This is a genomic window from Streptomyces sp. NPDC039423 (genome assembly GCF_055598725.1).
Window position 1 is genome coordinate 1,171,703 of the sequence record NZ_JBVKAH010000001.1, and the last position, 55,727, is coordinate 1,227,429.

General features: G+C 69.3%; 52 protein-coding genes, 14 tRNA genes, 1 pseudogene and 1 riboswitch (1 of these 68 cut by a window edge). Of the genes and pseudogenes, 13 read left to right on the forward strand and 54 right to left on the reverse strand.

Features of this window, described 5'->3' with window-relative positions; translation table 11 throughout:
* Positions 1-20 precede the first annotated feature (20 nt).
* From ACZ7LK_RS05305 to ACZ7LK_RS05480, 36 genes are all read right to left on the reverse strand, one after another.
* Positions 21-848 (reverse strand): peptidoglycan-binding protein, encoded by an 828-nt coding sequence (locus ACZ7LK_RS05305; RefSeq protein WP_471138490.1) that lies wholly within the window; start codon positions 846-848, stop codon positions 21-23.
* A gap of 75 nt (positions 849-923) precedes the next feature.
* Positions 924-2,978, reverse strand: coding sequence for a hypothetical protein (locus tag ACZ7LK_RS05310; protein ID WP_471138492.1), 2,055 nt, complete (start codon positions 2,976-2,978; stop codon positions 924-926).
* 40 nt (positions 2,979-3,018) lie between these two features.
* Positions 3,019-3,264 carry a hypothetical protein gene (locus ACZ7LK_RS05315; RefSeq protein ID WP_471138494.1) on the reverse strand — a complete coding sequence of 82 codons (246 nt, stop codon included), beginning with the start codon at positions 3,262-3,264 and terminating at the stop codon, positions 3,019-3,021.
* 274 nt (positions 3,265-3,538) lie between these two features.
* Positions 3,539-4,363 carry a hypothetical protein gene (locus ACZ7LK_RS05320; protein WP_471138496.1) on the reverse strand — a complete coding sequence of 275 codons (825 nt, stop codon included), beginning with the start codon at positions 4,361-4,363 and terminating at the stop codon, positions 3,539-3,541.
* On the reverse strand, positions 4,363-5,484 hold the full coding sequence (locus ACZ7LK_RS05325; RefSeq protein WP_471138498.1) for a hypothetical protein: 1,122 nt from the start codon (positions 5,482-5,484) through the stop codon (positions 4,363-4,365). The genes ACZ7LK_RS05320 and ACZ7LK_RS05325 overlap by 1 nt, the downstream gene beginning before the upstream one ends.
* Complete coding sequence (locus tag ACZ7LK_RS05330; protein WP_471138500.1) at positions 5,484-6,209, reverse strand: hypothetical protein; 726 nt, start codon at positions 6,207-6,209, stop codon at positions 5,484-5,486. The genes ACZ7LK_RS05325 and ACZ7LK_RS05330 overlap by 1 nt, the downstream gene beginning before the upstream one ends.
* Before the next feature lie 69 nt (positions 6,210-6,278).
* Positions 6,279-8,480, reverse strand: coding sequence for a phage tail protein (locus tag ACZ7LK_RS05335; RefSeq protein ID WP_471138502.1), 2,202 nt, complete (start codon positions 8,478-8,480; stop codon positions 6,279-6,281).
* Positions 8,481-8,495: 15 nt separating this feature from the next.
* A complete protein-coding gene (locus ACZ7LK_RS05340) occupies positions 8,496-8,792 on the reverse strand; it encodes a hypothetical protein (RefSeq protein WP_471138504.1) in 297 nt (98 codons plus the stop codon).
* 113 nt (positions 8,793-8,905) lie between these two features.
* On the reverse strand, positions 8,906-9,235 hold the full coding sequence (locus ACZ7LK_RS05345) for a phage tail assembly protein (RefSeq protein WP_471138506.1): 330 nt from the start codon (positions 9,233-9,235) through the stop codon (positions 8,906-8,908).
* A 107-nt stretch (positions 9,236-9,342) separates the two neighbouring features.
* Entirely contained in the window at positions 9,343-9,927 is a 585-nt protein-coding gene (locus ACZ7LK_RS05350; protein ID WP_471138508.1) for a phage tail tube protein, read from the reverse strand.
* 12 nt (positions 9,928-9,939) lie between these two features.
* Entirely contained in the window at positions 9,940-10,341 is a 402-nt protein-coding gene (locus ACZ7LK_RS05355; RefSeq protein ID WP_471138510.1) for a phage tail termination protein, read from the reverse strand.
* A complete protein-coding gene (locus ACZ7LK_RS05360) occupies positions 10,338-10,640 on the reverse strand; it encodes a DUF5403 family protein (protein WP_471138512.1) in 303 nt (100 codons plus the stop codon). The genes ACZ7LK_RS05355 and ACZ7LK_RS05360 overlap by 4 nt, the downstream gene beginning before the upstream one ends.
* A gap of 339 nt (positions 10,641-10,979) precedes the next feature.
* The gene (locus ACZ7LK_RS05365) at positions 10,980-11,405 is read right to left on the reverse strand and encodes a hypothetical protein (protein ID WP_471138514.1); all 426 of its coding nucleotides are present in this window, start codon (positions 11,403-11,405) and stop codon (positions 10,980-10,982) included.
* A 58-nt stretch (positions 11,406-11,463) separates the two neighbouring features.
* Positions 11,464-12,471, reverse strand: coding sequence for a major capsid protein (locus ACZ7LK_RS05370; protein ID WP_471138516.1), 1,008 nt, complete (start codon positions 12,469-12,471; stop codon positions 11,464-11,466).
* Positions 12,472-12,485: 14 nt separating this feature from the next.
* Positions 12,486-12,962 (reverse strand): hypothetical protein, encoded by a 477-nt coding sequence (locus ACZ7LK_RS05375; RefSeq protein WP_471138517.1) that lies wholly within the window; start codon positions 12,960-12,962, stop codon positions 12,486-12,488.
* Between the two features lie 3 nt (positions 12,963-12,965).
* Positions 12,966-13,349 (reverse strand): VG15 protein, encoded by a 384-nt coding sequence (locus tag ACZ7LK_RS05380; protein ID WP_471138519.1) that lies wholly within the window; start codon positions 13,347-13,349, stop codon positions 12,966-12,968.
* Between the two features lie 371 nt (positions 13,350-13,720).
* A complete protein-coding gene (locus ACZ7LK_RS05385; RefSeq protein WP_471138521.1) occupies positions 13,721-15,145 on the reverse strand; it encodes a phage portal protein in 1,425 nt (474 codons plus the stop codon).
* A 30-nt stretch (positions 15,146-15,175) separates the two neighbouring features.
* A complete protein-coding gene (locus ACZ7LK_RS05390) occupies positions 15,176-16,795 on the reverse strand; it encodes a terminase (protein WP_471138523.1) in 1,620 nt (539 codons plus the stop codon).
* 39 nt (positions 16,796-16,834) lie between these two features.
* Entirely contained in the window at positions 16,835-17,260 is a 426-nt protein-coding gene (locus ACZ7LK_RS05395; RefSeq protein ID WP_471138525.1) for a phage terminase small subunit, read from the reverse strand.
* Positions 17,261-17,513: 253 nt separating this feature from the next.
* Positions 17,514-17,837 (reverse strand): HNH endonuclease, encoded by a 324-nt coding sequence (locus ACZ7LK_RS05400; protein WP_471138527.1) that lies wholly within the window; start codon positions 17,835-17,837, stop codon positions 17,514-17,516.
* A 25-nt stretch (positions 17,838-17,862) separates the two neighbouring features.
* A tRNA-Pro gene (locus ACZ7LK_RS05405) sits at positions 17,863-17,937 on the reverse strand.
* A gap of 32 nt (positions 17,938-17,969) precedes the next feature.
* Positions 17,970-18,040, reverse strand: a tRNA-Gln gene (locus ACZ7LK_RS05410).
* 13 nt (positions 18,041-18,053) lie between these two features.
* The gene (locus tag ACZ7LK_RS05415) at positions 18,054-18,545 is read right to left on the reverse strand and encodes a hypothetical protein (protein ID WP_471138529.1); all 492 of its coding nucleotides are present in this window, start codon (positions 18,543-18,545) and stop codon (positions 18,054-18,056) included.
* Between the two features lie 140 nt (positions 18,546-18,685).
* Positions 18,686-18,757, reverse strand: a tRNA-Thr gene (locus tag ACZ7LK_RS05420).
* A gap of 5 nt (positions 18,758-18,762) precedes the next feature.
* Positions 18,763-18,843: transfer RNA gene (locus ACZ7LK_RS05425), tRNA-Leu, on the reverse strand.
* Between the two features lie 5 nt (positions 18,844-18,848).
* A tRNA-Trp gene (locus ACZ7LK_RS05430) sits at positions 18,849-18,939 on the reverse strand.
* A 5-nt stretch (positions 18,940-18,944) separates the two neighbouring features.
* Positions 18,945-19,018, reverse strand: a tRNA-Phe gene (locus ACZ7LK_RS05435).
* 112 nt (positions 19,019-19,130) lie between these two features.
* A tRNA-Arg gene (locus tag ACZ7LK_RS05440) sits at positions 19,131-19,203 on the reverse strand.
* A tRNA-Met gene (locus tag ACZ7LK_RS05445) sits at positions 19,204-19,277 on the reverse strand.
* Between the two features lie 2 nt (positions 19,278-19,279).
* Positions 19,280-19,351 (reverse strand) — tRNA-Asn (locus ACZ7LK_RS05450).
* 5 nt (positions 19,352-19,356) lie between these two features.
* Positions 19,357-19,429, reverse strand: a tRNA-Ala gene (locus ACZ7LK_RS05455).
* A gap of 5 nt (positions 19,430-19,434) precedes the next feature.
* Positions 19,435-19,508: transfer RNA gene (locus tag ACZ7LK_RS05460), tRNA-His, on the reverse strand.
* A 1-nt stretch (position 19,509) separates the two neighbouring features.
* A tRNA-Asp gene (locus ACZ7LK_RS05465) sits at positions 19,510-19,582 on the reverse strand.
* Between the two features lies 1 nt (position 19,583).
* Positions 19,584-19,660: transfer RNA gene (locus ACZ7LK_RS05470), tRNA-Ile, on the reverse strand.
* 2 nt (positions 19,661-19,662) lie between these two features.
* A tRNA-Lys gene (locus ACZ7LK_RS05475) sits at positions 19,663-19,736 on the reverse strand.
* Positions 19,737-20,126: 390 nt separating this feature from the next.
* On the reverse strand, positions 20,127-21,794 hold the full coding sequence (locus tag ACZ7LK_RS05480; protein WP_471138531.1) for a recombinase family protein: 1,668 nt from the start codon (positions 21,792-21,794) through the stop codon (positions 20,127-20,129).
* 100 nt (positions 21,795-21,894) lie between these two features.
* Between ACZ7LK_RS05480 and ACZ7LK_RS05485 the strand changes: the two genes are divergently transcribed.
* Both ACZ7LK_RS05485 and ACZ7LK_RS05490 read left to right on the forward strand, forming a co-directional pair.
* Complete coding sequence (locus ACZ7LK_RS05485; protein WP_471138632.1) at positions 21,895-22,611, forward strand: DsbA family oxidoreductase; 717 nt, start codon at positions 21,895-21,897, stop codon at positions 22,609-22,611.
* A gap of 57 nt (positions 22,612-22,668) precedes the next feature.
* Positions 22,669-23,712: an aminotransferase class V-fold PLP-dependent enzyme gene (locus tag ACZ7LK_RS05490; RefSeq protein ID WP_471138533.1), complete on the forward strand. Its 1,044-nt coding sequence runs from the start codon at positions 22,669-22,671 to the stop codon at positions 23,710-23,712.
* A gap of 115 nt (positions 23,713-23,827) precedes the next feature.
* On the opposite strand, the gene thpD is transcribed toward ACZ7LK_RS05490, so the two are convergent.
* The 4 genes from thpD to ectA all read right to left on the reverse strand — a co-directional run bounded on the left by thpD (position 23,828) and on the right by ectA (position 27,171).
* Positions 23,828-24,703 carry an ectoine hydroxylase gene (gene thpD / locus ACZ7LK_RS05495; RefSeq protein ID WP_392276343.1) on the reverse strand — a complete coding sequence of 292 codons (876 nt, stop codon included), beginning with the start codon at positions 24,701-24,703 and terminating at the stop codon, positions 23,828-23,830.
* Between the two features lie 3 nt (positions 24,704-24,706).
* Positions 24,707-25,105, reverse strand: coding sequence for an ectoine synthase (locus tag ACZ7LK_RS05500; RefSeq protein WP_392276344.1), 399 nt, complete (start codon positions 25,103-25,105; stop codon positions 24,707-24,709).
* 32 nt (positions 25,106-25,137) lie between these two features.
* Positions 25,138-26,406, reverse strand: coding sequence for a diaminobutyrate--2-oxoglutarate transaminase (gene ectB, locus ACZ7LK_RS05505; protein ID WP_392276345.1), 1,269 nt, complete (start codon positions 26,404-26,406; stop codon positions 25,138-25,140).
* Positions 26,407-26,625: 219 nt separating this feature from the next.
* A complete protein-coding gene (gene ectA, locus ACZ7LK_RS05510; protein WP_392276346.1) occupies positions 26,626-27,171 on the reverse strand; it encodes a diaminobutyrate acetyltransferase in 546 nt (181 codons plus the stop codon).
* Between the two features lie 652 nt (positions 27,172-27,823).
* Between ectA and ACZ7LK_RS05515 the strand changes: the two genes are divergently transcribed.
* Positions 27,824-28,867 (forward strand): LysR family transcriptional regulator, encoded by a 1,044-nt coding sequence (locus tag ACZ7LK_RS05515; RefSeq protein ID WP_471138536.1) that lies wholly within the window; start codon positions 27,824-27,826, stop codon positions 28,865-28,867.
* 65 nt (positions 28,868-28,932) lie between these two features.
* Here ACZ7LK_RS05515 and ACZ7LK_RS05520 read toward each other — a convergent pair whose 3' ends face one another.
* The gene (locus ACZ7LK_RS05520) at positions 28,933-30,036 is read right to left on the reverse strand and encodes a pyridoxal-phosphate-dependent aminotransferase family protein (protein ID WP_392276429.1); all 1,104 of its coding nucleotides are present in this window, start codon (positions 30,034-30,036) and stop codon (positions 28,933-28,935) included.
* Positions 30,037-30,128: 92 nt separating this feature from the next.
* On the opposite strand from ACZ7LK_RS05520, the gene ACZ7LK_RS05525 reads away from it, so the two are divergent.
* Positions 30,129-31,214 (forward strand): amidohydrolase family protein, encoded by a 1,086-nt coding sequence (locus ACZ7LK_RS05525; RefSeq protein ID WP_392276348.1) that lies wholly within the window; start codon positions 30,129-30,131, stop codon positions 31,212-31,214.
* Positions 31,215-31,316: 102 nt separating this feature from the next.
* Here the strand turns inward: ACZ7LK_RS05525 and ACZ7LK_RS05530 are convergent, their stop codons facing one another.
* Together ACZ7LK_RS05530 and ACZ7LK_RS05535 are read right to left on the reverse strand one after the other, a co-directional pair.
* Positions 31,317-31,904: a GNAT family N-acetyltransferase gene (locus tag ACZ7LK_RS05530; RefSeq protein ID WP_392276349.1), complete on the reverse strand. Its 588-nt coding sequence runs from the start codon at positions 31,902-31,904 to the stop codon at positions 31,317-31,319.
* The gene (locus ACZ7LK_RS05535) at positions 31,891-33,939 is read right to left on the reverse strand and encodes a penicillin acylase family protein (RefSeq protein WP_471138539.1); all 2,049 of its coding nucleotides are present in this window, start codon (positions 33,937-33,939) and stop codon (positions 31,891-31,893) included. Before ACZ7LK_RS05535 ends, ACZ7LK_RS05530 begins: the two co-directional genes overlap by 14 nt.
* Before the next feature lie 334 nt (positions 33,940-34,273).
* On the opposite strand from ACZ7LK_RS05535, the pseudogene ACZ7LK_RS05540 reads away from it, so the two are divergent.
* The 3 genes and pseudogenes from ACZ7LK_RS05540 (at position 34,274) to ACZ7LK_RS05550 (ending at position 37,807) form a co-directional block, all read left to right on the forward strand.
* Positions 34,274-35,235 (forward strand): annotated as a pseudogene (locus ACZ7LK_RS05540) (SCO1860 family LAETG-anchored protein).
* Positions 35,236-35,360: 125 nt separating this feature from the next.
* The gene (locus ACZ7LK_RS05545; RefSeq protein WP_392276352.1) at positions 35,361-35,747 is read left to right on the forward strand and encodes a hypothetical protein; all 387 of its coding nucleotides are present in this window, start codon (positions 35,361-35,363) and stop codon (positions 35,745-35,747) included.
* A 14-nt stretch (positions 35,748-35,761) separates the two neighbouring features.
* Entirely contained in the window at positions 35,762-37,807 is a 2,046-nt protein-coding gene (locus ACZ7LK_RS05550; RefSeq protein ID WP_471138541.1) for a caspase family protein, read from the forward strand.
* Positions 37,808-37,868: 61 nt separating this feature from the next.
* On the opposite strand, the gene cobC is transcribed toward ACZ7LK_RS05550, so the two are convergent.
* The 9 genes from cobC to ACZ7LK_RS05595 all read right to left on the reverse strand — a co-directional run bounded on the left by cobC (position 37,869) and on the right by ACZ7LK_RS05595 (position 47,707).
* Positions 37,869-39,005: an Rv2231c family pyridoxal phosphate-dependent protein CobC gene (cobC, locus tag ACZ7LK_RS05555; protein ID WP_471138543.1), complete on the reverse strand. Its 1,137-nt coding sequence runs from the start codon at positions 39,003-39,005 to the stop codon at positions 37,869-37,871.
* 9 nt (positions 39,006-39,014) lie between these two features.
* Complete coding sequence (locus ACZ7LK_RS05560) at positions 39,015-39,434, reverse strand: cobalamin biosynthesis protein (protein ID WP_471138545.1); 420 nt, start codon at positions 39,432-39,434, stop codon at positions 39,015-39,017.
* Entirely contained in the window at positions 39,431-40,768 is a 1,338-nt protein-coding gene (locus ACZ7LK_RS05565) for a cobyrinate a,c-diamide synthase (RefSeq protein ID WP_392276354.1), read from the reverse strand. Before ACZ7LK_RS05565 ends, ACZ7LK_RS05560 begins: the two co-directional genes overlap by 4 nt.
* Entirely contained in the window at positions 40,762-41,370 is a 609-nt protein-coding gene (gene cobO, locus ACZ7LK_RS05570) for a cob(I)yrinic acid a,c-diamide adenosyltransferase (protein ID WP_392276355.1), read from the reverse strand. The genes ACZ7LK_RS05565 and cobO overlap by 7 nt, the downstream gene beginning before the upstream one ends.
* Positions 41,370-43,406, reverse strand: coding sequence for a putative cobaltochelatase (locus ACZ7LK_RS05575; protein WP_471138548.1), 2,037 nt, complete (start codon positions 43,404-43,406; stop codon positions 41,370-41,372). Before ACZ7LK_RS05575 ends, cobO begins: the two co-directional genes overlap by 1 nt.
* Positions 43,403-44,917, reverse strand: a complete 1,515-nt coding sequence (locus ACZ7LK_RS05580; protein ID WP_392276357.1) for a cobyric acid synthase — start codon at positions 44,915-44,917, stop codon at positions 43,403-43,405. The genes ACZ7LK_RS05575 and ACZ7LK_RS05580 overlap by 4 nt, the downstream gene beginning before the upstream one ends.
* Complete coding sequence (locus ACZ7LK_RS05585; RefSeq protein WP_392276358.1) at positions 44,914-45,864, reverse strand: cobalamin biosynthesis protein; 951 nt, start codon at positions 45,862-45,864, stop codon at positions 44,914-44,916. Before ACZ7LK_RS05585 ends, ACZ7LK_RS05580 begins: the two co-directional genes overlap by 4 nt.
* 104 nt (positions 45,865-45,968) lie before the next feature.
* Positions 45,969-46,043: riboswitch (cobalamin riboswitch) on the reverse strand.
* Between the two features lie 167 nt (positions 46,044-46,210).
* Positions 46,211-46,432 (reverse strand): hypothetical protein, encoded by a 222-nt coding sequence (locus ACZ7LK_RS05590; protein WP_392276359.1) that lies wholly within the window; start codon positions 46,430-46,432, stop codon positions 46,211-46,213.
* Positions 46,433-46,444: 12 nt separating this feature from the next.
* A complete protein-coding gene (locus ACZ7LK_RS05595) occupies positions 46,445-47,707 on the reverse strand; it encodes an inorganic phosphate transporter (protein WP_392276360.1) in 1,263 nt (420 codons plus the stop codon).
* 278 nt (positions 47,708-47,985) lie between these two features.
* Here ACZ7LK_RS05595 and ACZ7LK_RS05600 point away from each other — a divergent pair, with 278 nt between their 5' ends.
* The 3 genes from ACZ7LK_RS05600 to ACZ7LK_RS05610 all read left to right on the forward strand — a co-directional run bounded on the left by ACZ7LK_RS05600 (position 47,986) and on the right by ACZ7LK_RS05610 (position 51,306).
* The gene (locus tag ACZ7LK_RS05600) at positions 47,986-48,639 is read left to right on the forward strand and encodes a class II aldolase/adducin family protein (protein ID WP_469464603.1); all 654 of its coding nucleotides are present in this window, start codon (positions 47,986-47,988) and stop codon (positions 48,637-48,639) included.
* A gap of 74 nt (positions 48,640-48,713) precedes the next feature.
* Positions 48,714-49,841 (forward strand): alpha/beta hydrolase, encoded by a 1,128-nt coding sequence (locus ACZ7LK_RS05605; protein WP_392276362.1) that lies wholly within the window; start codon positions 48,714-48,716, stop codon positions 49,839-49,841.
* A gap of 178 nt (positions 49,842-50,019) precedes the next feature.
* On the forward strand, positions 50,020-51,306 hold the full coding sequence (locus ACZ7LK_RS05610; RefSeq protein ID WP_471138552.1) for a hypothetical protein: 1,287 nt from the start codon (positions 50,020-50,022) through the stop codon (positions 51,304-51,306).
* Positions 51,307-51,314: 8 nt separating this feature from the next.
* Here the strand turns inward: ACZ7LK_RS05610 and ACZ7LK_RS05615 are convergent, their stop codons facing one another.
* A complete protein-coding gene (locus tag ACZ7LK_RS05615; RefSeq protein WP_392276364.1) occupies positions 51,315-51,716 on the reverse strand; it encodes a VOC family protein in 402 nt (133 codons plus the stop codon).
* Positions 51,717-52,028: 312 nt separating this feature from the next.
* Here ACZ7LK_RS05615 and ACZ7LK_RS05620 point away from each other — a divergent pair, with 312 nt between their 5' ends.
* From ACZ7LK_RS05620 to ACZ7LK_RS05630, 3 genes are all read left to right on the forward strand, one after another.
* Complete coding sequence (locus tag ACZ7LK_RS05620; protein WP_392276365.1) at positions 52,029-53,627, forward strand: ABC-F family ATP-binding cassette domain-containing protein; 1,599 nt, start codon at positions 52,029-52,031, stop codon at positions 53,625-53,627.
* A gap of 342 nt (positions 53,628-53,969) precedes the next feature.
* Positions 53,970-54,191 (forward strand): helix-turn-helix domain-containing protein, encoded by a 222-nt coding sequence (locus ACZ7LK_RS05625; RefSeq protein ID WP_006123601.1) that lies wholly within the window; start codon positions 53,970-53,972, stop codon positions 54,189-54,191.
* A 147-nt stretch (positions 54,192-54,338) separates the two neighbouring features.
* Positions 54,339-55,130, forward strand: coding sequence for an enoyl-CoA hydratase/isomerase family protein (locus ACZ7LK_RS05630; protein WP_471138554.1), 792 nt, complete (start codon positions 54,339-54,341; stop codon positions 55,128-55,130).
* 3 nt (positions 55,131-55,133) lie between these two features.
* Here the strand turns inward: ACZ7LK_RS05630 and ACZ7LK_RS05635 are convergent, their stop codons facing one another.
* Positions 55,134-55,727, reverse strand: the 3' portion of a protein-coding gene (locus ACZ7LK_RS05635; RefSeq protein ID WP_469464606.1) for a hypothetical protein. The gene runs 114 nt beyond the window's last position; 594 of the gene's 708 nt are visible here — the last part of the coding sequence; its start codon lies off the right edge, out of view; it ends in the stop codon at positions 55,134-55,136.

Consider the following 55,727-nt stretch of genomic DNA (forward strand, 5'->3'; position numbering starts at 1 on the left):
GCGGAAACTACAGTCTGTGACTAAACCTTGGGGACCTTGAGCGCATCCCACGTGGTCTTACCGGGCCAACCGTCAGCGTCGTCCCCGTAGAACCCCCGCTTGCGCTGCCACTTGGCGTACGACTCGCGGTCGGCGTTCGTCCACTTGGGGCCCGGACCCTCGGAGTAGGCCGAGCAACCCTCAGCAACTAGCCGCTTGCCCATGGCAGTTACGACAGCGCTCCGGGGCTTCTTCTTGAAGAACTGAACACCGGGGAACGGCTCGTAAGCAACAGGACGGGGCGACTCGGGCGAGGGCGTAGCCCCACCGACGTCCGCAACGCTGCCAGTCGCCTTGACCTTGTAGCCAAAGGCGGACGCGTTCGGGTCAGCGCTAACGGAACCCTCGGCATAAGCCGGGTAGCCGTAGCCGTACAGGTAGTCATCCCGACGCGCACGCTTGCGCCGGTAGACCCCGTCACCCTCGGCCGAACCGTTGTCGTTCGTATTTCCTTCCACCGTGTAGACGTAGTCAGCGTCATACGAGGTGACCACGCCGACGTGAGAGCCACCGCCCGGACCGAAAAACACCTGAGCGCCAACGGCGGGGTAGTAGCTGAAACGGCCTCGGTCCTTGAACCACTGAACAGCCGTGTAGCAAGAGGCAGTTACCGGAGCAAGCGCCTTGAGTCCAGCCGTCTGGAAAATCCACGACTGGAACGTCTGGCACCAAGCCTGATTCTGCGACCACTCAAGGCCCGGTACGGCGGGGGAATACTTCTGTAGGTTGTTCCAGTGACCGTTACTGAAACCCTCGTGATAGCCAACCTCGGCGTCGGCAACGGCAATTAGCCGCGAAACCTCAGTCATTGGGAACCTTTCCAAAGAGGGGCCCCGCCCGGAAGTCCCGAGCGGGGCATAGCACCTAGTAACGTTGCTAGGTGGTCAGGCAACGGCCATGATGCAAGGGTCATGGTCTGTGAGCCCGTTAGCTGGGGTGATCGTCGCCGGTAGCGTCGTCTGGCCAGAGAAGTACATGTTCCGGACGAACGGCGTTCCCAGGAAGAACGAACCGCCCATGTTGGCCGGTGCCTCGTTCTGCACGTGGAAGTAGTAGAAGTCCGTAGCCGCACCGGCAGTCATGAGGAACGCAAGCCAATACTTGCCGGGTGCCATCGTGTACGCCGCCGTCAGCGGGAACTCAACCGGGCCGATGTGGTTGTCTCGCTGCTGTGCCGGAGTGCCCGCCGTCTGCCCCGGGGGGCCCACGTTGCTAAGAGGGGTTGCGCCCGTGTAGGCAACGCGCGAGCCAGACGAGTTGTAGATACCGGCCATGAACCGTGCAGCCGGAACAGCGGTGTTGCCCGCCCACCCGCGAGAGTGGATATAGACATCGTTCACTACCGTGGACTCGGTGATGTTCACCGCGCACAGGTAGAGCCGCTGAATCGTCGCAGCCTTGAGGGTCGTCGGGTTGGAAACCATGTTGGGATCGTGAGACCACGCCAGGAACCCGAGACTCTGCGGCGTCCAAGAATTCTTGGTAAGGGCCGTAGGCATCTGCGCAACGGGGATACGCGTAGTGGCGTCCAGCGAGGCAACACCGTTTGCGGCAGCTCGGGCCGTCGTGGCAAGCGCGCCCACATCGGAAGCAACGAGGGTAACCGCGCCGTTTACGTCGGGGGTCTTGGTATTGACGCTGGTAACCGTACCGGCACCGCCACCCGAACCAACCGTGATAACGGTTCCGTCGGCCTTACGGAACTTTGGCGTTCCGCTCTCGGAGTAGAGGACAACGCCACCCGTTGGGTTGGTCGTTGGGACCGTAGCCGCATCCTTGATACCGAGCACACCGAGACCGCCACCGCTGAAATCAGGAGTGGTCGCACCGAGCTGCATGTTAGCGGTGAAGTACGCCGTATTGGACGCAACGAGGTTTCCATTAGCGCCAATTCGCGTGCGAACCGTACCGGCTGAATCCTGCCACTCGGCAACGTTGTTGGTACCGTCGCCCTTGGTGATTACCTTTCCGGTAAACGTACCGCCCGTAGACGGAACCGCACCGACGTTGCCAGCGGTCAGCGTGACGTTACCGCCACCATCCGGCAGGATCGTGTTAACGGCCGTGACCGTACCCGAACCGGTGCCGGGGTCGCCCTTGTCACCCTTCGGACCCTGGGGGCCGGTAGGACCAGCGGGACCAGTAGGACCGGCCGGACCCTGTGGCCCGGTAGGACCGGGAACCGTAGACGCTGCACCGGTCGCGCCGGTATCGCCCTTGTCTCCCTTGTCTCCCTTGGGGCCCTTGAGATTGCCCTTTGCGGTGCCCCACGAGGTAGCGCCACGCTGCCAGAAATCACCCGTGTCGGAACGGATGAGTAGGTCACCCTCACGCGTAGTCGCGCTAGACGTGGTCGTGTTGTTGACGTAAATCTTATGGCCGCGAACCTCGCCGGTCCGAACCTGCCACACGTCGTTGACGTTCTGCCAGAAAGTGACGGACGTGTCCGTGACACCGAGGAATGCGGCAGAGATGTCACGCTTGACGTACATGTCCCCATGCTTGCCAAGACCGGCCATCGGGTCAGCGGTGCCGGTGTAAATCTGCCCGCCCTCAACCGGCACGTAGGTTGGGGTAGTTGGGTCGGTCGGCGCAAGCTCATCTAGGAACGGGTCCACGAGGGACTGAGGGAGCTTGATCATGTACGGGGCCCGGTCGTTGACGCCGGTAAGCCGCTCGGTGATCTGGTACGCCCACTCAGTGGGGTTCTGTCCGGCAACGTCCGTGGCCGGAAGGACAACGGTAAACCCGCCCTCGCTGTCCAGCGGTAGCACGATGGGGCCGGTAACGAATGTGTCAGCGTTCGGGAACGTCAGACCAAGCGGGGCCAGGATCTCAACCCAACCCCCATGCGGACGGCCGTCCGGCGCAAGGTACTTGGCATGTAGCGTGACCTTGGGCACCGAGGCCGGAAGATTGAACGGGCCAAACGTCGGCACGCGTTAGCTCCTTTCGGGGGGGGAGCACCTAGTAACGTTACTAGGTGGTGGGGTTGTCCTTGAGTCCGAGCGCGTGCCGTAGCTCCGCATTCTCGGCACGTAGGGCCTTGACTTCCTTGGTGAGTTCGGCGACCTGTTCCGCTAGCCGGTCTCCTCGCTGCTTCTGTGCCTCGGCCTCTTCCCGCCAAGTGGTCTGCATTCCAGTCTTGAACTTCTGGAGTGAGACAAACGCAAACACGAGGACGGGAACAATGACTTCTAGTCCCGAGAGGTAGGAGAGGTTCACGCCTTACCCTCCACTCGCGCGCCGTCAGCGCTGAACGCGACGATCTCAGCGTGAACAGTCTTGGTACCTAGGTCATAGCCGTACGGGTACTGCCACGTTCCATCATTCGCCGTACCGCTAACGAGGACAGCGGGAGATGCAACCCCGCCGGACGTCTCGTCAACAATGGCAATATCGACGCTCACGACGTTGACGGGGGAGACCACCCGAGCGGACGGGCGGCACACCCCCTCATTGACGTTTAGCTGAACCTCGGAAACTTCCATAACTCCTCTTACGAATATGGCTCGTTGATGACCACCGAGGCATCACGCAGCTTGGTCATGGTGTTGACAGCGCTGGACCACGCCCACCACCCATTAGGGGTAGCCTGTGGGGCGATCTCCTGCGGGACACCAATGCAGTAGTGCATGTTCGAAATGGCGTACTCGTCCACCTGACTCTGACCGGGGAGCGTCACCCAGCCATACGAGTTGATCCCGCCACCCGAGGACTTGAGCGAGACGTGCCAATAGTCCTCGCCCGTGGTGTCAATCCGGTAGCCCCGGTTAACGTCCTTCTGACCCTTGCTGAAACCAAGCATCTGCAAATGGTCGGTTGCTGGGAGATTGACCAAGTGGGTACGGTGCTGAACCTCAACCGTGTACATGGCGTTATCCGGCTCGTCAAAGTCCCATCCGTACTGGATGCCATGCATCCAACGGCACACAATGTGACCGACTCCGTTATCAGCGCGAGGCTGACCCGAGATCAGGCGAGCATCACTAGACGAAATGATCTGCCGATGCGGGCCGTTGGAATCAACCCACGTGCGGAAAGCGGCTACGCGTAGCTCGCCCTCAAGCTCGCCCTTGAACAGGTTGTAAGTAATGACCTTCCATTCAAGGCGGTCGTACTTGAGACCCGTCACGTTGGCCACGCCAACGGAGTTCCATACGTTGCCCGCGTACGCGGGTCGGCCGGGTGCCTGCAACTCGGTGCAGGGGTACCGGTCATAGATGCTCTGGGGGACAGGCTTGCGCTCAAGCGCGTCTAGCCGCCCCTGAATCTTGCGCAGTTCGCCGACTAGGTCAGGCTCGGTCGTGCCCGGACGTGCCATTAGTTCTCAGTCTCCTTGAATAGGTCTGCCTGAACGAGGGACAGTGAAAGCCGGTCGCTGCCATCCGTAGCCACCGAAACGGCCGTCTCGGTAATGACGTACTCCTCGGCGAGGAGCGACAGGAACCCGTCATCTGACGTGACCGAGGTAGACATGCCAGGCTGTAGCGCGAGGGGCGAAAACAGATCCGGGTACGTGTCTGCCTTGGGGAGGATCACGGGCTTACTGCCGAACGCGAGGGCCGACCGAACCTTGTATTGCAGCGCTACCGCTTCCTTGGTGCCGGTCTCATTGAGGACCACGTTCACTTGCGGAATCTGTGCGGACAGCGCGGTATTGCTGTCAGACGCATAGGGGGTGATAGACGCGGTGCCGTCCGTCGCGCCGACAGCAAAGGCCGAGGATGCAAGCCCCGTACCGTCAACCGAGATATCGGCAAACTCGCAGTTGACACCCTGTTGCAGGTTCTTCCCGCTGGTGTAGGGGTGCCGGTTGGCGGTGTTCCGAATCCGGTTACCAATCTTGGTGCCGGTCGTGATCCAGTACGGCTCAAGGTAGAAAAAGAACCCGCCACCGTAGATGCCGGTAACCGTGTCCTTAGACGTGATGTCGTCGGCGAGATCGGCGAAAACCTCGGCAAGGTTCTTGAACTCGTAGGGGTTCCACGCGCGCGTACGCACCATGTTGGTAGCCACGAGACCAGACGTCAGAGTCTTGATGCCGTTGGCGGCAATCGAGTCAATGAAATTCTTAATCATCGTGGTCTGTTCAAGGTTCTTGTACTTGACCCCGGCGGTTGCCGTATGGCGGTACCGGTAGTAGCTCAGGTAACCCTGTGCCGAAAGCGAAAGCGTCCGCTTGGCGAGGTCAGCGCGGTAAGCCCACAAGAGGCCACCCCACACAAGCTCGCTGTCCCGCTGAATCGCGATGCCGGTACGGACCGGGAACACGTCGTCAGGGGTTAGCGGGGTGCCGTTCGTCTTGAGGGCGGTCATGGGAATTTCAATCTCTGCCGTACCCGGCTCATCCATGACGTAGCTGTACGAGAGTGCCGCGAACGGGATTTCAGTAATCACGTTCTGAGTCAGCACGTTGTAAAGAAAGACCTTGTAAGTAGCCATTAAACCCACGTATCCCGCCACTTGACTACGGCGGTGCCAGTCTTGGGCGTGCCAGAATCCTTGAGGATCAGGAAGCGTTCACCGGGGATGTACTTGGGGCCGGTCGTGCTGAACGTGCCGGTACCGGTGTACGTGGTGCCAACACCCGTGAACGCGTTCTCAATGCGCGGGTTGGTCACGCCGGTAAAGTCAATGGTGGTGTCAGCCGTTCGAGATCCCTCTACCAATACACGAGCAAGTGGACCCGAGGGGGTACCGTTGCGAATCGTTACGGCGGTTTCCTCGGCCGCGTAGATGAGCGGGTCAGTAGCGAACAGCTCGATTTCAAACGCGCAGTACAGCCGACCAAACCGAGCGTCCAGCGGAGCGGACCGGCGACGGGTACGGACATTGACGTACGCCTCACGCCCGTTGGCAATACCGGGAATCTTGAACGTCATAGGAGACTCACCCGAGACACCGGGGGAGAATGCCCGCATGACAAGGTTGACAGCCTCGTTGAACTCGTCAGAGTCCTTGCCCTGAACCTCTAGCGATAGGGCGACAGTTCGGCCGCCCATGTAGTCGTCACCGGCCCAATAGCCGTCCCGCTGAATCAGGGTTATGTCATTGGTGCGAACCTCGGGCATCGACATGACGTCAAGGTTCGTGAAGTTCACAGCGGGCAGGGTCTCGGCGTCGCCGATCGTGATAGGCCCGTAGGAAAGCGTCCAGTCTTGCAGCATGGGGAAGCCTCTCAATGGGGGTGGGGCAGGGGTCGAAACCCCCACCCCACCTAGTAACGTTGCTAGGTGCTATCGGCCCTGCGTACGCAGAACCCAAGCAACCTCGCGGCCGATCTCCGCCGGATTGGCGTTCGTCTCGGCGTTCACGGTCACCTGTGCCGTAGGACGGCTCACGGTCTCGTACGCGGTGCGCTGAGACTCAATGGCCTTACGGAGCGCGGACGTGTTCGCAGACGACGCACGGTCAGCCTGTGGCATCTGTGCTAGCCGCTCTAGTGGACTCGCCCCCATCGGTAGCAGCGTCGCCGAGGTCTCGGAGAGGAGCGGCGCGAACGCGTCACCCTCGCCGATCTCAGGCAGGTACGCCAGACGGAACGTCGGGATACGCGGGATGTTCGGCGCAACCGGGATCGAGTTGTACCCGTCGATCAGGTTGTTGATCAGCCCGATAACCCCGTTGATCGCCCACTTAAAGGCATCCATGATCATGCCCGGGATTCGCTGCACGCCGTTGTAGATGCCCATAAAGAAGTTCACCGCGCCACTAGCGAACTGACCAATCCCACCGAGCACGCTCGTTAGCTTGCTGATCCACGACGCTAGCCAATTGATAATGTCCCGGATGGCAGGAACCAGCGAGGACACAATCCCAGCAACGAGCTTGGCAATGATCGCGATAATCGGGGTGATGATCGGGACCAGAACCTTTAGCGCTGCCTCAATCAGCTTGGCGAAAATCGGCAGTAGCGGAGAGAGCGCAAGCATGATGTCCACAAAGGCTTGCATAAGCTGACCGAGGGACGGGCCTAGCGCGCCGAGGATCTGCGTTGCGATTTCCACGAACAGCGGGATAAGGATGTTCAGCGCTTCTAGGATCGGCGCGAGGAGCTGCGGCAGAGCCTCGAAGATCGGGGCTAGCAGCGTCATTAGCAGCGTGGCAACCTGCGAGATCAGCGGCATTAGGGCCGTGAAGATCGGGGCCAGTCCCGAAACTAGCTGCTCGATCACCGGCAGGATAGCCGAGAGGATCTGAGCGAAGATCGGAATAAGGATCTGTAGGAGCGGCAGAATCGCCTGTAGGGCGGTCGCAACCACAGTCCCGAGGAGTTCACCAAGCTGCACGAACACGGGGGTTAGCGCGGTGATCAGCGGGGTTAGACCCTTGATCGCTGCGGTAATGGCCGGTAGCGCTGCCTGTGCGAACGCTGTAAGCCCCGGCATGATTGCCTGAATTGCTGCACCGAGGGCACCACCGAGGGCCGCCGCAAGGTCACCGACAAGCGGAGCAATTACCTTGACCGCTGGAACGAGACCCTGAACGAGCCCGTCAATGATGTTCAGGAGTCCGCCAGTTACGCCGTCAAACAGCGGGGCGAACGAGGACGCCAGACCACCGAGGAGCGGACCGAGGGCGGCGAGGATATCCCCGAGGCCACCGAATAGCGAGTTCATCGCCATACCGGCACCGGCCGCATTCTCGCCAAGCGCCGCGAACATGTCGCCTATGCCGCTGCCTAGGGTGCCTAGGCCCATCTGCATACCCTCAACCACAGGGCCGAGGTTCTTCATAGCCGAGGTCAGACCGGGCAGCGCGTTGGACGCGAGGCCGGTAAAGCCCTCAACCATGGGCTTGATCCACTGAGCACCGGCGGCGAACAGCGGGCCCATCTGCCCGACCAGCTTTTCAACTGCGGGCATCGCTCCAATCAGGGCCTCACCGAGGGGCTTAGCCACCTCGCCGAACTTGGCCTTGATCTTGTTTGTAGCCGCCTCATAAGCGGCCGTCATCTCCTCACTCTGGGCAATGGCCATCTTGCCCACACCGGCCATTGCGAGGGGGAGCGCAGCGAGGGCACCACCCGCAGCAACACCGGCAAAACCGATGGCACCGACACCGATACTCGCCTTGGTGGCAACACCGGCCATCTTGCCGAGACCACCGAGCATCCCGGAGATAGCACCGCCCGCGCGGGACAGTCCGCCCTTATCAACGTCTACGTCGATGTTGGCCGTACGGTCCTGCGCGAGTCGGTCTAGCTCGGCCTCGGCGGTGCCGGTGTCAATGTCTACGTCGATGCTGATTTCTCGGTCATCGACCAGACGATCAATCTCGCGCTCAGCGGCGGAGATATCTAGCTCTACGTCAACGTGGACAACGGCCCGACGTTCGACGCGATCTAGGTAGCGCTGTAGGGCGGGAGCGAAGAACGACGTATTGGGCAGTACCCGAATACTGACGCGTCCCGCTTCCGACCCGCCCGGACCGGCCATGCGTACCCCTTAGTTTCAGGCACGCGACGCGGGCAACCGGTGTTCAGGAATAGGCATCGCGCGCGGGTTGTTCTTGAGCAGAGTTTCCGCAGCGCGGACGTTCCGCTTGTGCGTGCCCGGACGCTCAAACGGCTTAGGCTTAGCGGGCTTGCGCTTAGCGTTCTGTGCGCCGATCGCCCAAGTAGTCATGTTCACCGAGTCGATAAGGCAGGCGAGGAGATAGGCAGACGTGTCCCATCCGGTGAATTCCCGGCCACCCCGTACAGCGTTGATAAATGCGGAATCCTCCGGAAGATGTTCGACCAGCGCCACAGCGCGACGGGGCGAGACTGAGCCACCGACAACGGCCACGAGATCAAGCCCGTAGAACCGCTGAAAGTCGGCGACTAGTTCCGCCCCGTGGGCGTCGCACATCTCCCGGAGTGTCAGGCTTCCGGGGCCTGCGTCCCCTCCGCCCACATCTGAACTAGCTTGAGCTTGGCACCAAGGGGCAGCACGTCAAGCGCCGGAGTGAGAGCGGACGCGTTATCGCTGACGGCGCACAGGACATGGTCTACAGCCGTCTCCTGAGCGTCTACGTCAGACTTCTTGTCGTTGACCACCTTGACAGCGGCAATGACCAGCTTTCGAGCCTCGCGCGGGAGGATAGCGAGGGCCCGCAGATTCACAACGGTGCCGTCGGCTAGCTCGAACTCAACCGCGCGGTAAGTCTCCTCAACCTCGGCAACGAGGTCATCAAACGTAATCTTAGCCATGGTCCCTACTCTCCGAACGGTCCCGAGGAAAAGTGAACCCTCCCCCGCAGAGGGACCAGAACTACGGGGGAGGGGAGTGGAGCACCTAGTAACGTTGCTAGGTGGGGTTAGCCACCGGCCGGACCGGGGGCAACAAAGGCGTCAATGTCGCCAAGCGAACCGTCCGAAGCACCGGCAAGGATGGTGCCCTTGATCGGGAACTCAAGCAGTGCCGCCGGGTCCATCGCGATAGCGTCGGAACCGAGTAGCGAGACGTTCGGGAAGTACAGCGGGAGCATCTGCGAACCGTCAACGATGACGACTAGCAGAGCCTTGGACTGAGCCTGTGGCTTAGCGGGAATCTTGAACACGCCGCCCACAGTCGCACCGGGGCCGCCACCGAAGTACAGTTCGTAAGTCTCCTTAGACGCCTGTAGCGCAGCGAGAGACAGCGTGTAGGTAACGTCCGGGTTGGTCGTCCGTAGCTTCGGGTTCTGCCACGAACCAAGGGTCTCGGGGTCGTCGCCGTCACGGCCAAACTCAATGCCGTTCTCTAGCGACGTGTGACCAATGGAAACCCAGCCGGTACCCGGAGCGAGCGGGTCAAACGAACCCGTAGGCTTGGCGGTCTTGGTGCCCTTACCGTCATCGGCCACACCGAGGTAGACGTAACCGGTTCCAGGAACCACAACGTCAGTGTTGTCTAGTGCCATAGTGGCTACTCCTTATCGCGCTGGACGCGCAGTTAGCTGGTACGTCGCGATGAACCGCGACAGGTTGGCGTGATCACCCGGACCGGGGGACCATGGGCCGGTTACCTCGCGGAAATCGGATAGGTAGCCCTCGGCATCCGAAACAGCGGAACGGCAAGCGTCAAAGAGAATCGCGCGAACCTCGCGGGCAAGCCGGGAAGCCTCGCGCCGATCGGGAGCCCATACCTGCACGTCCATGAGCGCACGGTCTAGGAACCGAGCGTCTAGGGCGGCCCCTCCGACCCTGTGAGCGACCACAAGAGGGCTTGCCGTATCCCAGTCGGCCGGATAGTCCACGGCCACGCGTGCGCCCGTTAGACGGCCACTCAGGGCCTTTAGGGTCAGCGCCTCAACATCGGGGAGAACTGCGGTCACTCAAGCCCCTTTTCGATAGCGTGGATTCCTCGCACGGGGCGGCCCGACTTGCTGTCGATGTGACCCCAGTTGATCGAGATAGCCCACGGGTGATTAATGGCAACTAGCCAGTCTTGGCGGCGATGGGGGCCACCCGCCTTGACCACCTTGATAGAGCGCTGAAACTCACCGGACAGGATGTGACCCGAGGCAGCGGAACGGACCTTGTACGCGCGGCGGTTGGCTTCCTCGTGTACTGCCTCGTTGACGCCGGGAAAGCTCGCGATGCGCTTACCGATCCCGCGCTTGACAGTTGCCATGATTACGCTCCGCTCCCGCCGGCCTGACTCTGCGTAGTTTTTTCGACCACCTCAGCGGTAGCGAAAGTGGTACGGCGAGAGGCAGCGTGAATGCGCGGCTGACGGACAACAGACCAGACACGGCCCATCATCTCGACGCGAGACCACGCACTCAGGAAGGGGAGTTGCCGGGCGATAATCTTGTACCGCTCGGGGGAAGACCAGCCGTTAGGGTCCTCGCTGCCCATGGGTTGGGCAAATACCCGAATCTCAACCGGGGTGCCCTCGCCGGGGCGAGTCCCGCCGTACCCGTCATCGACAAGCACAACGGGAAACACCTTGGCGACCACCGGGGCACGATCAAAGATCGCCATTCCGGTAATCCTTCCCGTGCGGGTAATGCAGATCCTTAGCCACCATGACCGGCCGAGAGACCGGAACAGCGACCAGACCAGTACGGCCCGCAGACTGGCGAATGACCGACAGTTCGTCGGGCCGGAAGAACATGCCCGCTGAACCCGCCTCGGGAAGCCGGTAGGAATACTCACCGGCCATCTCAGAAACGTAGCCCTCGGGATTACGCATACGGCGCTCTGCCACAGCGAGGACAACCGCCTTGACTGCCTCGGGGGCAGTAGTGCCAGCGTTGCCCCACACGGGGAGCCCGTACAACCGCGCAAGTGCCGAGATATCCTCTAGCGCTGCGTTGGCGGCGACGCTCTCAGCAGTAGAGAACGTCACCCCCATACGCGCCTGTAGATCCTCAACCGTTGCTAGAGCGGCCATAGTTGTACCTCCCTAGCGGGGGACCACCTAGCGACGTTACTAGGTGGTCCCCATCGGATTAGGCGGCAGGCTCAAGCGAGACCTTGACGCCTCGGAGCTGAGCCTTAACGATGTTCGCCGGGGTCGGGGTCGCGATGACCGCACCCGCAGCGTCCACGTACTGACCACGGGAGTTCACCAGCGGGTCAAGGATCGGCGAGATACCGGCGTAGACGGACAGGAACGAACGGTCCATCGCCTTATCCGAGTTGTAGTCTCGGATGTATCGCATAGCCACACCGTTAGCGCTCTGCGAGCTAGCGAACTTTGCACCCTCCGGAGCAACCGGCGCGATCATGGCGAGCTTGAACGCAGTTGGGTGAACGGCGATCATCTCGTCAGGCTCGATCACGTCAGACACGACGATGGTGAAGCCGTACAGGCGACCGATGGAAGCCTCACGCAGCGCATCCGTGGTGCCCGACTCGTCTAGCTTGGTCAGGTGCGGGTCCGCGATGAGCATGGACTCAATCTCGGTGCCGACCAGGAGGATACGGCCACCCTGTGGAACGTGGTTCGCGTTGAGCTGCTTACGCAGCTTGGGGATAGCTAGGCGAACCTTCTTAGCCTGTAGCTCGGCGTCAGCGTCACGGCCGATCACGACAACCGCGCCGTTCGCATCCTTGAGGTCAGGCAGGGTCTCAAGCGCGTCACGAACCTTGAGGTCAAGGTCAACCGCGACAGCCTCAACCTGCGGCGCTAGAACCTGCTCGGCGAACGAGTCAAGGTCTAGGGTCGCCTCGGCGTCGGTGATGTCAACCGCGCTGTAGACGTGCTGGTCTAGCTTGACCTGAATGGACGACTCAACGATTTCGTCGGTCAGAATGCTGCGGGTCTTGGACCGAGTGATGTTCTCGGACCGCGCAGCGAGGACGGCCGGACGTCGGATGTTCAGGACGTCGCCCTGTGCACCCTTGAAGTCGTTCGCAGACAGCTTGTCAATGAAAGCCGACAGAATGAGCGAGCGCTTTAGGAGAGGCAGCGCGGCCGAAAGTAGCTTCTGCTGCTGCTTAATGAAATCGGACATGCGGGGTTACTCCCTTAGAAATAACGGTTCTTGGCAAAGATGCGGTCGGCTAGCGCCTCGCCCTCGGCCTTGGGATCGTGGTTATCGGTCGGGTCAAGCCCGCCGGTGCCAAGCGTTGAACCCTTGGCCGTAGCGAGTGCACCTAGAGCCTTGGCGTCTGCCTCTAGCGAGTCAGCGCGGAGCATCCCAACAAGCTCGTCGGGGACACCGTGCTTGCGCGCCATGCGCTCACGGTTCAGCTCTAGCTCAAGCTGTGCGGCGCGGGCCGTAGCCTTAGCCGCTTCCGCCTCGGCCTTAGCCTTGGCGTCCTCGTCGCCCTGTGTGGGCGTCTGAGGGGCCGGAACCTCGGGGGTGGTCTCTTTGGTCACCGGCGGTGTCACAGGCTCCTGTACGGGCTCCTGTGGCTTCTGTGGGGTCTCCTCGGGCTTAGGGGCCTCGGGAGTCGGGGGAGTCTCCGGAGTCTCCGGGGTCTCGGGGGTCTGCTCAGGCATGGATTAGCTCTCCTCTCGAAATGCACGACGGAAGTTGGCAAGTTGGGCAGCGCCGGAACCATCGGTCTCGTTCCACTGCGACAACCAGCGCGCCGCGCGTTCGCGATCCTCGGCGGGCATGGAAACGCCCTCAAACAGGGGGAGGGTCTGACACCGGCAATTGGCGTGATACGCCTCGGGGTTCTGCTCGTCCAGATAGGACCGAGAACGGCGGGAAGAGTTCCGGCCGTCGGTGTAAACGAGACCTCGGCTAGCGAGCATCGCGCAGAACCCGCACGGGTCAGCCTCGGCCTTGCGGTAATAGCCGATGACCTCGCGGTCAGATTCGCGAGCATTCGCTAGGGCATCTCGTCCGCCTGCCAGCGTGACCCGATCGGTGTTGTCCACGAGCGGGGCGTAAATCAGCCGGTCAAGCTCGGCGACGAAATCCGGGTCGTCTAGGCGGGAACGGGCGGGGGCAACCGCTGAGTAAAACGCGTCATTGACGCCGTCACTCGCGCGTACGCCTCCCCACTGAGAGGGAGGGAGTGAACCCAATCCGGCAGAGTTGCGAACGGAGTTGTGGAAGTTCTGCGCTAGCTGGATTGACTCACGCCGCCCCCGCTCAACCTCTCGGCGGTAGCTCTCAAACAGCCGGTCGGGGTTGCCTAGGTTTCCCTGAGCTTCCCCGACCCACCACTTAAGCAACCACGAGAGAACCCGACTAGCCACGTTGTCTTGCGCGTTCTGATAGTTCCGCGTCAGCGTGGATAGCTCGGTCACTTTGCAACACCCGGCTTAGGGGCCTGCGGCTGTGCCTGCGGGTCACCCTCGGGGGAGGAGCTAGTAACGTTACTAGGTGGTGCCTGCGCTGCGATCTCCTCGGCCTTGGCGTCTGCCTTGTCCTTGAGTTCGCGGAACCGGTCCACGTCCGTCTGAGTGAAACCAGGGAGCTTGTCCCATAGAGCCTCGGCCGGAACGCTGACCATCTGAACGAGCTTGCCGTAAGCGTCCGCCGTCTGTGCCAGCGAGCGGGAGCCCGTGTCACGCCAAACGACCTGCGCCTTACGGTCGTTGGCTAGCTTGGTCTTACCGAGAGCCTTAGCGCATAGGCGGAGCACAGATTCCCACGCCTCGCCGAATGCCTGCTTTAGATCCTCAACACGCCGCATTAGCGAACTCTCGGCGGCTGCCAGAGCGTCAGCACTCAGGTTGGCCATATTGCCGAGTAGGTAATGCGGGGGAGTCTGCGACACAGCGGCCATGTGCTGTACCGAGGTCTCAATAGACTTGAGGAATCCGTCTAGGGAAGTCTCGGACAGCTCACCAAACTTGGTGTCCGGGTCCTCGGCCATCATGACGCGCGTCGGGTCGAACTGCACCGGACGGTAAAGGGGCTCGCCCGTTTCCGGGTCTACCCGAACCTCACCGGTCACCGGGTCGATATCCAGCGGCGGAGCCATGCCCGTTGCGTACCGGACCTTGAACGACCCGAACGTCTGGGCAATCAGGAGATCGAACCACGTCTGATTGATGCGGTCGGCAACCGGGATGAGCGGCTGAACTAGACCAACCGAACGGCCGAGTAGATCCATGCTCGCAGCGAAACGGACAACCGGCGTGACGCCGAACCCGTGTCGCTGAACCTTGGTCGCCACGGCCGTACCGTTGTCGCGAAACGCAATGTCGTAAATGGCCTCGTCGTCAAAGTACCGGCACCGCTCAAGCTGCCCCGTATCCGGGTGCTCGAAAATCTGCACCGCGTATAGCGGGAACTCATCCGATGCCGGGTCCTCGTACGCCGCCCACGAACGCAGCGCGGACATAGGACGGATAGCGGGGCCGTCCGGCTCGGGAACAACCGCTACGTACGAGTGCCCATAAACTAGGGCCCCCTCGTGTACGGCACCCTGTCGGCCATCCATGCGGTTCGCCTGCCAGACGTCCCACACTTCCTCGCCCTTACCGGTCGATGGGCGGAACCCGTCAACCTGTAGGTTCTGGAGAGGAGCGGCGACAACCCACGGAAGCCAGTTATGCACGCAGCGCTCAGCGAGTAGCTTGTACTCGGCATTGGCGTTGCGCGGCATGTACGGGCCCGCGTGCTTGCCTCGGTAGTACCGGTCAATCTCTTCTAGCCGCTCGTTGTACTCGTACTTGAGTCGGCCAATGGCGTGTTCGACACGCCGCTTGATATCTGCCATGGCTCCTCGCTTGGAAGGGTGGGGGAGGGGTTATCCGCCGAATCCCCACACTCGGCCGGAACGAGGACGCTTGAGCTTCCCGGATTCAAGGAGCTTGGTACGGGCGAGATCAGCGAGGAGCATTGCGGCGTAGCCGTCAACCTTGCGCTTGGACTCGCGGTGTTCCTTGCCGAACGAGACACCCCAACGGGTAATCCGGCGCTTGGCGTTCATCACGTGCCGCCTGAGCGTGTGGTGTCCGGTGTGCTTGATCTGCCCGGACTCAACCGAGGAGACAAGCCGTTCGTTGGCGTAGGTCACGTCCGGCTTTTGGCCACCGTCCATACGCATACCGACCGAGGAACCGCTAGACGCCTTGACGACCAACTGAGCGCGGTAATCCTCGGACCAGCGCTGAACCTCCGCCTCCCACAGAACGGGGTCAGCGAAGAATGCGGCAACGTCGTACATGCCGAAAGCGTGTTCAACGGCGTCGGATACCTCGGCGTGGTCAACCTCCCAACCCTCCCCAGCGGGGCCGTCAGGGGCTTCCCATATGCCGATGGGCTGAACTAGCCGATCGTCCACGCGGACGGCTACGAGGGCCGTTGCGTCGTCTGAGCGTCCACCATCGAAACCGAGAGTGATACGGTCACCGCGCTTTAGCCGGTCCTCGCTCGCGCACGCATCCCAAGTCTCAGGAGAAATGAGGGAGTCCTCATCGGCAACTAGCTGATTCAGGAACATGCGGCGGGACTGCCATGCGGGGTACGTACCGGCGTAGATCGTGGAAATGATCCAGTCCACGTCTAGCCACGTCGCGTCACCTCGGGCAGCGATGATGCCAGCGGCGAGGGAATCGCGGTCAGCGAGGATGCACGACGCGGGAGCTTCAACGCTGTCGTAGTAGAAGCCTGCGGCGCGGGGGATTTCTCGCCCCTTGTCGCGCAGCTTGGACCACGCGTGATAAGTACGCTCGGCTACGGAGTCCTCGCCCGGGAGAGGGGCGTTCGTGATCTCCATAGAACGAGCGCCACCACCGCGCGACTTGGCGAGATTTCCCGCAATCGTGAGGGCCATAGCGTGGCCCCCGTTGTTGGCAATCCAGTGCTGAGTTTCGTTGAGCAAATTAAAAGTTGCTCGTCCGCCCTCAAGGGCACGCGCCGAGGACGTCACCGCTTCAATGCGATTGCCTACGGCGGAATAGATGATTTCCTTGCCCATGTCGATGCCGTACTTTTCAATGCACTCGTCAGAGAAAAGGCCGGGGAAAACCGTCATGGTGTTGCGGGTCTGATCCTTGGACGTCGCCGCAATCTGCACCCAAGCGGAATTCTGCGGCTTAGCCACCGGCATACCGTCAGCGTCCCAATGGGAGAAACGGCAAGGGCCGACAAACTCAAACGCACACAGCGCAGCGGTAAACGGGTCCTTGCCCCAACCCTTGAGTCGGCGAATGGTTCCCTGCCGATAGACGAACCGTCCGGCATCGTCAATCTCGTACCACCGCTTGATAATGCGGATCTGCTCGGACGTGAACCGCCACGGGCTACCGGCATCCGGGCCGTCAGGCTGACGCAAGTAATGCGAGCACCACAGAAAAGCCCACACGCCAAGCGTGCGGTTGTCCGGCGGTACGTAGTCGTCCTCAATAGTGCGGACTGGTTCCATGGTGGCCCCTTTCAGCGAGGGACCACCTAGTAACGTTGCTTACTGCTGTGCCTTGTATGCGGCCATGAGATCGGCTAGGCCGGAATCAACCTCGGTAGCCTCGGCCTTAGACAGCTCGATACGCAGACGTCGCCGGGAACCCTCGGTAGTGAGTAGGTCAGATGCGGCGGAAATGACGGACGCGAAAAGCTGCCCGCTGAGACGCTGTCCCTGGTTCAGGTTGCGGCTCATTGCCTCGGCGACATACGCGGCGGTCGCCCAGTCGGACGGCTCGAAAAAGAACGACTGTCCAGACTCGGCGAGCGCGTCATACCAGCGCCGTGCGATCGGGTGCCAATCGTCCTCGGGTGGGGGAGCGGTAGCGCCGTCCGGGTTTCCACTCGGGGCGGTAGCTAGCTCGACCTCGGAAGCGTTGCGGCGTCGCCGCTGGTCGTCCCGCTTGGGGACCGGTCCACGGGTTCCCATGTGCTCACCTCCGGTTGTCACGTAGGGTAATGCCGGCGAAAACCTCAACCTTTGAATCGAAGCTCGGCGACCTTGAAACCCGTACGAACTCCGAGGTGCTACACGCTTGCGGTCCTTTAGAGATCCGATCCGGGGTCTCCCCCCACCCTCCGCCTTGGATTCCAAGGTTCAGGCTCGGATCACATCACTTTGAGTGAACACAGAACGCAACGTGAACAGCGCGTGAGACAGCGAGGAGCGACACAAGATGTGGTCACCATGGGTCGGGCGTAGCCTCGCGTTGATCACGGGGGATGGCTTGCTTTGGAATGCTCTTGGTAGAGCGTGCAGCCTGTGATTCAGCCTGTGTCTTACGCTTGTGACACCAGGGGCACAGGAGTTGCAGGTTAGATAGGGAGTGGTCGGCACCGGGCCGTATATGGTCCACGTCCGTACCGGGGTGCCCACATAGGCCCCCTGTATCTAGGACCCCCTGACAGAGGCCCTTATCCCTACGGATAACGCGCTGTCTGAGGGTGCCCCAGTTAGGGGGTAGCTCAGAACGCCGATTACTGGAGTGCCACGCCACAGCGGACACCCCCTCAGTTAGTAACGTTGCTAGGTGGTCTGGTCGGCAGGGATCGAACCTGCGGCCCCTCGGTCCCAAACCGAGTGTTCTACCGCTGAACTACGACCAGTAGGCGCGGCCCATTGCTGGGAACCGCGCTCGCTCCTCGGCGTGGATTCGAACCACGATTACCCGATCCAGAGTCGGGCGTACTGCCGTTGTACTAACGAGGAATGGCCCAAGGGCCTAGTAGAGAAAGGGAACCGTGATATCGGCGTACTCGGCGAGGAGCCAAGCCATATCCGCCCCACGCACGAAAGCAGAACCCCCGAGACCCCAACTAGGGCCCCAAGAATTCTGAATCGTGAAAACGTCGCCGTCGTGGCCGCTGATGACCAGCGCATGACCGCCCCACACGGGGGAGGAGCGATCCACGGACACGAACCCTTCGGCATCCACGCGGAACATGGACTGACGCCAAAGCGCGCCCCAAATCACGGGGCCATTGTCGAGACCGGCCACGAGGCCGGGCAGCGAACGCGTGTGGAAGTAGTCGGCGACTAGGCCAAGGGCCTTACCGGCTTGCGCCGCAGCGAGCCCGTTAGAGCCCGTGTCAGCGCCCGGATACTCGCCACGGTACGAATCGAACCGCGTAGCGAGGGCATAAGCGCGACGGGCGAACTCCTCGTCAAGCGCATGAGAACCAGCGGGGAAGATGCCGAAACGGTCGGCCCTCACGCGGACATGTGTTGTGCCCGTGCGATCCCGACTGTCTGACCCGAGGACACCCGCTAGCGCGTTCCCCGTACAGGAACCGATGCGCCCCTGAGTGTGAATCGGGATGCGTCGCTGCCATACCGGCACGGTTCCTCCAAAAGAGCCCCTAGCAGGAATCGAACCCGCATCACCTGATTACTAAACAGGTGCTCTAGCCATTGAGCTATAGGGGCCTACGTACCCACTGGGGGAGTCGAACCCCCAAGCCATAAGGCGGCGCGTTCTAAGCGCGCTGTGTTTTCCGTTTCACCAAGTGGGCAAGAGCGGGCAGTGAGAGATTCGAACTCCCTTGACGGCTGATCAGGCCATACCGGTTTTGGAGACCGGCGCGACCCTCCAACGTCGCCGACTACCCATGCGTGCCGCCCGATGGATTCGAACCACCGACCTACGGGATTTCACCCCGTCGCTCTGCCAAACTGAGCTAGAACGGCATTTAGGACTACTCGCCGCCCGGTTCCCCACGCTGACTAGGCGCGGCTACTACGGGCCGGTTTCGTCCACGGCGCATATCGTCGGCCAGTCACGGCCTATTGTCTGCACCCGCTGTCACAGCAGGATTCGAACCTGCAACCCCTTGGTTCGTAGCCAAGTGCTCTATCCGTTGAGCTATGCGACATGGTGAGTGGGACGGGACTCGAACCCGCAGCATCCGGGGAATGAGCCCGGCGTTCTACCATTGAACTACCCACAAGCTGGCACGGCTGGATTCGAACCAACACCTAACCGGGTAACAACCGGTTGCACTGCCATTGTGCTACGCGCCAAAGAGTGGACCCTATCGGATTCGAACCGCAATTCCTCCATGCAAGGGAGGCGTGTTACCGGGTTACACCATAGGGCCCAAAGGGGTGACGGACGGGAGTTGAACCCGCAGCCTCGGGGGTCACGGCCCCGCGCTCTACCCATTGAGCTACCGTCAACGCGCGCTGTACGGGACTCGAACCCGTGGCCATCCGCTCGACAGGCGGACGCTCTAACCTCTGAGCTAACAACGCTTGGTTTGGGTGACCGGACTTGAACCGGCGACACACGGCGTATCAGGCCGACGCTCTAACCATCTGAGCTACACCCAAAGTGATTCCGGTTGGATTCGAACCAACGACCAAGGGATTAAGAGTCCCCGACTCTGACCAACTGAGTTACGGAATCTTGGGCCCGTACGGTCTCAACCGGAGGAGAGGGCCGGGAGTCGAACGCACGGGCCGGGGGAGTGCTCAGACCACCGTGTGACTGTGCGGCAACCTCCCACACTACTAAGAGAGTGTGTGGGTTAAGCACAGCGGGGGAGGGGAGCACCTAGCGATGTTGCTAGGTGGTGTGTCGAGTGTCGGTTGCGAACGCACTTTCACCGAGGCCCTTGGAAACCCCACTGTGTCTTTACTTTTGTGTTCAGAATCAACACTCGTAACATCATCCCAGGTCAGAGGGGGTATAGGTCGTGTCGATCCTGTCGGCGGCCCCCTTGCGCTGTCCGGGCGTAGCCCCTGTAAACACAAAAAGCGGCCACAGGGTGTGAGCCCCGTAGCCGCTAAGTGTGTCCTAGCTCATACTCTCTATGGCCTTGTCCATGGCCGCGAGTGCCGCCGCTGCCTTCCCGTCCTTCCAGTGAATCACCAAACGTTCTTCAATCGGCGTTCGGTCCCCTTGGTGCTTGGCGGGCAACAGGACGATTCCCTTGGGCCCTAGTGCTGCCTGCAAGAGCGCACGTTGCCCCGGGACGCCCGCGCCGACCCACAGCGCCGTAAGGGCCTCGGGGTCCATGAGCGGGGACAAGTCCGCTTCCACGGACAACAGCTCAAGTTCCTTCTTGTGTGCGTCGATCTGCTCGTTAATCTGTTTCCAGAAGAACTCATAATCGGCCTCGGAAATGCGACCGAGAACGAACCGTTCCTTCTTGAGCTGCATTTCTCGCCCTACGGCAGATTCAAGGGCGGCGGTTACCTCGGCCTTACGTGCCTCTTTCTCGGGGTCCTTGTAGGAAAGCCAATCCTTGGCGATTGCGTGCAACGTGTCCGACTCGGGGGAGAGGTTCAGGACGTGGTTAAACCACATGGTCTCAACCGCTGTATCGGCCCGCTTGCGCTCCGTGGACACGCCCTCGCACGCCGTCTCCCCTTCCTGCTGTCGCTTGTAACAGCGGTAGTTGTTTCCGCCGTTGGACGTGGGCCCCTTGCAGTGCGGGCAGCGCATTGACTCGGAGAGGAGCGCCACGGTTTCCCGCTTGCCGCGCGTCTTGTCCCCGATGCTGGTTCCCTTCTGTGCGCGGCTCGCAAGAATGGCCTTGATCTTGATGTGTTCGGCGAACGTGATCACGCCATCACCGCACGAAATCGGGAAACCCTTCTTGTCAAGGAGCGGCTTTCCACCACGGTGATACTTGCCGTGCCAGCGTCCGTGTTCGTCAAGGATGCGTTCCCGCTGTGCCACGAGACCGGCCCATGTGACAGCGTGCGCGAGCGCGATGATTCCCGTTGCCTGCCAGTTCTTACCGGTGCGGGTTTTCAGACCCTCGGCGTTCAACGTGCTGGCAATCCAGTTGGGCGTCTTCCGAGCTAGCAGGTACTCGGCGATCCGGCGCGCAAGGGGGTATTCGTCGGGTCGGTGGATGAGCTTTCCGGCCCCGTTGGACATTAGGCCGAATGGCGCAACGCCCCCGGTCCACTTGCCGTCAACCTTGGCTCCGTCCATGCCCAGTTTGGAGAACTCGGCAAGGTCTTTGACTTGGTCGCGCGCCTGTTCGCTGAGGATTGCGAGGACGAGACGCTGATAGCGGGAATCAAGATTCTCGTTGACGACGAAAATGCGGGCGGCGAGTTCTTCGAACTTGTCGAGCAACAGGCCAACCTGACCCATACCCCGGCGGGACAGTCGCGAGGTCTTGAAGACGTAGAGGGTTTTCGAGAGGCCCGACGTGATCGCAGCGCACGACTGTTCGAACTCCTCGCGCCGGACGTAGGACTTGGACGCTGAGATTTGCTCGAACCAGACTCGCCGGATCTTGACGCCCTCGTTCGCGGCCTTGGCGCACATGCGGCGCACCTGTTCCCGCATGGCGCTGAGACTGTCTTTCTTCTTGCTGCGCCGGACGTACATCTCTGCCAGCGTGGACGGGTCGCCGACGGCCGGGAACCAGAGCCCAAGCTCTTTCAGTTCGTCGTCATCGAACCCAAGTGCGCTGAGGGCAGGGTAGTCCTCACGGTCACTCACAGTAGTCATCCCATCACCGAAGGTAGACCGCTCCGGCATGGGGGATTCGGTCCGCTTGTCGGCATTTAGGGAGCGCGCCGGTTAAGCGAAAACCGAGGAAATCAGTAAAACCCCAGGTCAGAGCGATATTGCTTCGTTAGTCCATGGGTGCCCCTGGTGCTACATCGGGAAGGCGCGCTTCGAGCAGGGCCTCGCGGCCTTCGCCCACCGGGACGAGGTCGAGGTGGTGCACCGCTCCTTCGAGCTCGACCCGGGACGGGCCAAGGGCGACACCGCGCCGGTCCTCGACATGCTGGCCCGGAAGTACGGCCGGACGCGCGAGGAGGCGCGGGCGATGGAGGAGCACGTCGCCGCCAACGCGCGCTCCGAGGGGCTGGAGTACCGCACCGAGGGGCGGGACCACGGCAGCACCTTCGACATCCACCGGCTGCTGCACCTCGCCAAGGCGCGCGGCCGGCAGGACGCCCTCCTGGACCTCGCCTACCGGGCGAACTTCGCCGAGGAGCGGTCCGTCTTCGACCCCGAGGTGCTGGTGGCGCTGGGCGTCGAGGCCGGGCTCGCGGAGGACGAGGTGCGGGCCGTGCTGGCCGACGAGGACGCCTACGCCGAGGACGTACGCGCCGACGAGCGCGAGGCGGCCGAACTGGGCGCCACCGGTGTGCCCTTCTTCGTCCTGGACCGCCGCTACGGCGTGTCCGGCGGCCGGCCCGCCGAGGTCTTCACCCAGGCCCTGGAACAGGCCTGGCAGGGCCGGGCCGTCCAGCCGGCCGGCGCGGCGGCGCCGGCCTGCGACGCGGACGGCACCTGCGCGGTGTGAGGTCCGCGTCAGCGGCGCGTGATTGACCGGGCGCGACGCGCGGCCGAGGGTAGGGGGATGGAAACTCCTCTCGGCGGCGGCGAGTTCGCGCCCGCGCAGACGTACCTGAACACCTCCCGCTGCGGGCTGCTGCCCCGTCGGACCGTGGCCGCCGTGACGGCGCTGGCGGAGGCGCTCGCCGCCGGGACGGCCGGCGGGTCCGGCAGCTTCGGCGCCGTCGACGGGGCGCGGCGCGCGTTCGCGCGGCTGGTGGGGACCGGCGAGGACCGGGTCGCCGTGGGCAGCTCGGTCGCCGTCCACGTCGGCCTGATCGCCAACTCGCTGCCGGCCGGCGCGGAGGTGCTGTTCGTGGAGGGCGACTTCGGTTCGCTGATCACGCCGTTCACGGTACGGGGGGACCTCAAGGCACGGTTCGTGCCGCTGGAGGACCTGGCCGGCGCGGTACGGCCCGGCACGGCGCTCGTCGCCTTCTCGTCCGTCCAGTCGGCCGACGGCCGCGTCGCCGACATGGCGGCGGTACGGGAGGCGGCGGCGGCCCACGGGGCCCGCACGCTGCTCGACGCGACCCAGTCGGCCGGGTGGCTGCCGCTGGACGCGGGGGCGTACGACTACACCGTGACCGGGGCGTTCAAGTTCCTGATGTGCCCGCGCGGGGTGTCGTTCCTCACGGTCACCGAGGAGGCCCAGGAGTCCCTGGTCCCGATCCACGCCGGCTGGTTCGCGGCCGAGGACCTCGACGACCCGTACGGCCCCGCCGTCCGGCTCGCCGGCTCCGCACGTCGTTTCGACGAGCCGCCCGCCTTCCTGCCCTACCACGGCGCCGAGCAGTCGCTGGCGCTGCTGGAGGAGATCGGCGTCGACGCCGCGCACGCCCACGCCACGGCGCTCGCCGCGCGCTTCCGGGACGGTCTGGTCCGCCTCGGCCACCACCCGGTGCCCGGCGACTCGGCCGTCGTCGCCGTCCCGGGCCTGGGCACCCGCCACGCCGAGCTGGCGGCGGCGGGCGTCGTCGTCTCGGCCCGGGCGGGCAACCTCCGCGCCGCCTTCCACCTCTACAACTCGGCCGCCGACGTGGACCGGGCCCTGGACGTCCTGTCCTGACCCCGCCCGGCACGGCGAGGGGCGGGACCCCACCCGGGTCCCGCCTCTCCGCCCGTACGCCCGGCGCGTCACCGCCCGGGCAGGTGCCCGCGACCGGCGTCACCGCCCGGATGTGTCACCGCACCGGGGTGAAGTCCCTCGCGCCGATGAACTCCGGGCGCCGGATCGGGGCCGCGAACGGCTCCACCGCCGTGTTCTCCACGCTGTTGAACACGATGAAGACGTTGCTGCGCGGGTAGGGCGTGATGTTGTCGCCCGAGCCGTGCATGGCGTTGCAGTCGAACCAGGTCGCCGAGCCCGCCCGGCCGGTGAAGAGCCGGATGCCGTGGGCGTCCGCGAGCTCGGTCAGCGCCTTGTCCGAGGGCGTGCCCGCGTCCTGCATCTGGAGCGACTTCTTGTAGTTGTCCTTCGGCGTCTCACCGGCGCAGCCGAGGAACGTCCGGTGCGACCCCGGCATGATCATCAGGCCGCCGTTGGTGTCGAGGTTCTCGGTCAGCGCGATCGACACGGACACCGTGCGCATCCGCGGCAGCCCGTCCTCCGCGTGCCAGGTCTCGAAGTCCGAGTGCCAGTAGAAGCCCGACGCGCCGAAGCCCGGCTTCACGTTGATCCGCGACTGGTGGACGTACACGTCCGAGCCGAGGATCTCGCGGGCCCGGCCCACCACGCGCTCGTCGCGCACCAGCTCGGCGAAGACGTCGCTGATGCGGTGGACCTCGAAGACCGACCGCACGTCCTGCGACTTCGGCTCGATGATCGAGCGCTCGTCCGCCCGGACGGCCGGGTCGCCGACCAGCCGGTCCAGCTCGGCGCGGTACACGGCGACCTCGTCGTCCGTGATGAGCTGGTCGACGGCGAGGAAGCCGTCCCGCTCGAACGACTCCAGCTCCGGGGTGAGCGGACCCCAGACGACCGGGTCCTGCCGGGGCGTGACGACCTCGGACGCGCCTCGGGTCGGGTACAGGTCCTTCAGGGTCGTGGTCATCGTCATGGTTCAGCCCTCCTCGGTGAGCAGCGGGTAGACACCGTTCTCGTCGTGGTCCTCCCGCCCGGTGACAGGGGGGTTGAACACGCACACGCACCGGAAGTCGGTCTTGGGGCGCAGGGTGTGGCGCTCGTGGCCGTCGAGCAGGTACATGGTGCCCGGCTCGATCCAGTGCGTCTCGCCCGTCTCGTCGTCGGTCAGTTCCGCCTCGCCCTCGACGCACAGCACGGCCTCGATGTGGTTGGCGTACCACATGGACGTCTCGGTCCCGGCGTACAGCACGGTCTCGTGGAGCGAGAAGCCGACCTTCTCCTTGGCGAGCACGATGCGCTTGGACTCCCAGGTGCCGGAGGCCGCCTTGACATGGCGCTCGGTGTTCTCGATGTCCTTGAACGATCGGACGATCACGGTGGTGCAACTTCCTTTCGTACGGGTGGGGTTCAGGCGGTCTCGCGGACCGCGCGGGCCAGCGTCCGCAGCCCCTCGTCCAGCTCGTCGGGCGTGATCGTCAGCGGCGGGAGCAGCTTGACGACCTCGCTCCGCGGGCCGGAGGTCTCCACCAGCAGCCCGAGCTCGAAGGCGCGGGCGCAGACGGCGGCGGCGCGGGACTTGTCGGTGAACTCCATGCCCCACACCAGGCCACGGCCCCGGAAGTGGGCGCCGTAGGCGGAGTTCTCGTCGCAGATGGCCAGCAGCGCCTGCTCGACCTGCTCGCCGCGTGCGATGGTCTGCTTCTCCATCTGGCCGTCGGCCCAGTAGGTGTCCAGCGCGGCGGTGGCGGTGACGAACGCCGGGTTGTTGCCGCGGAAGGTGCCGTTGTGCTCACCCGGGCCCCACACGTCGAGCTCCGGCATGAACAGGCACAGCGACATCGGCAGCCCGTACCCGCTGATGGACTTCGACAGGGTCACGATGTCCGGGGTGATGCCCGCCTCCTCGAACGAGAAGAAGGCGCCGGTGCGGCCGCAGCCCATCTGGATGTCGTCGACGATCAGCAGCATGTCCTGGCGGTCGCACAGCTCGCGCAGCGCGCGCAGCCACTCGGGCCGGGCGACGTTGATGCCGCCCTCGCCCTGTACGGTCTCCACGATCACGGCGGCCGGCTTGTTGAGGCCGGAACCCTGGTCCTCCAGAAGCCGCTCGAACCACAGGAAGTCCGGCACCCGGCCGTCGAGGTAGTTGTCGAACGGCATCGGCGTGCCGTGCACCAGCGGGATGCCCGCCCCGGCGCGCTTGAAGGCGTTGCCGGTGACGGCGAGCGAGCCGAGGGACATGCCGTGGAAGGCGTTGGTGAACGACACGATCGACTCGCGCCCCTTCACCTTCCGGGCCAGCTTCAGCGCGGCCTCGACGGCGTTGGTGCCGGTCGGGCCGGGGAACATCACCTTGTACGGCAGGTCGCGCGGACGCAGGATCACGTTCTGGAACGACTCCAGGAACGCGCGCTTCGCGGTCGTCGCCATGTCCAGGCCGTGGGTGATGCCGTCCCGCTCGAGGTAGTCGAGCAGCGCGCGTTTCAGCACCGGGTTGTTGTGGCCGTAGTTGAGCGAGCCGGCGCCGGCGAAGAAGTCGAGGTAGGTGTGGCCGTCCTCGTCGGTGAGGCGTGCGCCCTGCGCGCGGTCGAACACGGCGGGCCAGCCGCGGCAGTAGCTGCGCACCTCCGACTCGAGGGTCTCGAAGACACTCAGGGCGGGCGGGGTGATGGTCACGGCGGTTCGTCTCCTCGGTGGGGGTGTCTCAGACGTTTATGGCGGCTTTTCCGGCGGCGTACGGCCGCGGTGCGGCGGTGCGGCGGTGCGGCGGTGCGGCGGTGCGGCGGTGCGGCGGTGCGGCGGTGCGGCGGTGTTCCGGCGACGGGTCCGGGCGGGTGGTCGGGCGGGGGCCGCGGGCGGGCGGCCGGGTTCCCGGCCGCCCCGGGCCCCGGGGCGTCAGGCGATCGGGCCGATGCGGTACAGCACCTCGGGCTCGTGCGTCCCCTCGGGGAACAGCGCCCCGTCGAAGAGGACCTCGCGCGTCACGGACGCGCCCCGGCGCTCCGCGTACGAGGTGAAGAGCCGGTCGGAGGCGGTGTTGTCCGGGGTGATGGTGGTCTCCACGGTGTCGACGCCCTGCCCGGCCACGCGTGCGGTCAGCGCGTCCAGCAGCACACCGGCCAGCCCGCGGCCCCGGTGCGCCCGGTCGACCGCGACCTGCCAGACGACGAGCGTCCGCGGCCGCTGCGGCCTGATGTACCCCGTGACGAAGGCGATCGGCTCCCCGTCGGCGTCGCGCGCCACGAGGGACGTGGCGGCGAAGTCACGGCACCACAGCAGATAGCTGTACGAGGAGTTGAGGTCCAGGACCTCGGAGTCGCGGGCGATGCGCCATATCGCGGCTCCGTCCTCCACTCCGGGAGTGTCTATACCGATGGCCGGTGCGGCCGGTCGGTGGAATTCGTTTCGGGCACCTGCAAGGTCTGCTTGTGCGGCGGTCATGCGGATTGAACTTACCCAGCAATTCCTGAAATTGCATCGGGGTGAGGGGTTGGGTGAGCGTCCGGCCTGTGTTATCGCGCGGGCGCGAGTCCATGGGTGAGCTGCCCGCCGATCGCCGCGTTTTGCCCGGATATACACGGGCAAAACGGGCTCCATGTGGAGTCGATCACACCAGGACAGGTGGCTTGACGGGTGCCCGAATGGCCCGTGGGGTCCTTATGAAATCCTTGTGTTTAGCCTCGGGGATACGGGGCAGGAGAGTCCGGGAAGACACCCTCCATAAAACCCTCGCCGTATTCGAGTATTCAACGCCGGTTCTGTATTTCTGTCACGTGGACGTCATATCGTTCCCGCACGGCCGGGAGCCTCTCCGGGGCGGCCTCGCTGCGCGCGATCCGCCCGGGCGCCCGCAAGTACCCGAACCGCTCCACCCCCGGGCGTGATCACCGCCGGCAGGTCCGCCCCCGACGGCGGCTCCACCGTCTCCGCCACGCTCTCCCGCACCACCGTGTGAGTCATTCCGGCCTCCTCGCCCGTACCTGTGTTTCGACGCCGGGTCCGCGCCGGAAACACGTACATGCCGGGAAGAACGGGCGACCAGGAAGCGGTTGACGGGGACAGTGATCATCAACGGTGATGAGTGGGGGCAGGAGTGGAGCTGCGTCAGCTGGAGTACTTCGTCGCGGTCGCCGAGGAGCTGGGCTTCGGCCGGGCGGCGGAGCGGCTGCACATCGTCCAGGCCGAGGTGAGCCGGGAGATCGCCCGGCTGGAACGGGAACTGGGGCTGCGGCTGTTCGACCGCTCCACCCGGCACCTACGGCTCACCGCAGCCGGCGAGCGGCTGCTGCCCGAGGCCCGCGCCGCGCTGGCCGCGGCCGCCCGGGTCCGCGACACCGCCACGGGGATCACCGCCGGCACCGAGGGCCTGGTGCGGCTCGGCACCACCCGGGCGTTCGCCGACCGCGTCTACCGCGCCCTCGACACCCTGGCGGCCCGCCGCCCGGGGCTGCGCGTCCGGCTGGAGCGGGCGCCCCAGGAGGCCCGCCTCGCGGCCGTACGCTCCGGTACGTTCGACGCCGCCCTCGTACGCACCGTGCGGCGCGCCGACGGCGTGGTCCTGCACCCGCTGTGGGCCGACCCGCTGATCGCCGCCCTGCCCGCCTCCCACGCGGCGGCGCTCGGCCTCGCCGACGACGAGCCGCCGAGTCTGGACCGGCTGGCGCGGCTGCCGCTGCGGCTCGCCCCGCGCGCCGCCAACCCGGCCTTCCACGACCTGGTGACGGCCGCGCTCCCGGACTGGACGCCGGGCCCTCCGTTCACCACCCTCCAGGACACGCTCACGGAGCTGGCCGCCCACCCCGAGCCGTCCTGGACCGTGTTCTACCCGGTCGGGCCGCTGCCGCCGACCGGCCGGATCGCCTTCCGCGCCCTGCCCGGCCTCACGGTCCCGGTCTCGCTGGCCGTACCGGCCGGGCAGCCGCTCGCCCCGCCGGTGCGGGCCCTGCTCGACGCGCTCGCCGCCACGGCCCCGGCCCCGGCGCCCCGGACGACGCCCGTACGCCCGGTCGCGGCCCCGTCCCGGCCCGGCCCCTCGCCGGTGCGCGTGGCCGCCGCACCGTCCGCCGCCGGGGTCACCGGCCTGCCGGGCACCCCGTCCGGCGCGGTCGCCCCGGCGGAGGCGGTCACGCCCGCGTGAGCCGCGCCTGCCGGGGCGGGCCGGCGGCGGGGCCGCCCGGGGGCACGACCCGGGTCATGACCGGGTCACGCCCAGGCTTCGGTGACCGCCCGGCGGGCGCCGTCCAGGTCCACCGGGCCGCCGGCCGTCCGGGCCAGGGCGGCCCCCAGCGCCACCACCGAGGACTCCACCACGCCCCGGTCGGCGTCGGCCCCGTAGTGGTTGACCCGGACCATCTCCTTGGCGAGCGCCCCGCCGCCCGCCGCCAGGGGCAGGGACGGGTCGGCGGCCAGGGCGGCGGCCACCAGCTCCGCGGCGTCCACCCCGGGCGGGGTGCGCAGCGTCGTGGCGACCGGGGCGGCCTCCCTCGCCTCGTGCACGTACGGCTCCAGGCCGGTGCCGAGCGCGAGCACACCCGCGCGGGTGGCCGCGGCGGCCGACGCGTGGCGGGACATCACCCGGTCCAGGCCCTCCGCCTCGACGCGCTCCAGGCAGGCCTCCAGCGCCAGCATCTCCAGCTTCGCGGGAGCGTGCAGCAGCGTCCTGCGGCCGCCGTCGATCCAGCGCTCCTTCCAGTCCAGCAGGGACAGGTACGAGCGGCGCGGAGCCGCCGGGTTGGCCGCGAACCGCTCCCAGGCGCGCGGGCTGACCGACACCGCCGACACACCGGCCGGGCCGCCCAGCGCCTTCTGCGCGCCGATGATGCACATGTCCACGCCCCAGGCGTCCGGCAGCACCGGCTCGGCGCCGATCGAGGCCACCGCGTCCAGGTAGAACAGCGCGCCGTGCGCCCGCACGACCTCACCGATCTCCGCCACCGGGTTGGTGTTGCCGGTCGCCGCCTCGGCGTGCACCAGGGACACGAAGTCGATCTCCGGGTTCCGCTCCAGCGCCCCGGCGATCCGCTCGGCGGTCACCGCCGTGTGGAACGGCACCTCCAGGTCCACCACCGTCGCGCCGCAGTCGCGCAGCCAGTCGCCGAAGGTCTGTCCGTACGGCCCGGTCACCACGTTCAGCGCGGTCGAACCGGGCCGCGCGCCGCTGCGGATGCAGCCCTCCAGCGGCAGCAGCGCCTCGCCCTGGGTGATCACCACGTCCTGCTCGGTGTCCAGCAGCGCGGCCACCCGCCGTTCGATGGCCGCGAAGCGGTCGGCGGTCAGCGGGGCCGGATCGAGGAGGGGGTGCGTCACGGGGGTCCTCACGGGGGCGCTCACGGGGGTCTCTTCTCTTCACGTACGGACTGCTTCGCCGAGGGTACTTGCGCCCTCGTAGAGTGCGGGACATGAGCGTGGTGCTGCATGTGACGGGGCGGGTGCTGGCCGGCCCGGAGGACGTACGGGACGAACTGTGGGTGGTCGACGGGCGGATCACCTACGACCGCCCGTCCGGCGCCGGTGACGTCAGGACGGTACGGGGGTGGGCGCTGCCCGGTCTGGTGGACGCGCACTGCCACGTGGGGCTCGACGCCCACGGCGCGGTGGACGCGGCCACCAGCGAGAAGCAGGCGCTCACCGACCGGGACGCGGGCACACTGCTGATCCGGGACGCCGGGTCACCGGCCGACACGCGCTGGATCGACGACCGCGACGACCTGCCGAAGATCATCCGTGCCGGGCGGCACATCGCCCGGACCCGCCGCTACATCCGCAACTACGCCCACGAGATCGAGCCCGCCGACCTCGTCGCGTACGTCGGCCGGGAGGCCCGGCGCGGTGACGGCTGGGTCAAGCTCGTCGGCGACTGGCTCGACCGGGGCACCGGCGACCTCGGCGCGTGCTGGCCGCGCGCCGAGGTCGAGGCGGCCATCGCCGAGGCGCACCGGCTGGGCGCGCGTGTCACCGCCCACTGCTTCGCCGAGGAGTCGCTGCGGGACCTCGTGGAGGCCGGGATCGACTGCGTGGAACACGCCACGGGCCTGACCGAGGACACCATCCCGCTGTTCGCCGAGCGCGGGGTCGCGATCGTGCCGACGCTGGTCAACATCGCCACGTTCCCGCGGCTCGCGGCCGGCGGGGAGACCAAGTTCCCGCGCTGGGCGGACCACATGCGGCGGCTGCACGAGCGCCGGTACGACACCGTGCGCTCCGCCTTCGACGCGGGCATCCCCGTCTTCGTCGGCACCGACGCGGGCGGCTCCCTGGCGCACGGCCTGGTCGCCGCGGAGGTCGCCGAGCTCGTCACGGCCGGCATCCCGCCCCTCCAGGCCCTGTCGGCCACCTCCTGGGGGGCCAGGGCCTGGCTGGGCCGGCCCGGCCTGGACGAGGGCGCGCCGGCCGACCTGGTCGTCTACGACGAGGACCCGCGCGCCGACGTCCGCGTCCTGGCGGCGCCGCGCCGGGTGGTCCTCAACGGCCGCGTCGTGGGATGACCCACGGGCGGCCGCGCCGCCCCGGGGCGCTGCCCACGGCCGTACCGCCCCGGGGCGGCGCACCGGGACCGGCGGCCGCACCACCGTGCCGCGCCCGGCGGGTCAGTCCGTGGGGTGCCGGCGGGTGAGGAAGGCGAGCCGGGCGCGCTTCTCCGCGAGATGCACCTCCGGCAGCACGATCTCCGGCAGCACCACCTCCGGCCCCAGGACGAAACCGCCGCGGGCGAGCAGCGCGACGGCCTTGTCGTTGGCCGCGTCGGGCTCCGCCACGATCCGCTCCTTGCCGGTCAGCGCGAACGCCGTCAGCGCGGTCAGGAGGTGCGCGGAGAAGCCCCGTTCGGGGGTCCGCGCCGGTGCCAGCAGGAGGTGGACGCCGATGTCGCCGGGCCGCACCTCGTAGCACTCGCCGACCCGGTCGGCCTCCGGCTCGTACGTCTGGAAGAGCGCGACGGGCGTGGTGTCGCGGTACACCAGGAACGCGTGGTGCGTGGTGAGCGAGTCCAGGTGCGCGTAGATCTCCCGTACGTCCTCGACGGTCGTCTCCCGCATGCCCCAGAACCGGGCCCGCTCCTCGGCGACCCAGCCGTGGATCAGCCCGGCGTCGCGCTCCGGGTCGACGCGGACGAGACGGACGGTGCCGAAGCCCTCGACCTCCTGTTCGTACACGGGCAGGGGCTCAGTGGTCGTCATGCCGCTCCTCGGTGAGCTGGTTCCAGTCGGTGATGACGGGTGCGAGTTCGCCCCGCAGCCACAGGGGCAGTTGGTCGTGCCGGTGCGGGTCGCCGGGGATCCCGGAGGCGCCGAGGGGCACCACCCAGAGGCTGTCCTCGCGCCGGGCCAGGTCCCACACGTAGCGGGCGGCCGGGCCACGGGCGCTGAGGTCGGTGACGCCCGGGACGCTGGAGGTGGACAGGACGCAGTCGTGGTCGCCGTCCAGTCCCGGCCATGTGTCGGTGCCGTCGGGCAGTGCCGCCCAGGGCGCGAGGCGGTGCGTGGCGCCCCAGGGCTCCGCCGGGGGCGCCGCGGCGACCTCCTCCAGGGCGCCGCGGACCGCCGCCAGCCGGTCGGCCTCCGGTACCGGCCCGCCGGTCAGCAGCGTCTCCAGGGCGTACGCGACGCGCGGCACCAGGGCCAGCCAGGGCTGGAAGAGCGCCGGGTACGCGGGCGGTTCGGCCAGCACGGCCAGGCGCGGGTGCCGGGCGAGGCGGCGTACGACCGCCCCGCGCACGGCCGCGAACAGCGCCGCGTCCAGGCTGTCGGCCGTCATGCGCCGGTTCCAGCACAGCAGCCGGTCGCGCACCTCCCGCTCGGCGGGGGCCAGGTCGGGCAGGGCCGCGATGAGCGTGAGCAGCGGACGGGCCGACGCGAGGTGGGTGTCGGTGTGGACCGCCGCCATGTCCGGGGCGGTCCAGTCCCGCGAGGCGTCCAGCAGCCGGGCGATGCGGTCCGCGCGGTGCGGCGGGGCGAACTCGACGCCCAGCGGGGCGGCGATGCCGCGGGCGTTCGCCATCACCGCCACGCCGTCGACCGGTTCGCGGGGCATCGGGTCGTGGGCGCCGCGCCACTCGTGGCCGGGTTCCCAGGCCGGGACGACGCGCAGCCGGTTGGCCTGGTGGCGCAGCGGCACGTGCCCGGCGACCCGGTGGAGGGTGCCGCCGCGCGTGTCGGCGGCCTGGACGACGTTGACGGGCTCCACCCAGGGGTCGAACGCCCGGTCCACGTCGGCGACGGTGCGGGCGCCGAGCAGCGCGGGCAGGGCGTCGAAGCCCAGCCGGCCGGTGACGCGCGGCGGGTGGCGCAGGCTGACGACGCCCTCGGGACCGTCGATGACCACGGGGCCGCGCTCGGTCTCGACGACCTCCACCACGACCGCGTCGGCGCCCTTCACCTCGACGGTCTCGGTGTGGACGTGGGCGGGCGCCCAGCCCTCCGGCCCCAGGGCCTCCACCTCGCCGCCGTCGGTGCGCCGCAGCCGTTCCCGGTAGAGGTCCTGGTAGTCGGCCATGGCGTTGGTGATCGCCCAGGCGACCGTGCCGGTGTGGCCGAAGTGGGCCAGGCCCGGCACGCCGGGGACGGCGAGCCCGACGACGTCGAACTCCGGGCAGGCCAGCCGGATCTGCTGGTAGACGCCGGGTGCCTCGATGAACCGGTGGGGGTCGCCCGCGATGAGCGCCGCCCCGGTGGCGGTGCGGTCGCCGGTCACCAGCCAGCCGTTGCTGCCGGAGGTGCCGGGGGCGTCGGTGGCGAAGAGATCGGCGTACTCCTCGCCGAGCCGCCGGGCGACGTGCTCGCGCCACAGCTTGGTGGGGAACCCGGCGAACAGGATGTGCGTCGACAGCCACACGGCGAGCGGGGTCCACGGTTCCCACCGCCCGGGCGCCAGGCCGGTGGCGGCGAACTCGGGGGAGCGGCGGCCCCCCCCCCCGAGTCCGGCGTTGACCCCGTCCACATAGGCGCACACCCAGGTACGGGTCGGGTCGTCGAGCGCCTCGAAGCAGCGACGGGCGGTGTCGGCCAGCCGGGCGCGGCGGACGAACACGTCCCATTCGACGGCCTCGGGGCCGAGGAAGGCGGCGGTCGTGCCCTGCGCGCGGTGGCGCTCGACCTCGAGCTGCCAGGCCCGGTCCAGGGCGGTGGTACGGCCCTGGGCGTGGCTGAGTTCGTGCGCGTCGGCGGCGCGGAGATGCGGGATGCCCCAGGTGTCCCGGTAGACCTCGATGCTCACTTCTGTCCCGATCTCTTTAGGTTAGGCTGGCCTAACTTAAGCTACGGTCCGGCCAGAAGCAATCCGGAGTCATGTTGACGCCCCGTGACGATCGGGCCGCGCCTGTCGTTGAACGCTTTTCCCCTCATCGTGTGCCGGCGGGGAGACCGGCGAACTGGTGTGGCGAAAGATTCGAATATGGGAACGGAAACCCCCCTTTGGGGTGAACTCACGGCAGGCTTCCGCCCGTTCACTCTCCGTGCGTAAGGATTCCGGTGTCCCACGTCGGCGCCGCTCGTGTGTTCCCCATGGGTGGACGTCGCGACGTCATGTCTCCTCTGGGGGTTCCACCACCGTGAACGGCACCACCTTGCGCCTGCCCGCCCGCCGCGCCGCCGCGACGGCGGCCGCCCTGACGCTCACCGCCGGCCCCGTCCTGCTCGCCGCGCCCCCGGCGCACGCCACCGGGGGTGCGGCCGGCCGGGCGAGCGCGGTCGTCCTGCGCACCGACCTGGACGTGTCGCTGCTGAACGGGGCGGTCGACGTCCCGCTCACGGCCTCGCTCAACGATGTCCGGGCGCCCGCGAGCGCGGGGAGGACCGCGCTCATCGTCACCCTCGACGGCGTCGAGCAGGGCAGGCCGGTCCGGGTCCTCACGGCCGACGCCGCCACCGCCCGCGCCACCGCCGACGACCGCCGCGCGGAGGGGAGCACCCGGCTCGCCCACGCGAAGCTGCACGTCCCCGGGCTGCCGCTGCTGTCGCTGATCGAGGTCGAGGAAGTGACCTCCCGCGCGCTCTGCGCGGCCGGGAAGCGGCCCGTCGCCGAGGCGAACGTCCTCGGCCGCGTCACCGTCCTGGGCAAGCGCGTCACGCTCACCACCGGAAGCCCGGCCAAGGTCGGCGTCCAGGGCGTCGGCGAGGTGACGTCCGCCTGTCCGAGACCCGGACCACCTCCCGCACCGCCGCCGCCACCGCCCTCACCCTCACGGTGTCGGTCAACCCGCTGAAGGCCAACGTCGCCGACGTCACCGGCGAGCTGACGCTCGCCGAGGCCACCTGTGAAGCACCGACGGCACCGGCGAAACCGGCGGCACCGGCGGCACCGCCCGGAGCCGCGCCCGGACCCGCCCGGCCCGGCGAGCCCGCCGGCGTACGGGCCCAGTCGGCCACGGACCCGGTCGAGTCCGGCCTCGCCGAGACCGGGGGCGGTTCCCTGACCCCCTATCTGGCGGGCGGCTCCCTGGTCCTCCTCGCCGCCGGCGCCGGCGTCACGGCCCTCACGCGCCGCGCCCGCGCCGCCCGCGAACGCGCCTGACCCGGCGTGCGCGGTGCCTCCCGGCAGGCACCGCGCACCGTTCCCGGCATTCTTGCGACAGTGCCGGGAAAAGCACAGACTGGATTCATGGGACGCCCGCCCCTGAAAAAGAGAAAGGGGCTTCCATGGATAAGCAGTTGCAGATTCACCTTTCCGAGGCAGGGGCCGATCCCGAACGGGTGGAAAGGCTGACCGGCTATCTGCGCCAGGAACTCCTCCAGCTTGACGTCAAGAATGTCGAGACCCTCCCCGCCGGTGAAGTCCCGCCCGGAGCGCGGGCCGTCGGCGTCATGGAGATCGGAGCCCTCCTGGTCACCCTCGGACAGTCCGTCACCGCCATCAAGCAGGTCGCCTCCGTACTCCACGGCTGGTGGGCCCGGTTCCAGGAGGCCCGCCCGTCACTCAGCCTGACCATGGACGGCGACGTACTCGAAATCTCCGAAGCCACACCGGAACAGGCCGCGCAGGCTCTGGAGGCATTCATCCGCCGGCATTCCACCGTCGACGCCTGACGCCGGGGCACACCATGGACGACGATTCCCGCCACGCCCTGATCATCGCCAATGACGACTACCAGGAGGGCGGTCTCCAGAAATTGACGTCCCCCGCCGCCGATGCCGAAGCGCTCGCGGAGGTCCTGGGAGATCCCCGCATCGGCGGCTTCGACGTCCAGGTGGTGCGCAACGAGCCGTCACACATCATCCGCATGCGCATCGAGGACTTCTTCGCCGAACGCGCGCCCGGTGACACGCTGTTGCTCCATCTGTCCTGCCACGGGCTCAAGAGCGAATCCGGGCAGTTGTACTTCGCCGCCACCGACACCCGGCCCAAACGCCTCAAAGCCACCGGGATCCCGGCGGACTTCGTGGAGACCTGCATGGCGGACACGCGGGCCCGCGGCACCGTCCTCTTCCTCGACTGCTGCTACGGCGGGGCCTTCTCACCCGGCTCGGTCGCGCGGGCGGCCGGTGACGCGCACGTGCTGGAGAACTTCACCGGCGAGCGGCTCGGCGGCGGCGGACGCGGATGGGCGGTGGTCACCGCCTCCAACTCCATGGAGTACGCCTTCGAGGGCGCCCGCCTGGCCGACGGGGGCGCCCCCAAGCCCTCCGTCTTCACCGGCGCGCTGGTGTCGGGCCTCGCCACCGGGGAGGCGGACCGCAACGAGGACGGGAAGGTCTCCCTCAACGAGCTGTACGACTACGTGTACGAGCGCGTCCGCCGCGAGAACAGGAACCAGACGCCGAGCTGCAAGTCCGACCTCCAGGGCGACCTGTATCTCGCGCACAGCGAACGGCGCAAGATCGTCCCGGCCCCCCTCCCGCCGCGGCTGCGGGCCGCACTGGCCAGTGAGGACGACTTCTCCCGGCTCGGCGCCGTCACCGAGCTGCGCTCCCGGATGGACCACACCGACGTGGCCATCGCCATGGCGGCCCACGAGGCCCTCAAGGAGGTCGCCCGCAACGACCTCCAGTCCGTCGCCGAGGAGGCGGCCCGGGCACTGGGGGAGGTGCGGATCTCGCCCGAGCCCACGGTGCTGCGCCTCAGCCCGGTGTACCGGCACGCGGTCCCGTCCACGGGGCACGTCCGCCTGCTCGGCCCGCCGCTCGCCCGGAGTTGCACACCGCGCGCCCAGGACGACCGGCTGCACGTGACGCCGGTCGCGGACGGCCTGGCCGTCACCGTCGACACCTCCACCCCCGGACCGCTGCGGGCCGACATCGTGCTCAAGGGGCCGGTGGGAGAGGCGGTCGTCCACGTCGAGGCGGAGGTACGGGAAGCAGCGCCCGGACCCGCCGGAGCCACCACGGTGACCGGCGAGGTCCCGAGGAAGCCGAACCGGCCCCCCGGGACACCCGGCGGGCCCGCCGGCACCACCGGCCCCTCTGGCGCCACGGATCCCACCGCCGACGCGGACCCCACGCGCGACCCCGGTCGCCCGGGCCGCACCGGCACCCCCGATCCCACCAGCCGTCCCGACCCGACCCGCGACACGGACCACAGCGGCCACACGGACCGCACCGACCCGACCAGGGACACGGACCCCACCAGGAACACCGGCCACACCGACCCCACCCGGAACACCGGCCACACCGACCCGACCCGGAACACCGGCCACACCGACCCGTCCAGGAACACCGGCCACACCGGCCACCGCCGCGACGAGGAGCGTCACCCCCAGCCCCGCCCGCAGGGGCTCAAGGCGTTCCGCGCACCGGCGCTCGCCGTCGCCGCGCTGGGCCTGGCGATCGCCGCCCTGGCCATCGGCATCAAGGCGGCCGTGGAGGCGGCGCGCCTGGCCCAGACGGGGGAGACCTGGGTCGACATCCGCGACCACCTCGCCCAGCAGTCGCTCCGCGACCTGGTGATCTGCCTGGTCATGGCGCTCGTCTCGCTCATCCTCGTCGGGCTGGCCCGCTACGACCTCCGCGCCTCGCCCTCGTTGTACGGCAAGCAGTCCACGGCCGCCACGAGCCTGCTCGACTGGTCCGCGAAGGTCCTCGCCCTCCCGCTGTTCGTCCTGTCGGTCCTCGGCGTCATCGGCATCATGATCGCCGCCAACGTGGGGTGAGGAACCCGGGCGCCGACCACGTCCGCGCCCGGCCCCCGCCCGCCCCCGTCGTACGCACGCCTCACCGCCCGTGCGCGTGCCCCGCCATCACCAGCGCCTGGTCCAGCGCCTGGAGGAATCGATTCGTCGTCGCCCGGTCCCGGACCGCCAGCCGCAGCCACCGCGGGCCCAGCCCCGGGAACGTGTCGCCGCGCCGGGCCGCGAAGCCCAGCGACCGCAGCCGCTCCCGCACCACGTCCGCGCCCTCCATGCGGACCAGCACGAACGGCCCCTCCGCCGCCGTCACCGCCCGCACCTCCTCGAACTCGGCCAGCCCTGCCAGCAGATGGGCCCGCTCCACGGCGATCCGGCGCGCCGCGTGCTCCGCCTCCGCGAGCGCCGCCCGCGACATGCACGCCTCCGCCGCCGCGAGCGCCGGGGTGGACACCGGCCACAGCGGCTGGGCCCGCTCCAGCGCCGCCACCGTCTCCGGCGCGGCCAGCACGTAGCCGATCCGCAGCCCGGCCAGGCCCCAGGTCTTGGTGAGGCTGCGCAGCACCACCAGCCCCGGTACGTCCGTCCGGCCCGCCAGCGCCTCCCGCTCACCGGGCACCGCGTCCATGAAGGCCTCGTCCACCACCAGCGTCCGCCCCGGCCGGGCCAGCCGGGCGAGCAGCTCCGCGGGGTGCAGCACCGACGTCGGGTTCGTCGGATTGCCGACCACCACCAGGTCGGCGTCCTCCGGGACCGCCCCCGGATCCAGCCGGAACCCGTCCTCCTCCCGCAGCAGCACCCGCCGCACCCCGTGCCCCGCGTCCCGCAGCGCCGCCTCCGGCTCCGTGAACTGCGGGTGCACCACCACCGGCCGCCGCGCCGGCAGTGCCCGGGCCAGCAGCACGAACGCCTCCGCCGCCCCGGCCGTCAGCAGCACCCGCTCGGCCGGCAGGTCGTGCCGCGCGGCGACGGCGGCCCGGGCCGCCCGCCCGTCCGGGTAGGCGGCGAGCCCGGTCAGCGAGGCGGCGATCCGCTCCCGCAGCCAGTCGGGCGGGGTGTTCGTCCGGACGTTGACCGCGAGGTCGATCAGCTTCTCGTCCCGGACCTCCGCGTCACCGTGGTGCCGCAGGTCGTGAGTGTCGGTGTGCGTATACATGGCCGCCATGGTGTGGGTGAAGTGGGGGGTGGGGGAGGAGAGGCCGACGGCCTCCCCGTAGCGCTCCATGACCAGGGTCTAACACTCCGGTGTCTCCCCGGCGATGTACCCGTGACCCACATTCAACAACCGCCTGCGTGCCACCGCACACGTCACCCGCCCCTTCCCCGACTTCCGTTTCGGCACGAGCAGTTCGCCCCCGCCCGCGAGCGCCGCCGCCTCCGCCACCGACGGTGTGCCCGCCGCCGCCCGTACCGCGTCCGACGGATGGGGTACGGCGACCAGCGCCAACTCGGCCGCCGGATAGGTCCGCAAGGGCACGCCCAGCCGGGCCGCGGCCTCGACGATCCCCGCCTCGTCCGCCTTGGAGCCGACGGTCGCCAGCTCCCCGACGACCGAGACATCCAGCGCGGCCTCCCGCAGCGCCTCCGTGACCAGCGCGAGCACCGCGTCGGCGGACACCCCCCGCCCGGACCCCACGCCGACCACCACCGTCATCGCGCGCAGTGCTCCACGAACCGCCGCGCCGTCCCGGGCGCGCCCGCCCAGTGCGTGTGCACGTAACTGGCGTGCACACCGCCCCGGACGAAGCCCTCCATGCGGCGCGCCGGCTGCCGCAGCCCCCACGCGGGCGCCTCGCCCGCGCCCGGCTCGATCACCGTGCGGTGGAACTCGTGCCCCCGCATCCGCGTCCCGGCCGCCGCCAGCGGGCTGTCGCCCACGGCCACCGCGTCCCGGTAGCCGAGGGTCAGCCGCTGCGACATCCGGGCGTCCGCGTCCAGGACGCCGCACATCGGCTGCCCGTCCAGCGACCGCGCCAGGTACAGCAGCCCGGCGCACTCCGCGGCCACCGGCGCCCCTGAGGCCGCCAGTTCCGCGACGGCCTTCCGCAGCCGGGCGTTGGCCGACAGCTCGGCCCCGTACACCTCCGGGAACCCGCCGCCGATCACCAGCCCGCGGGTGCCCTCGGGCAGCTCCTCGTCCCGCAGCGGGTCGAAGGGCACGACCTCCGCGCCCGCCGCCGTCAGCAGCTCCGCGTGCTCGGCGTACGAGAAGGTGAACGCGGCCCCGCCGGCGACCGCCACGACCGGCCGCCCGGCGACCGGCTCCAGGGCCGGCTCCCAGGGCGCGTCCGGCAGCGGCGGCGCCGACCGCGCCAGCGCCAGCAGGGCGTCCAGGTCGCATCCCGCCCGCACCTGCTCCGCCTGCGCCGCGACCGCCTCCACGGCCGCCGCCTGCCGCTCGGCGACCGGCACCAGGCCCAGGTGCCGAGACGGCGTCGACACGGCCGGCGCCCGGCGCAGCACGCCCAGCACCGGCACGCCCGACTCGCCCAGTGCCTCGCGCAGCAGGTGCTCGTGCCGGTCGGTGGCCACCTTGTTGAGGATCACCCCGCCGATCCGCACCTCCGGGTCCCACGACGCGAACCCGTGCACCAGTGCCGCCACCGACCGGGACTGCGAGGAGGCGTCCACCACCAGCACCACCGGTGCCTTCAGCAGCTTGGCCACCTGCGCGGTGGACGCCAGCTCGCCCTGGTCGGCGGCACCGTCGTACAGACCCATCACGCCCTCGACGACCGCCAGGTCGCAGCCGCGCGAGCCGTGCGCGAACAGCGGCGCGACCAGGCCCGTGCCGCACATGTAGGCGTCGAGGTTGCGGCCCGGGCGGCCGGTGGCGAGCGCGTGGTAGCCCGGGTCGATGTAGTCGGGTCCCACCTTGTGCGGGGACACCGCGAGACCACGGCCCGCGAACGCGGCCATCAGGCCGGTCGCGACCGTGGTCTTGCCCGCGCCCGACGAGGGCGCGGCGATGACGAGACGTGCTACCACTCGATGCCCCGCTGGCCCTTCTGACCCGCGTCCATCGGGTGCTTGACCTTCGACATGTCGGTGACCAGGTCGGCGAACTCGCACAGCTCGGCGGGCGCGTTGCGGCCGGTGATCACCACATGCTGCCGGCCGGGCCGGTTCCGCAGCACCTCGACGACCTCGGCGGTGTCGATCCAGCCCCAGTGCAGCAGGTACGCGAACTCGTCGAGGACGTAGAAGGTGTACTTCTCCTCGGCCAGGTCCCGCTTGACCTGCTCCCAGCCCTCGCGCGCCTTGTCCTCGTGCGACTGCTCGCCCTCGGCCGGCTCGCGCTGGATCCAGGACCAGCCCTCGCCCATCTTGTGCCAGGCGACGGTCCCGCCCTTGCCGGTCTCGCCGAGCGCCTTGAGGGCGTTCTCCTCGCCGACCTTCCACTTGGCGGACTTGACGAACTGGAAGACCCCGATCGGCCAGCCCTGGTTCCAGGCGCGCAGCGCCATGCCGAAGGCGGCGGTCGACTTCCCCTTGCCGACGCCCGTGTGCACCATCACCAGCGCGCGGTTGCGGCGCTGGCGGGTGGTGAGTCCGTCGTCCGGTACGACGGTCGGCTGTCCCTGCGGCATTAAGCGGCCCTCCCGGTAGTTGCTCTGACATCCCTGACGAGACCCGCGATGGCGTCCGCCCGCAGCTCGTCGAGTGTGACGGCGGTGCCGCCGAGGTGACCGGCCAGTTCGGCGGCCATGCCCAGCCGTACCGGCCCGGTCTCGCAGTCCACGACCACGGACGCGGTGCCCTCCGCCGCGTGCAGGCCCGCCGCCCGGGCGGCCAGCGCCACCGGCTCGGGCCCGCCGGTCGCCCGGCCGTCCGTGACGACCACCAGCAGCGGGCGGCGCGCCGGATCGCGCAGCCGCTCCACCCGCAGCACGTCGTGCGCCTTCAGCAGCCCGGCCGCGAGCGGGGTGCGCCCCCCGGTCGGCAGCAGTTCCAGGCGGGCGGCCGCCGCGTCGACCGACGACGTGGGCGGCAGCGCCAGCTCGGCGGACGAGCCGCGGAAGGTCACCAGCCCCACCTTGTCGCGCCGCTGGTAGGCGTCCAGCAGCAGCGACAGCACGGCGCCCTTGACCGCGCCCATCCGCTGCCGGGCCGCCATCGAACCGGAGGCGTCCACCGCGAACAGCACCAGGTTCCCCTCGCGCCCCTCGCGCGTCGCCTGCCGCAGGTCGTCGCGGCGTACCACCAGCCCGGGGCCCGAGCGGCCGCGCGCCCGCTGGTGCGGGGCGGCCGCCTGCACGGTCGCCGCCAGGTGCAGCTTCGTCAGCGTCCCCCGCGGGCGGCGCGCCCCGGTCGTCCTGCCGTGGTCGGTACGCGCCCGGGACCGCCGTCCCGCGGCACCTTCGCCCAGGCCCGGCACGCTCAGCATCTTCGTACGGAACGGCTCGGCGGCCCGGACCGGAGCCTGCTCGCCGCCGCCGGCGCCCGGCGCGGGCGCGGGCTCGGGGGTCTCGGCGGGCGTCTCGGCGGGGGCCTCGGGGGCCGAGCCCTCGGGCTCCCCGCCCTGCGGGGGCACCCCGCCACCTCCGCCACCTCCGCCGGGGCCGCCACCGGGGCCCTCCGGGCCGGGGTCCGGGTCGGGGTCGTCGTCCCCGCCGAACTCCTCCAGCGTCTCGTCCAGCTTGTCCTCGTCCAGCCCCGGCGCGTCGAACGGATTGCGCCTGCGCCGGTGGGGCAGCGCCAGCAGCGCCGCCTGCCGCACGTCGTCGGACGTGACGTCGGTACGCCCCGCCCACGCGGCCAGCGCGGTCGCCGTCCGGGCCATCACGATGTCCGCGCGCATGCCGTCCACCTCGAACGCCGCGCACGTGGCGGCGATCTGGCGCAGCGCCGCGTCCCCGAGCGTCACCCCGGGCAGCAGCGTCCGCGCGGCCACGATCCGGTCCCGCAGCGCGGCCTCCTCCTCGGCCCAGCGCGCCGCGAAGGCCGCCGGGTCGTCCTCGTACGCCAGTCGCCGGCGCACCACCTCGACCCGCTGGTCCGGCTCCCGCGAGGCGGCCACCTCCACGGTCAGCCCGAACCGGTCCAGGAGCTGCGGCCGCAGCTCGCCCTCCTCCGGGTTCATCGTCCCGACCAGCAGGAAGCGCGCCGCGTGCCGTACCGAGACGCCTTCGCGCTCCACGTACGAGGCGCCCATGGCGGCCGCGTCGAGGAGCAGGTCGACCAGGTGGTCGTGGAGGAGGTTCACCTCGTCCACGTACAGCACGCCCCGGTGCGCGTCCGCCAGCAGGCCCGGCTCGAACGCCTTCACGCCGTCGGCCAGCGCCCGCTCGATGTCCAGCGCGCCCACCAGCCGGTCCTCGGAGGCGCCGACCGGCAGCTCGACCGTCCGCGCCGGGCGGCTCACCGCCTCCGCCCCGGTGTGCGGCCCGTCCGGGCAGCCCGGGTCGGGGGAGCCGGGCGCGCACGAGAAGCGGCAGCCGGCGATCACGTCCACGTCCGGCATCAGGGCGGCGAGGGCGCGGACGGCCGTCGACTTGGCGGTGCCCTTCTCCCCGCGCACGAGGACGCCGCCGACGGCCGGGGACACCGCGTTCAGCAGCAGCCCGAGCCGCAGGTCGTCCTGGCCGACGATCGCGGTGAAGGGGTAGTGGGGTGCAGCGCTCATGAAGGTGCTCCGGGTGCGATGAAGGGAAGTCCTGTGGGCGGGCCCTGCTCGATCAGTTTCCAGAGCGCGTCCGTGTCCGCGTGTTCCTCGATCAGGTCGCCGAGCCGGTCGAGCTGCTCCTCGCGCAGCGCCCCGAACGACGTGTCGGGGGCCGGTACGAAGCGTCTGCCGGCCGCGCGGGCCACCTCCGTGAGGAACGCCCGGCGGAAGCCGTCGCTCTCCAGCGAGCCGTGCCAGTGGGTGCCCCACACGGCCCCGACCCGGCAGCCGTCCAGGAACGGCTCGCCGCCGCGCACGTCCGCGACGCCGTGGTGGATCTCGTACCCCTCGACCCGCTCGCCGAGGGCCTCCCCGACCGGCCGGGCGAGGGTCTTGTCCACCGCGAACCGCACGCTCACCGGCAGCAGGCCCAGTCCCTCGACCTCACCGGCCCGGGACTCGACGTCGTCCTCGATGCGCTCGCCCAGCGCCTGGAAGCCGCCGCAGACGCCGAGCACCGGACGGCCCTCGGCGGCGCGGCGCGCGATGGCGTCCGCGAGGCCCCGCTCGCGCAGCCACGCCAGCGCCTTCACCGTCCCGCGCGTACCGGGCACCACGACGAGGTCGGCGTCGGCGAGCTCCTCCGGCCGGTCCACGAACCGCACCACCACACCCGGCTCGGCGGCCAGCGCGTCCACGTCGGTGAAGTTCGACATCAGCGGTACGGCGCAGACGGCGACCCGCAGCACGTCCTCGCCGACCGGCGGCGCCACCACCGACTCGCGCACCGCGCCCCGGAGGGACACCCGCAGCCCGTCCTCCTCGTCGATGCCGAGCCCGTGCGCGTACGGCAGGACACCGAAGGTCCGGCGCCCCGTCAGGCCCAGCAGCATGTCCAGGCCGGGCTCCAGCAGCGTCACGTCCCCCCGGAACTTGTTGACCAGGTAGCCCGCGACCAGCTCCTGGTCCTCGGGCGCCAGCAGCGCCGTCGTGCCGAAGAACTGCGCGAAGACCCCGCCCCGGTCGATGTCGCCGACCACGACGACGGGGAAGCGGGCCGCCCGCGCGATGCCCATGTTGACGATGTCGTTGCGCCGCAGGTTGATCTCGGCGGGGCTGCCCGCGCCCTCGCAGATCACGGCGTCGTAGGCGCTCCGCAGCTCCTGGAGGCACTCCACGACCGTGCCGAGCAGCGCCTGCTGCCGGCCGCCGTGGTAGCCGCGGGCGCTCAGCTCGCCGACCGGCCTGCCCATCAGCACGACCTGGCTGGAGCGGTCGCTGCCCGGCTTGAGCAGCACCGGGTTCATCAGCGCGGTCGGCTCGACCCGTGCGGCCTGGGCCTGCATGGCCTGGGCGCGCCCGATCTCCGCGCCCTCGCGCGTGACGAACGAGTTGAGGGACATGTTCTGCCCCTTGAACGGCGCGACCTTCACGCCCTGCCGTACCAGCCAGCGGCAGATGCCGGCCGTGACGACGCTCTTGCCCGCGTCGGACGTGGTGCCCGCGACGAGCAGCCCCCCACCCTTGCTCATGTACGCCTCCGCTTGATCGCCCCGTACGCCAGTCGCCCGCCCGCGCACACCGCGAGGGTCAGGGCGCTCACCCGGCGCGACAACCGCACCGCCCGCTCGATGTCCGCCACCTCCACGGCCCGGCCCGCCCCGTTCAGCACCGGCCGGTGCTCGACGCGGCCCCCGTACGAGAGCGTCCCGCCGAGCCGTACGCCCAGCGCGCCCGCGAACGACGCCTCGACGGGGCCCGCGTTCGGGCTCGGGTGCTTCGCCGCGTCCGCCCGCCACGCCCGTACCGCACCGCGCGGATCCCCGCCGGCGGCCACGGCCAGGGCGGCCGTGAGGCGGGCGCCGGGCCAGCCGGCCACGTCGTCCAGCCGGGCGGACGCCCAGCCGAAGCGGCGGTACCTGGGGGACTTGTGGCCGACCATCGCGTCCAGGGTGTTCGCCGCCCGGAACGCGACCAGGCCGGGTACGCCGCCGATCGCGCCCCACACCAGGGCGCCGACCACGGCGTCCGAGGTGTTCTCGGCGACCGACTCGACGACCGCGCGGGCGATGCCGGGGCCGTCCAGGGCCTGCGGGTCGCGCCCGCACAGGTGCGGCAGCCGCTCCCGGGCGACGTCCAGGTCGCCGGCGGCCAGGGCGCCGCCGATGGCCCGGGCCTCCCGGCCCAGCGACGTACCGCCGACGACGGACCACACGGAGGCGGCGGTCAGGCCCACGGACAGGGCGCGCCGGTCCCGTACCGCACGGGCCGCGAGCGCGGCCGCCGCCGCGGCGCCACCGGCGCACACCGCCGTGTGCAGCGCGCCCCACCCGCGGTGGTCGCGCCACAGCGCGCCCTCCACGGCGTGCGCGGCGCGCCCGAAGGCGGCCACGGGGTGCCCGCGGCGGGGATCGGCGAGGATCAGGTCGGCGGCGAACCCGGCGGCGGCGCCGTACGCGAAGACGCGATCACCGCGCATGGGTTCTCGATGTGCTGGACGCTTCCGGGGCAGCGCGAAGGCAGCCGGGCATGGCGATGTCCTCACTCAGGGTCCGCGCCCTGGCTCGACGTGACCGGCGACGAGAGTTCCTGACTCATCCGCCCGTCGGGGGCGGACTCACAGTGGCGGGACCGCGCCGGATTCGCACCGGCTTCCTCTCCTGCCGCCGTAATGGCCCCGGCAGTCCACCACGCCCCGCGAACGCCCGTCAACTCGCCGTTGACCTGCGACGGGAGGTTGTGCCGAGGCACACACCGGCGCGCGGCAGAACGACGGCGCCCCCGGAACGGTTCGTCGTTCCGGGGGCGCCGAGGGCCGTTCCCGATCAGGTGACGATCAGGAAGATCCCGTAGGCCACGGCCGCCGCGCAGAGCGCGAAGGCGGCGTAGGCGCCCGTACGGGCCAGGGTGGCGGAGCCGCCGCCCGCCGCCGCCCGCTCCTGCTTGGAGAGGCCGACGATGCCGAGGGTGAACAGGCCCACCAGTGCGACGGTGGCCAGGAGGCTGACCCCGAAGACGGAGCCGAGAGCTGCCCAGTCGATCTTCATGCTGTTCTTTCCTTACACCGTGGCGGCGGGAGCCGGGGTGGCGGCCTCGCCGGCCGGGGCCGGGATGGTGGCCTTGAGGTCGTCGGAGCCGGCCGCGAGGGTGCCGGCCGGCGGCGGGGTGACGGCCGCGATGGCGGTGGTGACGACGCCCGCGGGCTCGTCCTCGCCCTCGGCGTCCACCTCGTTGACGTTGGTGTGGTCGACGACCTGGCGGCGGGAGACGAACCAGATCGCGGTGCACGAGGCGATCAGGAAGGCCGCCACGGCGGCGACTCCCCAGTCGCCCTGCTGGGTCACGAACTCCGAGCCGGCGGCGACGAGGCCGGCGGCCGGCAGGGTCAGGCCCCAGGCGACGAACATCCGGGTGGCCGTGGACCAGCGGACCACGCCGCCCTTGCGGCCGAGGCCCGCGCCCATGACGGCGCCGGAGCAGGAGTGCGTGGTGGAGAGCGAGAAGCCCAGGTTGGAGGAGGCGAGGATGACGGCCGCCGCGCTGGTCTGGGCGGCGAAGCCCTGCTGCGGCTGGAGGTCGGTCAGGCCCTTGCCCATGGTGCGGATGATGCGCCAGCCGCCCAGGTAGGTGCCGAGCGCGATGGCCGTACCGGCGGAGACGATGACCCAGACCGGCGGGTTCGAGCCGGGCACGAGGACGCCTCCGGCGACCAGGGCCAGGGTGATGATGCCCATCGTCTTCTGGGCGTCGTTGGTGCCGTGGGCGAGGGAGACCAGTCCGGCGGAGGCGATCTGGCCGGCGCGGTAGCCCTTGCGGCCGGTCTTCTCGTCGATGCCGCGGCCGGCCTTGTAGGTCAGGCGGGCGGCGAGCATCGCGGCGATGCCGGCGACGAGGGGTGCGGCGACGGCCGGGATCAGGACCTTGGTGACGACGACGCCGCCGTTGACGCCGCTGACGCCGACCGAGGCGATGGTGGCGCCGATCAGACCGCCCATGAGGGCGTGGGAGGAGCTGGAGGGCAGGCCGACCAGCCAGGTCAGGAGGTTCCACAGGATCGCGCCGACGAGCGCCGCGAAGATCACTTCGGGTTTGATGCCTTCTTCGTTGACGAGCCCGCTGGAGATCGTCTTGGCGACCTCGACCGAGAGGAAGGCACCGACCAGGTTCAGCACGGCGGACATGGCCACCGCCGTCTTGGGCTTCATGGCACCGGTCGAGATGGTGGTGGCCATCGCGTTGGCGGTGTCGTGGAAACCGTTCGTGAAATCGAACACTAGAGCTGTCACGACCACAATGGCGAGCAGCAGCGTGATGTGTTCCATTTACCCAGGCAATCGTTCGACGTCAGTGGTCAGGCGAACGTAAGCAACCTGAGTGAACGGAAGGTGAACTGGGCCGGGCGTCATGGTGACCCCATGCGGACGGACCCCGTTCCGCTTCCCTTCCGCCCCACCGGTCCCAGGGGTCCCCGCCCCCTCCCCGGGCCCCCGGAGGAGATCCTCCTCACGCGCCCCGCCCGCGCCCCCCGCCGTACCGCCCGGAGGGCCGCCTCCCAGGGGCGCCCCGCCCGAGGAGAGGGGGCGGCTGGCAGGATCGGGACATGACACAGGACACGATCGCGCGGACCTGGGACGCACTGGTCGCCACCGCCCGCCGCACGGTGGCGGAAGGGCTGGTCGTCGGCACCTCCGGAAACGTTTCCGCACGGGTGGGCGACGACCTCGTCCTCGTCACCCCCAGCGGCGTCCCCTACGACCGGCTCACCCCGGACGACGCCGTCGCCGTCGACCTCGACGGCACCCGGATACGCGGCCGGCTCGCCCCCACCAGCGAGCTGCCCATGCACCTGGAGATCTACCGCCGCACCACCGCCCGCGCCGTCGTCCACACCCACGCCGTGCACGCCACCGCCGTCTCCACCCTCGTCACCGAGCTCCCGCTGATCCACTACATGGCCGCGGCCCTCGGCGGCCCCGTCCGGGTCGCCCCCTACGCCCTGTACGGAACGGAGGAGCTGGCCGACGCCATGCTGCGCGCCCTCGACGGCCGCACCGGCTGCCTGCTGCGCAACCACGGCACCGTCACCTACGGCGACTCCCTGGACCAGGCCTACGACCGCACCGCCCAACTGGAGTGGATGTGCCGCGTCTGGCTCACCGCGAGCTCCGTCCCCGGACACGCCCCCAGCCTCCTGTCGGCCGCCGAACTGCACGAGGTCGCGGAGAAGTTCCGGGGCTACGGCCAGCCCCGCTGACCAGGCCGGCCGCCCGACACTCCGGCGGACCCCGCCCACTGGCATCCGCCCCCGCCCGTGCGGACACTGGAACGGTGCGCCCGGCTACAGCGACGGCAGCGGCCGTCACCACCCTGATCGGTGCCGGCGCGGCCGCGGTCGCGGCCGGCCGGTACGCCAGCAGTGCCGCGCTCAGCGTGCCGCCCGGCCTGCCCCTGCCCGGCGAGCCCCGCCTCACGGTGCACGCCACCGCCGCCGGGCAGGTCACCCTGACCCGCTGCCTCGCCTCCCGGCGCCCCGGCTTCTACGGCCTCGCCGCTCCCGGCGTCCACGCGGTCGTCGGCCCCGTCCTGGACGACGTGCCGCACTCCGCCGACACCGTCGTCCGCCGCCTCGAACGGGTCACCGGCGGCCGGCTGGAGGCCGGCGGCCGCGTCCGCCTCACCCCCCAGCTCCACACCGGCGACCCCGCCGCCGCGCTCGGCCTGGAGTACCAGGACGTGGAGGTCCCCGGCGAACTGGGCGCCCTGCCCGCCTGGTTCGTCCCCGCCGCCCGCTCCACCTGGGTCATCACCGTCCACGGCATCGGCACCACCCGCGAGCACCCCATGAACCTCATGGGCTTCTTCCACCGCATGCGCCTCCCGGTGCTCGACCTCGCCTACCGGGGCGACCCCGGAGCGCCCCGCCCCGCCGGCGGCCTCGGCCACCTCGGCGACTCCGAGTGGCGCGATCTCGACGCCGCGATCCGCCACGCCGTGCGGTACGGGGCCGAGCGCGTGGTCCTCCACGGCTGGTCCACCGGCGCCGCCATGGCCCTGCACGCCGCCGCCAACTGCGGCCTGCGCGACCGCGTCAGCGGCCTCGTCCTCGACTCCCCGGTCCTCGACTGGGAAGCCACCCTGCGCGCGCTCGCCACCGCCCGCCGCGTCCCCGCCCCGCTGCTCCCGCTCGCCGTCCGCGCCGCCCAGGGCAGCACCGGCGTGCACGGCGACCGGCTCGCCGAAGCGGCCGACCCGGACGGGCTCCGCGTCCCCACCCTCGTCTTCCACGGCCCCGACGACCACCTCGCCCCCTGGCAGGCCTCCCGCGAGCTCGCCTCCCGCCGCGCCGACCTGGTCACCCTCCACACCGTCCGCGACGCCCCCCACGCCGCCATGTGGAACGCCGACCCCGACCGTTACGAGGAAGCCATGCGCCGCTTCCTGACCTCCCTCGTCTGACGTCCCTCCCGGCCCCGCGCAGGGGCCACGAACCCGGCGAATCGGATTCCGTTTGGGCTTTCGGGGCGTCAGCGGGAAGACTGCTCCCGTGACGTCTCGAAAGCCTGATGAGCAACTGGCGCGCAATTCCAGACTCCGACTCGTCCGTCCGCGGCCCCTGACCACGGCCCGACGGGCCGTGACGACCCGGCGTACCCGGCCGGTGCCGAGGCCGCCGGAGGGGACACCGCCGCCGGCCGAGCTGGCCCGACAGGCGAGAACGGTGCTCGCCGACGCCGTGCGCATCGCCCGCTGGGCCGCCGTCGAGCGGGACCGCGACCACGACCGCGACGCCACCACGGCCACGCAACGGGCGGCCGCCGCCCTCGGACTGACCCCCGCTCAGGTACGCGCCGGCTGGGACCGCGCCCGGCTCGCCGGACTCGTCGAGCTCCACGGCGACACCGCCCGCCCCGGCTGGCGGCTGCGCGCCTGGGACCGGGACGACTCCGCCGTCCTGCGCGGCTGGGTCGCGCTGTTCGACGCCTGGTCGCTCGTCCACCCCGCGCCCGGGGACGTCGCCCCCGCCGCCGTCGCCGAGGTCGTGGAGGCCGTCCCCCAGGTCCTCTCCCTCCTCCAGCTCTCCGCCGGCCCCGTGCTCGTCCCGGCCCTGCTCGACCTGCTGGGGCAGCGCGTCGCCGAACTCCGCGAGGAGCGCTGCGAGGTCCAGGGCGGCCCCCTGCCCCAGCCCCTGCCCGGGCCGGACTCCCTCGCCCGTCTTCTCGACTGGGCCCTGGAGGGCCTCGCCGCCGTCGGCGCCCTGACCCTCGGCGACGGCCAGGCCACCCTCACCCCCCTCGGCAACTGGGCGGTGTGGGTGAAGCTGGAGCAGATCTGCGTCGCCGCGCAGAGCCCCGCCGGCCACATCGAGCAGTCCGCCGAGGACATGCTGCGCGGCTGCGCCCGCCTCACCCCGGGCCCGGCCCGCGCGGAGTACCGCGCCTGGCTCGCCGCCCGCCCGGTCGGCAGCGCCGTCACCGAGCTGCTCGACGCCGCCCGCGGCGAGGACTCCCTGCTGCGCGGCCTCGCCTTCGAAGCCCTCCGGGTCGTCGGCGCCCCCGCCGAGGCGGAGGTCAGGGCCGCCGCCGACGAGGTCTGCCTGCGCCCCTACGCGCTGCTGTGGCTCGCCGAGTACGAGGGCGCCGACCCCGACGACGCCCCCGACGTCCTCACTCGCGAGGAGGCCACCTGGCTCTGGGTGGACACCGCGGCGGCCGTCGCCGACCACGGCGAGAGCGCCCTCCTCGTCCGCCACCTCGAATCCGCCGTCCAGGGCACGGTGCCCGCCCTGCTCGACGAGGTCCGGGCGGTGGGCCACCCCCGCACCGTCCAGGTCCTGGTCGCCCTGGCCGCGGCACACCCCGACCCCGCCCTCGCCAAGGCGATGCGCCGCGCGGCCTTCCAGGTCCACACCGGCGGAGCCTGACCCGGGGGCTACTCCGCCGCGCCGGGGGCGTACGTCCCGAAACTCCAGACGTTGCCCTCGGCGTCCCGCGCCATGTAGTCCCGCGAGCCGTACTCCTGGTCCGTGGGCGGCATCAGGATCTCCACCCCGTGCTCCACCGCGCGGGCGTGGTGCGCGTCCACGTCCTCCACCACCACGTACACCCCCACCGGCCCACCGCCCTCCATCGCCTTGGCGAAGACGCCGTCCCCACCCTTGCTGCCCAGCATCACCATGCCGTTCCCCTGGGCCAGCTCGGAGTGGACGACGCGGCCGTCCTCGCCCTCGTACACACTCACCTCGGTGAACCCGAAGGCCTCCTTCAGCGTTCTGATCGCTGCCTTCGCGTCCTCGTACAGGATCGTCGGATAGATGCTCGGTACGTGGGCCATGCTGATCACTCTCCGACCTTGCGACTGTGATCCGGATCTCAGCCCACCCAGTCTGGCACCCGGCGCCGACAACGCCCCGCCGAGCGCCCCCGCCTCACCGGAAGGTGTTGCGCCCATGCCCCACACCCGCCACCCGGTGCGGCACGGACCGGGGTGTCCGGCCTGAACGGGCGGCCTCGCGGGGCCGAAAAGCAGTTGCACACGCCCGTTAGACTGGCCCCCATGGCCATTCTCCCCGTGCATTAGACCGGCGTCGAAGCCACCGCACCCGCCGTCCTTCCGCCGTCTTCCCCACCGCCCTGGAGTCTGTCCGTGATCACCGCTTCCGGCATCGAGCTGCGCGCCGGCGCCCGCGTCCTCATCGAGTCCGCTTCCTTCCGCATCGCCAAGGGCGACCGCATCGGTCTGGTCGGCCGCAACGGCGCCGGCAAGACCACGCTCACCAAGTGCCTCGCCGGCGAGGGCGTCCCGGCCGGCGGCACGATCACCCGCTCCGGCGAGGTCGGCTACCTTCCGCAGGACCCCCGCACCGGCGACCTCGACGTCCTGGCCCGCGACCGCGTCCTCTCCGCCCGCGGCCTCGACCTCCTGCTCCGCAAGATGCGGCAGAACGAGGAGCGCATCGCGGGCGGCACCGGCGCCACCCGCGAGAAGGCGCTGCGCCAGTACGAGCGCCAGGAGACCGAGTTCCTGACCAAGGGCGGGTACGCGGCCGAGGCCGAGGCCGCCACGATCGCCGCCGCCCTCGGCCTGCCCGACCGGGTCCTCGGCCAGCCGCTGCACACCCTCTCCGGCGGCCAGCGCCGCCGCGTCGAGCTCGCCCGGATCCTCTTCTCGGACGCCGACACCCTGCTGCTCGACGAGCCGACCAACCACCTGGACGCCGACTCCATCGTCTGGCTGCGCGACTACCTCAAGACGTATCGCGGCGGCTTCATCGTCATCTCCCACGACGTCGACCTGGTCGAGACCGTCGTCAACAAGGTGTTCTACCTGGACGCCAACCGGTCGACCATCGACGTCTACAACATGGGCTGGAAGCTCTACCAGCAGCAGCGCGAGGCCGACGAGAAGCGTCGCAAGCGCGAGCGCGCCAACGCCGAGAAGAAGGCCGCCGCCCTCAACTCGCAGGCCGACAAGATGCGCGCCAAGGCCACCAAGACCGTCGCCGCGCAGAACATGGCCCGCCGTGCCGAGCGGCTGCTGTCGGGCCTGGAGGAGGTCCGCGCCTCCGACAAGGTCGCCAAGCTCCGCTTCCCGGAGCCGGCGCCCTGCGGCAAGACCCCGCTCACCGCGGAGGGGCTGTCCAAGTCGTACGGATCGCTGGAGATCTTCACCGACGTGGACCTCGCCATCGACAAGGGGTCACGGGTCGTGATCCTCGGACTGAACGGCGCCGGCAAGACGACCCTGCTGCGGCTGCTCGCGGGGGTGGAGACGCCGGACACCGGCCAGGTCACGCCCGGTCACGGTCTCAAGCTCGGCTACTACGCCCAGGAGCACGAGACCCTCGACCCCGACCGCACGGTCCTGGAGAACATGCGGTCGGCCGCCCCGGACCTCGACCTCGTCGAGGTGCGCAAGACGCTGGGCTCGTTCCTCTTCTCCGGTGACGACGTCGACAAGCCGGCGGGCGTCCTCTCCGGTGGTGAGAAGACCCGGCTGGCGCTGGCCACCCTCGTGGTCTCCTCGGCGAACGTGCTGCTCCTGGACGAGCCGACGAACAACCTCGACCCGGCCAGCCGTGAGGAGATCCTGGGCGCCCTGCGTACGTACAAGGGCGCGGTCGTCCTCGTCACGCACGACGAGGGCGCGGTCGACGCCCTCCAGCCGGAGCGGATCATCCTGCTGCCGGACGGCGTCGAGGACCTGTGGGGCGCGGACTACGCGGACCTCGTGGCCCTGGCGTGATCACCGCCTGACGGGCCGGACCACCGGCCCGGCACCACCCGGATCGTCCCGGCATGGATCATTCGGCTTACGCGTGATCCGTCATCTGAGTGAGGACGTCTCGTACTCCGGCGTGGCGCCGGGCGGATCCCCCGCCCCGGCCGCGCACCGGCCGCCCTCTCCGCCCACCCCTGTGACCTGCTGCTTTTCCGGTGGGCATGGTTCCGGTACCGGCGCACGGCCCGGGCGGCGCGCCGGTGAAGGCGAAACCTTGCGGCACGGACCTTGTCGAATGGCTGGCCAGGAGGCGCCCGAGGGGTGATCATGAGAAGACCAGAGCGCACTTCCCATGAGGAGGCACGGGTGGCCGAGACTCTGAAGAAGGGCAGCCGGGTGACCGGCGCCGCGCGCGACAAGCTCGCGGCAGACCTGAAGAAGAAGTACGACTCCGGTGCGAGCATCCGGGCATTGGCCGAGGAGACGGGCCGATCCTACGGATTCGTCCATCGGATGCTGAGCGAATCCGGAGTCACGCTGCGTGGACGCGGCGGAGCGACGCGGGGCAAGAAGGCCGCTTCGGCCTGACGGCCCCAGTGACCTGACAACCCGAGCGCGGCTCGTCCGGCCCCACCGGTTACGGCAGGGCCACCCGGTCGATCGCAGTGTCGGCCGGGTGGTTACTGTGCAGTCACTTACATGGCTGCACAGCCGCACCGGACCCGGAGGCGCCCCATGACCTCGCTCGACCCAGTCCTCGACAAGGACGGCGTACGGCTCACCGTCGACGACGCCGTTGCCACGGTGACCCTGACCAACCCGGCCAAGCGCAACGCCCAGTCCCCCGCTCTGTGGCGGGCGTTGACGGAGGCCGGACGGTCGCTGCCGGGCAGCGTGCGGGTCGTGGTGCTGCGCGGTGAGGGCAAGTCCTTCTCCGCCGGGCTCGACCGGCAGGCGTTCACGCCGGAGGGCTTCGACGGCGAGCCGTCGTTCCTCGATCTGGCGCGCGGCTCCGACGCCGAGCTCGACGGGGTCATCGCCGAGTACCAGGAGGCGTTCACCTGGTGGCGCCGTAACGACATCGTGTCGATCGCGGCCGTTCAGGGGCACGCGATCGGGGCGGGCTTCCAGCTCGCCCTGGCGTGCGACCTGCGCGTCGTGGCCGACGACGTCCAGTTCGCCATGCGCGAGACCAGCCTGGGCCTCGTCCCCGACCTGACCGGTACGCATCCGCTCGTCGGGGCGGTCGGCTACGCCCGTGCGCTGGAGATCTGCGCCACCGGCCGGTTCGTCCACGCCGACGAGGCCGAGCGGATCGGGCTGGCCAACCTCGTGGTGCCCGCCGCCGACCTCGACGGCGCGGTGCGCGACCTCACGGGCGCGCTGCTGGCGGCCCCGCGTGACGCGGTCGTCGAGACCAAGGCGCTGCTGCGCGGCGCGGGCGGACGCACGTACGAGGAGCAGCGCACGGCCGAGCGCGCCGCCCAGGCGCGCCGTCTCCGCGATCTGGCGGGTCTCTCCGACTGACCGTTACGACGTACGGCCCGCGCCGGCCCCGGTGACCACGACGGTCACCGGGAGCGTTCCGCCCACGGCCCCGCGTACCGCCCGTGCCACGTCCAGCACGCGGTGGTCCGGGGCCGTCGCCAGTTCGACCCGGACGTGGTCGGCGGCCCGGTGGACCGAGGGCCCCAGGACCGTCGTCAGCCGCGCCACGCCCGGTACCGCCGCCGCCAGGACGGCCAGCGGATCGGGCTGGGCATCGCCGCCGGGCACCTCACCGGCCCGCGGCGCGTCGGGCGGGGGAGCGGCCGCCGGCGGTTCGGGCGGGGCGTCCAGCAGTGCCGTCACCCGCAGGTCCACCTCCGCCACGGTCAGCCCGAGCCGGTCCCGTGCCGCCGCCGACAGCGCGGCGCGCAGCCGTTCGGCGAGGTCCGGGAGCGGGACACCGTACCCGGCGGCGAAGTCCACGTCGATCCGCAGCGGGCCGTGCGGCACCGAACCGGGCGGGGCCGGGTGCGTCGGGGCGCTCGCCGCGTCCGCCGGGCCGGTGTCCGCCGGGGCGATCCGCAACCGGCCCGGGTCCACCCCCCGTACGCTCCGCGCCGCGTCGCGCAGGACCGC

Bases quoted from the DNA above. Each gene is read 5' to 3' on its own strand.
- ACZ7LK_RS05390 (WP_471138523.1), bottom strand. From the start codon at position 16,795: ATGGAACCAGTCCGCACTATTGAGGACGACTACGTACCGCCGGACAAC.
- ACZ7LK_RS05320 (WP_471138496.1), bottom strand. From the start codon at position 4,363: ATGGCACGTCCGGGCACGACCGAGCCTGACCTAGTCGGCGAACTGCGC.
- ACZ7LK_RS05395 (WP_471138525.1), bottom strand. From the start codon at position 17,260: ATGGGAACCCGTGGACCGGTCCCCAAGCGGGACGACCAGCGGCGACGC.
- ACZ7LK_RS05595 (WP_392276360.1), bottom strand. From the start codon at position 47,707: ATGGAACACATCACGCTGCTGCTCGCCATTGTGGTCGTGACAGCTCTA.
- ACZ7LK_RS05545 (WP_392276352.1), top strand. From the start codon at position 35,361: ATGGATAAGCAGTTGCAGATTCACCTTTCCGAGGCAGGGGCCGATCCC.
- thpD (WP_392276343.1), bottom strand. From the start codon at position 24,703: ATGACGATGACCACGACCCTGAAGGACCTGTACCCGACCCGAGGCGCG.
- ACZ7LK_RS05525 (WP_392276348.1), top strand. From the start codon at position 30,129: ATGAGCGTGGTGCTGCATGTGACGGGGCGGGTGCTGGCCGGCCCGGAG.
- ACZ7LK_RS05350 (WP_471138508.1), bottom strand. From the start codon at position 9,927: ATGGCACTAGACAACACTGACGTTGTGGTTCCTGGAACCGGTTACGTC.
- ACZ7LK_RS05575 (WP_471138548.1), bottom strand. From the start codon at position 43,406: ATGAGCGCTGCACCCCACTACCCCTTCACCGCGATCGTCGGCCAGGAC.
- cobO (WP_392276355.1), bottom strand. From the start codon at position 41,370: ATGCCGCAGGGACAGCCGACCGTCGTACCGGACGACGGACTCACCACC.
- ACZ7LK_RS05360 (WP_471138512.1), bottom strand. From the start codon at position 10,640: ATGGCAACTGTCAAGCGCGGGATCGGTAAGCGCATCGCGAGCTTTCCC.
- ectA (WP_392276346.1), bottom strand. From the start codon at position 27,171: ATGACCGCCGCACAAGCAGACCTTGCAGGTGCCCGAAACGAATTCCAC.
- ACZ7LK_RS05375 (WP_471138517.1), bottom strand. From the start codon at position 12,962: ATGCCTGAGCAGACCCCCGAGACCCCGGAGACTCCGGAGACTCCCCCG.
- ACZ7LK_RS05345 (WP_471138506.1), bottom strand. From the start codon at position 9,235: ATGGCTAAGATTACGTTTGATGACCTCGTTGCCGAGGTTGAGGAGACT.
- ACZ7LK_RS05325 (WP_471138498.1), bottom strand. From the start codon at position 5,484: ATGGCTACTTACAAGGTCTTTCTTTACAACGTGCTGACTCAGAACGTG.
- ACZ7LK_RS05580 (WP_392276357.1), bottom strand. From the start codon at position 44,917: ATGAGCAAGGGTGGGGGGCTGCTCGTCGCGGGCACCACGTCCGACGCG.
- ACZ7LK_RS05590 (WP_392276359.1), bottom strand. From the start codon at position 46,432: ATGAAGATCGACTGGGCAGCTCTCGGCTCCGTCTTCGGGGTCAGCCTC.
- ACZ7LK_RS05335 (WP_471138502.1), bottom strand. From the start codon at position 8,480: ATGGCCGGTCCGGGCGGGTCGGAAGCGGGACGCGTCAGTATTCGGGTA.
- ACZ7LK_RS05305 (WP_471138490.1), bottom strand. From the start codon at position 848: ATGACTGAGGTTTCGCGGCTAATTGCCGTTGCCGACGCCGAGGTTGGC.
- ACZ7LK_RS05550 (WP_471138541.1), top strand. From the start codon at position 35,762: ATGGACGACGATTCCCGCCACGCCCTGATCATCGCCAATGACGACTAC.
- ACZ7LK_RS05600 (WP_469464603.1), top strand. From the start codon at position 47,986: ATGACACAGGACACGATCGCGCGGACCTGGGACGCACTGGTCGCCACC.
- ACZ7LK_RS05630 (WP_471138554.1), top strand. From the start codon at position 54,339: ATGACCTCGCTCGACCCAGTCCTCGACAAGGACGGCGTACGGCTCACC.
- ACZ7LK_RS05615 (WP_392276364.1), bottom strand. From the start codon at position 51,716: ATGGCCCACGTACCGAGCATCTATCCGACGATCCTGTACGAGGACGCG.
- ACZ7LK_RS05370 (WP_471138516.1), bottom strand. From the start codon at position 12,471: ATGTCCGATTTCATTAAGCAGCAGCAGAAGCTACTTTCGGCCGCGCTG.
- ACZ7LK_RS05560 (WP_471138545.1), bottom strand. From the start codon at position 39,434: ATGACGGTGGTGGTCGGCGTGGGGTCCGGGCGGGGGGTGTCCGCCGAC.
- ACZ7LK_RS05490 (WP_471138533.1), top strand. From the start codon at position 22,669: ATGGAAACTCCTCTCGGCGGCGGCGAGTTCGCGCCCGCGCAGACGTAC.
- ACZ7LK_RS05330 (WP_471138500.1), bottom strand. From the start codon at position 6,209: ATGCTGCAAGACTGGACGCTTTCCTACGGGCCTATCACGATCGGCGAC.
- ACZ7LK_RS05585 (WP_392276358.1), bottom strand. From the start codon at position 45,864: ATGCGCGGTGATCGCGTCTTCGCGTACGGCGCCGCCGCCGGGTTCGCC.
- cobC (WP_471138543.1), bottom strand. From the start codon at position 39,005: ATGGAGCGCTACGGGGAGGCCGTCGGCCTCTCCTCCCCCACCCCCCAC.
- ACZ7LK_RS05530 (WP_392276349.1), bottom strand. From the start codon at position 31,904: ATGACGACCACTGAGCCCCTGCCCGTGTACGAACAGGAGGTCGAGGGC.
- ACZ7LK_RS05365 (WP_471138514.1), bottom strand. From the start codon at position 11,405: ATGGCCGCTCTAGCAACGGTTGAGGATCTACAGGCGCGTATGGGGGTG.
- ACZ7LK_RS05385 (WP_471138521.1), bottom strand. From the start codon at position 15,145: ATGGCAGATATCAAGCGGCGTGTCGAACACGCCATTGGCCGACTCAAG.